This is a genomic window from Winogradskyella sp., from assembly GCF_028282165.1.
Taxonomy (GTDB): domain Bacteria; phylum Bacteroidota; class Bacteroidia; order Flavobacteriales; family Flavobacteriaceae; genus Winogradskyella.
The window spans coordinates 1-56,776 of record NZ_JANQIM010000031.1 but is presented as its reverse complement, the minus strand read 5'-3'; the positions used below and the strand labels follow the sequence as shown (position 1 = coordinate 56,776).

General features: G+C 33.8%; 67 protein-coding genes (1 of these 67 cut by a window edge). 11 read left to right on the top strand and 56 right to left on the bottom strand.

Features of this window, described 5'->3' with window-relative positions; genetic code table 11:
• Both Q0972_RS11975 and Q0972_RS11970 read left to right on the top strand, forming a co-directional pair.
• Window positions 1-454, top strand: partial view of a M1 family metallopeptidase gene (locus tag Q0972_RS11975; protein ID WP_299365955.1) — the 3' end only. Its footprint begins 1,508 nt before the window's first position; only the last 454 of its 1,962 coding nucleotides appear in the window; its start codon lies beyond the left edge, outside the window; the stop codon is at window positions 452-454.
• A complete protein-coding gene (locus tag Q0972_RS11970; RefSeq protein ID WP_299365954.1) occupies window positions 454-1,338 on the top strand; it encodes a patatin-like phospholipase family protein in 885 nt (294 codons plus the stop codon). The genes Q0972_RS11975 and Q0972_RS11970 overlap by 1 nt, the downstream gene beginning before the upstream one ends.
• A gap of 56 nt (window positions 1,339-1,394) precedes the next feature.
• On the opposite strand, the gene Q0972_RS11965 is transcribed toward Q0972_RS11970, so the two are convergent.
• Together Q0972_RS11965 and Q0972_RS11960 are read right to left on the bottom strand one after the other, a co-directional pair.
• Window positions 1,395-1,913 carry a hypothetical protein gene (locus Q0972_RS11965; RefSeq protein WP_299365953.1) on the bottom strand — a complete coding sequence of 173 codons (519 nt, stop codon included), beginning with the start codon at window positions 1,911-1,913 and terminating at the stop codon, window positions 1,395-1,397.
• Between the two features lie 4 nt (window positions 1,914-1,917).
• The gene (locus Q0972_RS11960; protein ID WP_299365952.1) at window positions 1,918-3,480 is read right to left on the bottom strand and encodes an FMN-binding glutamate synthase family protein; all 1,563 of its coding nucleotides are present in this window, start codon (window positions 3,478-3,480) and stop codon (window positions 1,918-1,920) included.
• A 69-nt stretch (window positions 3,481-3,549) separates the two neighbouring features.
• Here Q0972_RS11960 and Q0972_RS11955 point away from each other — a divergent pair, with 69 nt between their 5' ends.
• A complete protein-coding gene (locus Q0972_RS11955; protein ID WP_299365951.1) occupies window positions 3,550-5,115 on the top strand; it encodes a hypothetical protein in 1,566 nt (521 codons plus the stop codon).
• Here the strand turns inward: Q0972_RS11955 and Q0972_RS11950 are convergent.
• A complete protein-coding gene (locus tag Q0972_RS11950) occupies window positions 5,112-6,389 on the bottom strand; it encodes an amidohydrolase (protein WP_299365950.1) in 1,278 nt (425 codons plus the stop codon). The two genes, Q0972_RS11955 and Q0972_RS11950, sit on opposite strands and share 4 nt — an antisense overlap.
• Before the next feature lie 135 nt (window positions 6,390-6,524).
• Between Q0972_RS11950 and Q0972_RS11945 the strand changes: the two genes are divergently transcribed.
• Window positions 6,525-8,852, top strand: coding sequence for an ATP-dependent helicase (locus tag Q0972_RS11945; protein ID WP_299365949.1), 2,328 nt, complete (start codon window positions 6,525-6,527; stop codon window positions 8,850-8,852).
• On the opposite strand, the gene Q0972_RS11940 is transcribed toward Q0972_RS11945, so the two are convergent.
• Both Q0972_RS11940 and Q0972_RS11935 read right to left on the bottom strand, forming a co-directional pair.
• Window positions 8,853-9,794, bottom strand: coding sequence for a hypothetical protein (locus Q0972_RS11940; RefSeq protein ID WP_299365948.1), 942 nt, complete (start codon window positions 9,792-9,794; stop codon window positions 8,853-8,855).
• The gene (locus tag Q0972_RS11935; RefSeq protein ID WP_299365947.1) at window positions 9,791-10,765 is read right to left on the bottom strand and encodes a pepsin/retropepsin-like aspartic protease family protein; all 975 of its coding nucleotides are present in this window, start codon (window positions 10,763-10,765) and stop codon (window positions 9,791-9,793) included. Before Q0972_RS11935 ends, Q0972_RS11940 begins: the two co-directional genes overlap by 4 nt.
• An 84-nt stretch (window positions 10,766-10,849) precedes the next feature.
• On the opposite strand from Q0972_RS11935, the gene Q0972_RS11930 reads away from it, so the two are divergent.
• A complete protein-coding gene (locus Q0972_RS11930) occupies window positions 10,850-11,470 on the top strand; it encodes an L-threonylcarbamoyladenylate synthase (RefSeq protein ID WP_299365946.1) in 621 nt (206 codons plus the stop codon).
• On the opposite strand, the gene Q0972_RS11925 is transcribed toward Q0972_RS11930, so the two are convergent.
• Entirely contained in the window at window positions 11,467-12,678 is a 1,212-nt protein-coding gene (locus Q0972_RS11925; protein ID WP_299365945.1) for a multidrug effflux MFS transporter, read from the bottom strand. The genes Q0972_RS11930 and Q0972_RS11925 overlap by 4 nt on opposite strands.
• A 76-nt stretch (window positions 12,679-12,754) precedes the next feature.
• On the opposite strand from Q0972_RS11925, the gene Q0972_RS11920 reads away from it, so the two are divergent.
• Window positions 12,755-13,210 carry a DinB family protein gene (locus Q0972_RS11920; RefSeq protein ID WP_299365944.1) on the top strand — a complete coding sequence of 152 codons (456 nt, stop codon included), beginning with the start codon at window positions 12,755-12,757 and terminating at the stop codon, window positions 13,208-13,210.
• A gap of 77 nt (window positions 13,211-13,287) precedes the next feature.
• Here the strand turns inward: Q0972_RS11920 and folE are convergent, their stop codons facing one another.
• Genes folE through Q0972_RS11895 form a run of 5 tightly spaced genes read right to left on the bottom strand, consistent with a single transcriptional unit; the run spans window position 13,288 to window position 17,813 of the window.
• Complete coding sequence (gene folE, locus Q0972_RS11915; protein ID WP_299365943.1) at window positions 13,288-13,962, bottom strand: GTP cyclohydrolase I FolE; 675 nt, start codon at window positions 13,960-13,962, stop codon at window positions 13,288-13,290.
• Between the two features lie 39 nt (window positions 13,963-14,001).
• Complete coding sequence (locus Q0972_RS11910; RefSeq protein ID WP_299365942.1) at window positions 14,002-14,391, bottom strand: MerC domain-containing protein; 390 nt, start codon at window positions 14,389-14,391, stop codon at window positions 14,002-14,004.
• Entirely contained in the window at window positions 14,375-15,700 is a 1,326-nt protein-coding gene (locus Q0972_RS11905; RefSeq protein WP_299365941.1) for a hypothetical protein, read from the bottom strand. Before Q0972_RS11905 ends, Q0972_RS11910 begins: the two co-directional genes overlap by 17 nt.
• Window positions 15,697-17,106: a DUF3526 domain-containing protein gene (locus Q0972_RS11900; RefSeq protein ID WP_299365940.1), complete on the bottom strand. Its 1,410-nt coding sequence runs from the start codon at window positions 17,104-17,106 to the stop codon at window positions 15,697-15,699. Before Q0972_RS11900 ends, Q0972_RS11905 begins: the two co-directional genes overlap by 4 nt.
• A 5-nt stretch (window positions 17,107-17,111) precedes the next feature.
• The gene (locus tag Q0972_RS11895) at window positions 17,112-17,813 is read right to left on the bottom strand and encodes an ABC transporter ATP-binding protein (RefSeq protein WP_299365939.1); all 702 of its coding nucleotides are present in this window, start codon (window positions 17,811-17,813) and stop codon (window positions 17,112-17,114) included.
• 78 nt (window positions 17,814-17,891) lie between these two features.
• Between Q0972_RS11895 and Q0972_RS11890 the strand changes: the two genes are divergently transcribed.
• Both Q0972_RS11890 and Q0972_RS11885 read left to right on the top strand, forming a co-directional pair.
• Window positions 17,892-18,287 carry a Fur family transcriptional regulator gene (locus Q0972_RS11890; RefSeq protein ID WP_299365938.1) on the top strand — a complete coding sequence of 132 codons (396 nt, stop codon included), beginning with the start codon at window positions 17,892-17,894 and terminating at the stop codon, window positions 18,285-18,287.
• 132 nt (window positions 18,288-18,419) lie between these two features.
• The gene (locus tag Q0972_RS11885) at window positions 18,420-19,421 is read left to right on the top strand and encodes a S41 family peptidase (RefSeq protein ID WP_299365937.1); all 1,002 of its coding nucleotides are present in this window, start codon (window positions 18,420-18,422) and stop codon (window positions 19,419-19,421) included.
• A 15-nt stretch (window positions 19,422-19,436) separates the two neighbouring features.
• Here Q0972_RS11885 and Q0972_RS11880 read toward each other — a convergent pair whose 3' ends face one another.
• From Q0972_RS11880 to Q0972_RS11855, 6 genes are all read right to left on the bottom strand, one after another.
• Complete coding sequence (locus tag Q0972_RS11880; RefSeq protein WP_299365936.1) at window positions 19,437-20,978, bottom strand: acyl-CoA carboxylase subunit beta; 1,542 nt, start codon at window positions 20,976-20,978, stop codon at window positions 19,437-19,439.
• 6 nt (window positions 20,979-20,984) lie between these two features.
• On the bottom strand, window positions 20,985-22,424 hold the full coding sequence (gene accC, locus Q0972_RS11875) for an acetyl-CoA carboxylase biotin carboxylase subunit (RefSeq protein ID WP_299365935.1): 1,440 nt from the start codon (window positions 22,422-22,424) through the stop codon (window positions 20,985-20,987).
• 118 nt (window positions 22,425-22,542) lie between these two features.
• On the bottom strand, window positions 22,543-23,019 hold the full coding sequence (locus tag Q0972_RS11870) for an acetyl-CoA carboxylase biotin carboxyl carrier protein subunit (RefSeq protein WP_299365934.1): 477 nt from the start codon (window positions 23,017-23,019) through the stop codon (window positions 22,543-22,545).
• Window positions 23,020-23,101: 82 nt separating this feature from the next.
• A complete protein-coding gene (locus Q0972_RS11865; protein WP_299365933.1) occupies window positions 23,102-23,779 on the bottom strand; it encodes a PrsW family glutamic-type intramembrane protease in 678 nt (225 codons plus the stop codon).
• Window positions 23,776-24,348 carry an NUDIX domain-containing protein gene (locus Q0972_RS11860; protein ID WP_299365932.1) on the bottom strand — a complete coding sequence of 191 codons (573 nt, stop codon included), beginning with the start codon at window positions 24,346-24,348 and terminating at the stop codon, window positions 23,776-23,778. The genes Q0972_RS11865 and Q0972_RS11860 overlap by 4 nt, the downstream gene beginning before the upstream one ends.
• A 143-nt stretch (window positions 24,349-24,491) precedes the next feature.
• Entirely contained in the window at window positions 24,492-25,580 is a 1,089-nt protein-coding gene (locus Q0972_RS11855) for a M42 family metallopeptidase (RefSeq protein ID WP_299365931.1), read from the bottom strand.
• A 123-nt stretch (window positions 25,581-25,703) separates the two neighbouring features.
• On the opposite strand from Q0972_RS11855, the gene Q0972_RS11850 reads away from it, so the two are divergent.
• Together Q0972_RS11850 and Q0972_RS11845 are read left to right on the top strand one after the other, a co-directional pair.
• Entirely contained in the window at window positions 25,704-26,396 is a 693-nt protein-coding gene (locus Q0972_RS11850; RefSeq protein ID WP_299365930.1) for a DUF4294 domain-containing protein, read from the top strand.
• Window positions 26,397-27,026, top strand: coding sequence for a hemolysin III family protein (locus Q0972_RS11845; protein WP_299365929.1), 630 nt, complete (start codon window positions 26,397-26,399; stop codon window positions 27,024-27,026).
• On the opposite strand, the gene Q0972_RS11840 is transcribed toward Q0972_RS11845, so the two are convergent.
• The 28 genes from Q0972_RS11840 to Q0972_RS17920 form a co-directional block, all read right to left on the bottom strand.
• Window positions 27,023-27,493 (bottom strand): DUF1572 domain-containing protein, encoded by a 471-nt coding sequence (locus tag Q0972_RS11840; RefSeq protein WP_299365928.1) that lies wholly within the window; start codon window positions 27,491-27,493, stop codon window positions 27,023-27,025. The genes Q0972_RS11845 and Q0972_RS11840 overlap by 4 nt on opposite strands.
• Before the next feature lie 13 nt (window positions 27,494-27,506).
• Window positions 27,507-28,010 carry a cupin domain-containing protein gene (locus Q0972_RS11835; RefSeq protein ID WP_299365927.1) on the bottom strand — a complete coding sequence of 168 codons (504 nt, stop codon included), beginning with the start codon at window positions 28,008-28,010 and terminating at the stop codon, window positions 27,507-27,509.
• Window positions 28,011-28,063: 53 nt separating this feature from the next.
• Window positions 28,064-28,708 carry a DUF1801 domain-containing protein gene (locus tag Q0972_RS11830; protein ID WP_299365926.1) on the bottom strand — a complete coding sequence of 215 codons (645 nt, stop codon included), beginning with the start codon at window positions 28,706-28,708 and terminating at the stop codon, window positions 28,064-28,066.
• Between the two features lie 417 nt (window positions 28,709-29,125).
• Window positions 29,126-29,515: an SMI1/KNR4 family protein gene (locus Q0972_RS11825; RefSeq protein ID WP_299365925.1), complete on the bottom strand. Its 390-nt coding sequence runs from the start codon at window positions 29,513-29,515 to the stop codon at window positions 29,126-29,128.
• A gap of 226 nt (window positions 29,516-29,741) precedes the next feature.
• Window positions 29,742-30,767, bottom strand: coding sequence for a hypothetical protein (locus Q0972_RS11820; protein ID WP_299365924.1), 1,026 nt, complete (start codon window positions 30,765-30,767; stop codon window positions 29,742-29,744).
• A 65-nt stretch (window positions 30,768-30,832) separates the two neighbouring features.
• Window positions 30,833-31,699 carry a hypothetical protein gene (locus Q0972_RS11815; RefSeq protein WP_299365923.1) on the bottom strand — a complete coding sequence of 289 codons (867 nt, stop codon included), beginning with the start codon at window positions 31,697-31,699 and terminating at the stop codon, window positions 30,833-30,835.
• Window positions 31,700-31,862: 163 nt separating this feature from the next.
• A complete protein-coding gene (locus Q0972_RS11810; RefSeq protein WP_299365922.1) occupies window positions 31,863-32,225 on the bottom strand; it encodes a hypothetical protein in 363 nt (120 codons plus the stop codon).
• Window positions 32,226-32,238: 13 nt separating this feature from the next.
• Window positions 32,239-32,700 carry a hypothetical protein gene (locus Q0972_RS11805; RefSeq protein WP_299365921.1) on the bottom strand — a complete coding sequence of 154 codons (462 nt, stop codon included), beginning with the start codon at window positions 32,698-32,700 and terminating at the stop codon, window positions 32,239-32,241.
• A complete protein-coding gene (locus Q0972_RS11800) occupies window positions 32,697-33,161 on the bottom strand; it encodes an SRPBCC family protein (RefSeq protein WP_299365920.1) in 465 nt (154 codons plus the stop codon). The genes Q0972_RS11805 and Q0972_RS11800 overlap by 4 nt, the downstream gene beginning before the upstream one ends.
• 77 nt (window positions 33,162-33,238) lie before the next feature.
• Window positions 33,239-33,817, bottom strand: a complete 579-nt coding sequence (locus tag Q0972_RS11795; protein ID WP_299365919.1) for a Crp/Fnr family transcriptional regulator — start codon at window positions 33,815-33,817, stop codon at window positions 33,239-33,241.
• 122 nt (window positions 33,818-33,939) lie between these two features.
• Window positions 33,940-34,107 (bottom strand): hypothetical protein, encoded by a 168-nt coding sequence (locus Q0972_RS11790; RefSeq protein WP_299365918.1) that lies wholly within the window; start codon window positions 34,105-34,107, stop codon window positions 33,940-33,942.
• Between the two features lie 105 nt (window positions 34,108-34,212).
• Complete coding sequence (locus Q0972_RS11785) at window positions 34,213-34,782, bottom strand: Crp/Fnr family transcriptional regulator (RefSeq protein WP_299365917.1); 570 nt, start codon at window positions 34,780-34,782, stop codon at window positions 34,213-34,215.
• 11 nt (window positions 34,783-34,793) lie between these two features.
• Entirely contained in the window at window positions 34,794-35,378 is a 585-nt protein-coding gene (locus tag Q0972_RS11780) for an SRPBCC family protein (RefSeq protein ID WP_299365916.1), read from the bottom strand.
• Between the two features lie 561 nt (window positions 35,379-35,939).
• A complete protein-coding gene (locus Q0972_RS11775) occupies window positions 35,940-36,212 on the bottom strand; it encodes a Bor family protein (RefSeq protein WP_299365915.1) in 273 nt (90 codons plus the stop codon).
• A gap of 253 nt (window positions 36,213-36,465) precedes the next feature.
• Entirely contained in the window at window positions 36,466-36,930 is a 465-nt protein-coding gene (locus Q0972_RS11770; RefSeq protein WP_299365914.1) for a hypothetical protein, read from the bottom strand.
• Between the two features lie 204 nt (window positions 36,931-37,134).
• Window positions 37,135-37,683, bottom strand: coding sequence for a hypothetical protein (locus Q0972_RS11765; RefSeq protein ID WP_299365913.1), 549 nt, complete (start codon window positions 37,681-37,683; stop codon window positions 37,135-37,137).
• A 157-nt stretch (window positions 37,684-37,840) separates the two neighbouring features.
• A complete protein-coding gene (locus Q0972_RS11760; protein ID WP_299365912.1) occupies window positions 37,841-38,269 on the bottom strand; it encodes a hypothetical protein in 429 nt (142 codons plus the stop codon).
• Window positions 38,270-38,321: 52 nt separating this feature from the next.
• A complete protein-coding gene (locus Q0972_RS11755) occupies window positions 38,322-38,933 on the bottom strand; it encodes an outer membrane beta-barrel protein (RefSeq protein WP_299365911.1) in 612 nt (203 codons plus the stop codon).
• Between the two features lie 70 nt (window positions 38,934-39,003).
• Window positions 39,004-39,693 carry a hypothetical protein gene (locus Q0972_RS11750; protein WP_299365910.1) on the bottom strand — a complete coding sequence of 230 codons (690 nt, stop codon included), beginning with the start codon at window positions 39,691-39,693 and terminating at the stop codon, window positions 39,004-39,006.
• A 390-nt stretch (window positions 39,694-40,083) separates the two neighbouring features.
• Complete coding sequence (locus Q0972_RS11745) at window positions 40,084-41,286, bottom strand: serine hydrolase (RefSeq protein WP_299365909.1); 1,203 nt, start codon at window positions 41,284-41,286, stop codon at window positions 40,084-40,086.
• 194 nt (window positions 41,287-41,480) lie between these two features.
• Window positions 41,481-42,110, bottom strand: a complete 630-nt coding sequence (locus tag Q0972_RS11740; protein ID WP_299365908.1) for a hypothetical protein — start codon at window positions 42,108-42,110, stop codon at window positions 41,481-41,483.
• 186 nt (window positions 42,111-42,296) lie between these two features.
• Window positions 42,297-42,959 (bottom strand): hypothetical protein, encoded by a 663-nt coding sequence (locus Q0972_RS11735; RefSeq protein WP_299365907.1) that lies wholly within the window; start codon window positions 42,957-42,959, stop codon window positions 42,297-42,299.
• 192 nt (window positions 42,960-43,151) lie between these two features.
• A complete protein-coding gene (locus Q0972_RS11730; protein WP_299365906.1) occupies window positions 43,152-43,658 on the bottom strand; it encodes a hypothetical protein in 507 nt (168 codons plus the stop codon).
• 179 nt (window positions 43,659-43,837) lie between these two features.
• Window positions 43,838-44,518 carry a sulfotransferase gene (locus Q0972_RS11725; protein WP_299365905.1) on the bottom strand — a complete coding sequence of 227 codons (681 nt, stop codon included), beginning with the start codon at window positions 44,516-44,518 and terminating at the stop codon, window positions 43,838-43,840.
• A 95-nt stretch (window positions 44,519-44,613) separates the two neighbouring features.
• The gene (locus Q0972_RS11720; protein ID WP_299365904.1) at window positions 44,614-45,204 is read right to left on the bottom strand and encodes an outer membrane beta-barrel protein; all 591 of its coding nucleotides are present in this window, start codon (window positions 45,202-45,204) and stop codon (window positions 44,614-44,616) included.
• A 109-nt stretch (window positions 45,205-45,313) separates the two neighbouring features.
• Window positions 45,314-45,811: a hypothetical protein gene (locus Q0972_RS11715; protein ID WP_299365903.1), complete on the bottom strand. Its 498-nt coding sequence runs from the start codon at window positions 45,809-45,811 to the stop codon at window positions 45,314-45,316.
• Window positions 45,812-45,916: 105 nt separating this feature from the next.
• On the bottom strand, window positions 45,917-46,660 hold the full coding sequence (locus Q0972_RS11710) for a T9SS type A sorting domain-containing protein (protein WP_299365902.1): 744 nt from the start codon (window positions 46,658-46,660) through the stop codon (window positions 45,917-45,919).
• A gap of 193 nt (window positions 46,661-46,853) precedes the next feature.
• Window positions 46,854-46,970 (bottom strand): hypothetical protein, encoded by a 117-nt coding sequence (locus tag Q0972_RS17920; protein WP_367182403.1) that lies wholly within the window; start codon window positions 46,968-46,970, stop codon window positions 46,854-46,856.
• Between Q0972_RS17920 and Q0972_RS11705 the strand changes: the two genes are divergently transcribed.
• On the top strand, window positions 46,965-47,222 hold the full coding sequence (locus tag Q0972_RS11705; protein ID WP_367182402.1) for a helix-turn-helix domain-containing protein: 258 nt from the start codon (window positions 46,965-46,967) through the stop codon (window positions 47,220-47,222). The two genes, Q0972_RS17920 and Q0972_RS11705, sit on opposite strands and share 6 nt — an antisense overlap.
• Window positions 47,223-47,276: 54 nt before the next feature.
• Here Q0972_RS11705 and Q0972_RS11700 read toward each other — a convergent pair whose 3' ends face one another.
• The 11 genes from Q0972_RS11700 to Q0972_RS11650 form a co-directional block, all read right to left on the bottom strand.
• Window positions 47,277-48,341 carry a hypothetical protein gene (locus tag Q0972_RS11700; protein WP_299365900.1) on the bottom strand — a complete coding sequence of 355 codons (1,065 nt, stop codon included), beginning with the start codon at window positions 48,339-48,341 and terminating at the stop codon, window positions 47,277-47,279.
• A 41-nt stretch (window positions 48,342-48,382) separates the two neighbouring features.
• Entirely contained in the window at window positions 48,383-48,892 is a 510-nt protein-coding gene (locus Q0972_RS11695; RefSeq protein WP_299365899.1) for a DUF3575 domain-containing protein, read from the bottom strand.
• Window positions 48,893-49,073: 181 nt separating this feature from the next.
• Window positions 49,074-49,304, bottom strand: a complete 231-nt coding sequence (locus Q0972_RS11690; protein WP_299365898.1) for a hypothetical protein — start codon at window positions 49,302-49,304, stop codon at window positions 49,074-49,076.
• 342 nt (window positions 49,305-49,646) lie between these two features.
• Window positions 49,647-50,060, bottom strand: coding sequence for a hypothetical protein (locus Q0972_RS11685; RefSeq protein ID WP_299365897.1), 414 nt, complete (start codon window positions 50,058-50,060; stop codon window positions 49,647-49,649).
• Window positions 50,061-50,210: 150 nt separating this feature from the next.
• On the bottom strand, window positions 50,211-50,651 hold the full coding sequence (locus Q0972_RS11680) for a cbb3-type cytochrome c oxidase subunit I (protein WP_299365896.1): 441 nt from the start codon (window positions 50,649-50,651) through the stop codon (window positions 50,211-50,213).
• A 248-nt stretch (window positions 50,652-50,899) separates the two neighbouring features.
• Window positions 50,900-51,253, bottom strand: a complete 354-nt coding sequence (locus tag Q0972_RS11675; protein WP_299365895.1) for a DUF6713 family protein — start codon at window positions 51,251-51,253, stop codon at window positions 50,900-50,902.
• A gap of 138 nt (window positions 51,254-51,391) precedes the next feature.
• Window positions 51,392-52,243 carry a hypothetical protein gene (locus tag Q0972_RS11670; RefSeq protein ID WP_299365894.1) on the bottom strand — a complete coding sequence of 284 codons (852 nt, stop codon included), beginning with the start codon at window positions 52,241-52,243 and terminating at the stop codon, window positions 51,392-51,394.
• Window positions 52,244-52,420: 177 nt separating this feature from the next.
• Complete coding sequence (locus tag Q0972_RS11665) at window positions 52,421-54,130, bottom strand: serine hydrolase (protein WP_299365893.1); 1,710 nt, start codon at window positions 54,128-54,130, stop codon at window positions 52,421-52,423.
• Between the two features lie 311 nt (window positions 54,131-54,441).
• The gene (locus Q0972_RS11660; protein ID WP_299365892.1) at window positions 54,442-54,996 is read right to left on the bottom strand and encodes a hypothetical protein; all 555 of its coding nucleotides are present in this window, start codon (window positions 54,994-54,996) and stop codon (window positions 54,442-54,444) included.
• A gap of 192 nt (window positions 54,997-55,188) precedes the next feature.
• Window positions 55,189-55,944: an SMI1/KNR4 family protein gene (locus Q0972_RS11655; RefSeq protein WP_299365891.1), complete on the bottom strand. Its 756-nt coding sequence runs from the start codon at window positions 55,942-55,944 to the stop codon at window positions 55,189-55,191.
• 162 nt (window positions 55,945-56,106) lie between these two features.
• Window positions 56,107-56,619 (bottom strand): hypothetical protein, encoded by a 513-nt coding sequence (locus Q0972_RS11650; RefSeq protein ID WP_299365890.1) that lies wholly within the window; start codon window positions 56,617-56,619, stop codon window positions 56,107-56,109.
• Window positions 56,620-56,776: the final 157 nt, after the last annotated feature.

Genomic DNA, 56,776 nt, shown 5'->3' with positions numbered 1-56,776 from the left:
AAGGCAGGCTATTTCGCAGTATGTGACTAAAATTCCATTAGAAATGAAAGAAGATTATGAGTCCTTGCTAGACGATAAGTCCTACATCACCATAGAAAATGCACTATACAATCTTTGGTCCAGCTTTCCTGAGGAACGCGCCAAATACTTATCTAAAACAAGAAATATAGTTGGTTTTAGCGATAAAAATGTACGCCTGTTATGGATTGTTCTGAATTTAAGCACACCATTTTATCAAGCCGACAACAAACAGGGGCTTTATGAAGAATTATTGGGCTACACCGATAAAAAACACAACGCCGATCTAAGAATGAAAGCCTTTCAGTATTTAGATTTGATGAAGTCTTGTGATGGTATCTGTAAGTCCAATCTTGAAAGCGCCAAGGCACACCATAATTGGCGATTGGTTAAATTTGCAAAGCAGTTATCCGAAAAATTACAAAACAAACAGTAATGCGAGCATTAGTGATATCTGGTGGTGGAAGCAAAGGCTCTTTCGCAGGCGGCGTAGCGCAATACTTGATGGAGCGCGAAAAGCGTAAGTACGATATGTTTTTAGGAACCTCGACAGGAAGTCTTTTAGTGCCTCACTTGGCAGCTAACGATATTCCGAAGCTCTACGATATTTTCACCAATGTTCAGCAGAAAGATATTTTTAGTATAAGTCCGTTTGTACAGCGTAAAAAAGGCGATCGAGAATTTGTATCGATCGATTTTGTGAATTCCTTGTGGCAATTCATTAAAATGAAACGGACGTTCGGTGAGAGCAAGGCTCTTAAGCGTAATATCCGTAAGAATTTTACTTTTGAAGAATATCAAAAAATTAAGGCTACCAAACACGATGTGGTGGTTACTGTTTCTAATCTATCTATGAATAGGGTGGAGTACAAGTCCATCAACGACTGTTCTTACGAAGAGTTTTGCAACTGGATATGGATTTCGTGTAATTATATTCCGTTTATGTCATTAGCTAAAGTTGATGGTTATGAATATGCTGATGGTGGTTTGGGCTGTGTAATACCTATTCGAGAAGCTATTTTAAGAGGTGCCACTGAAGTTGATGCTATTGTGTTGGAAGCCGAAAATATGGGTAAACAACGCGTCTTGGGTAAAAATCCATTTTCGCTTATGATGAATTTATTCGGGCATTTGTTAGATCAGGTTGAGCGCAATGATATAGTGATTGGTAAGCTTGCTGCCAAAAACAATAATGTGAAACTCAATTTGTATTATACACCTGTTAGCTTAACTGAGAACTCTCTCATCTTCAGTAAGCGCTTAATGGAAAAGTGGTGGAAACAAGGTTATGATTATGCTGAAGAGAAGCACTCTCTTTAGTCTGCAGTTTTCAGTATAAGTTGTTGTTCTATTTGTGGAAAGGTATAGATTGGTTCTTACCACAGCTCACCCACCTCTTGCTTAATATAAGATAACGCCGCTTTGCTTGGTGATGGTTTGTCCATTAATTCGGTTAAAACCACTTCGCGAAGCTTGTTGGCCGTATCTGTTTTTTCATTCATGTTGGCTTTTCTTATGAGTTGAATGGTCGCATTTTTGGCGGCAATGATAATGTTCCAACATTGGTCGCTGACATAGATTTGCTGTGATAAATTATGTTCAAATTCTTGTTCAATGGTTGCTACAAGTAAGTTCTCATAATCTTCTTTATTTGAGGATGTTGGATTTACTCTTGTCAACAATTTTGATGGCGCAATACGCTCTAAGAAAAGCGACATACGTTCGTAAGCTTGAAGACGAATCGGAAATGCTTCTTTTTGTAGGTCTTTTGTGATTAAAAAATTGCGTCTGTTGTTTTCGTTATCTACATGCTCCCTAAAAAATAAAAAGGCAATAGCTCCAGTGACCAAAGCTGGAATGGTGTACATTAAAAGATTGATGAGTTGTTGTTCCATAAAATTAGTTCTTCTTTTGTCCGCCAAGATAAACACAATCTTTTAAATGTTGCATACCTTTAAACTGAACAGGCGATTTTTCGTATTTAAATGTTTGATCAAAATCTTTGGTGAGGTTATGGTCGTCAACATTCATTTCAATATCATCCATATTAAATTGGCATGGGTGCTCGTAACCGGCAGCATGCGTAATCTCTATCAACTCTTTTCTAAAGGTCTTAAAGTATTGGGCTAAACGTTCAGATTTTAAAGGTACATTAATGCCGTTTTGTAACCATTTATTTTGGGTGGCTACGCCTGCAGGACAACGATTGGTATGGCATATTTGTGCTTGGATACAACCAATGCTCATCATGGCTTCTCGTGCTACATTGATGCAGTCGACTCCCATAGCGAAAGCCATGGCCGCTTTTGCAGGAAAGCCTAGTTTACCACTACCAATAAATACAATACGATCGGTGAGATTTCGTTTTTGAAATAATTTGTAGATATCACTAAAACCATAAACCCAAGGAAGAGATACATGGTCTGCAAAACTTGGAGGCGCGGCACCTGTACCGCCTTCACCACCATCGATGGTAATAAAATCGGGACCGCGATTTTCCTTTTGCATAAGGTCGGCAAGTTCTTTCCATTGATCAAGTTTTCCGATGGCTGCTTTAATGCCAACTGGTAAACCAGTGGCTTCGGCAATGCGCTCAATAAAATCAACCAATTCAGGGACGTTTGAAAACGCTTTATGATTAGGTGGCGAGAGTACGGTTTTTCCAACTTCAACACCTCTAATTTCTGCAATTTCCTTAGTGATTTTTTTCCCGGGAAGTACACCACCTTTGCCCGGTTTGGCACCTTGCGATAGTTTAATTTCAATAGCCTTGATGAATGGATTTTTTTCTACGAGCGTAATCATTTTTTCCATAGAAAAACCACCATCTTCTGACCTAACACCGAAGTATCCTGTCCCGAAGTGAAACACAACATCGCCTCCATTACTATGATATGGCGACAATCCGCCTTCACCTGTATTATGATAGGCATCTGCAATTTTTACACCTTTATTCAAAGAATCTATGGCTTTCGCAGAGAGTGAGCCAAAACTCATAGCTGAGACATTGATGATAGATGCAGGTCTATAAGGACGTTTGCGTTTATTGTATGCTCCCATAACCTTAGCGCAGGGAACAAAGCTTTTGTCTAATGCGGTTGGATGACTGTCCTCAACTTTATAGGGCATCATAGCATTGTTAATGAAGATATGTTGATGTGCGTAAATATCCCTATCGGTTCCGAAACCTTCATAGTTATTTTCCTTTTTTGCCGAAGCATAGATCCAGCCACGTTCTATACGATTAAAGGGTAATTCTTCTCTGTTGTTGGCTACAAAATACTGACGCATTTCAGGTCCGATACTTTCTAATAAATAGCGTAGATGACCAACAACAGGGAAATTATGGCTAATGGTGTGTCTCCGCTGAAAGAAAATATCTCTTATGGCAACTAATCCCAAAACAATAATTATCCAGAGCCACCATGGGATGGTGCTAAAAAATGAAGCTATTTCTTCCATACGATTTCTTTACTAGTAAAGATATTTAAAATTAATTGTTAACAGAAAAGGAATTTTTATATTTAATGTATGACTTTTACTAGAAATAAGTGGTTATTGAGATTCGGTATTATACTACTTGTAATTGTCGTATTAGGGATTTTATTGAATATTATTTTAAAGCAGAAAATAAAGTCTTATTTATCAAATTTACCACCAAATGTTCAGTTGGAATTAGATGATATCCATGTTAATTCTTTTTTTGGTCATCTTGATCTCGAATCACCAGATATTAAAGTATTTAATACCCACAACCCTGATCTAGAATTTTGGATGCATGGCGGTAAAATTGAAATCTATGGCTTAGACTATTACAATCTTTTTTTTAACGACAAAATTACGCTTGATGAATTACAATTCTCTGAATTAGAGATTAATATCACCAAGAGAGAGGTATCATCATCAGGTGAAAAACCCGATGCAAATACTGGACTTTTAAATAAAGATATAATGATAAATAAAATCATAATTCGTAATTCTAAAGCCCAAATCAATGAACATCATGGAGACTCAATTGTTAATCTAAATAATTTTAACCTAGACCTAGTTGGTTTTGAGATGACTTCGGATTCTAAAACAGGAGCAACTTATTATTCATATAAGGCTATGACATTTGATTCAAAAGCGTTTGTATTTAAAACAAGTGCCTATGAAGATATATTTATTGATCAAATAGAGCTTAAGAACAATAAATTAAAACTTTTAGAATTCGAACTAAAAACCAGATATACACGTGAAGAGTTATCAAGAATTTTAAAGACTGAGCGCGATCATTTTGATGTTGAGGTCGATTCGATTGTTTTAAATGGTTTTAGTTGTGATTTTTGGAATCTTGAAAACTCATATGTAGCGGTTGATTCTGCAAAAATATTTTCTCCAACAATTAATGTGTTCAGAGATAAGCTCGTCAATGACAATTATGCGATTAGACCTTTGTATGGAAAGATGCTGCGTGATTTGGGTATTAATTTAAGTATTGATCAACTTAATACTATTGATGGTGAATTATCGTATTCGGAGAAGGTAAAGGCACAGAATAGAGGCGGTCGTTTAGATTTTCACAACATAAATACCGCTGTTTATAATTTAGGAAATACCTATGAAAAGGATACGACACGCATTAATATTAGAGCAAATTTCATGGGGCGTTCACACTTGGATGTTCATTGGAATTTTGTTGTTCAAAACCCTGCAGATGACTTTTCCTTTAGTGGTGAACTCGATGATTTTAATGTTGGTAGAATAAGTCAGTTTTCTAAGCCTAACTTAAATGTTGAGTTCAGAGGTGAATTAAAAAAGACCTATTTTAATATTAATGGAAATCCGAATGTTTCTAATATCGATTTGCAGATCAATTTTGAAGATTTTGAAGTTGTTGTTTTAAAACGGAACGGTAAGGAAAAGAACAAGTTTTTGTCAAGTCTAGTAAACATGTTTGTGTCAAATAACAGTGATAAAGATCCCAACCAATTTTATCACGGAAATATTGATAAGGTGGAGCGAGATAAAACCAAATCTATCTTCAATTTTGTTTGGAAAAACCTTCAATCCGGTTTGTTGTCTGCTATGACGGGCAGCGGAAAAAAGAAAAACTAATTGTTATTTAAATAATCTAAAGTCAATTGTGTAAAAGCTTTAACTCCCAATAACATACCATTTTCATCAATCATAAAATCTGGTGTATGGTGTGGAAAAGCACCTTTTGATTCTTCTTCAGGATTCATACCTCCCAAAAAGAAGTATAGACCGGGAATAATCTCTTGAAAATACGAAAAATCTTCACCACCTGTAGTGGCTTTCACCAGTTTTACATTCTCCATTCCTGCTACTTCTTGAAGCGATGGCAGCATTCTATCTGTTAGGTCAGGATCATTGTATGTAATAGATGTTTGGTTTCTAAATGAAATGGTAGCCTCTCCGCCATAGGCCTTTGCAATGGTTGCCGTCATCTCTTTCGTACGTCTTTCAATCATGGATCGCATATCTGGATCTAAAGTTCTTACCGTCCCTATTAATTCGGCAGTTTCTGGTATAATATTAAATCGAGTACCAGCAGTAATCTTTCCAACAGTAATTACAGCAGCTTCTTCAGTGAGTTTTGCTTCTCTACTGATAATAGTTTGTAATCCATCAATAATCTTTGCCGAAATTAAGATGGGGTCGACACCAGACCAAGGTTGGGAACCATGAGATTGCTTACCTTTCACATTGATAACAAAGCGCTCCACGGAAGCCATAAGACCACCTTTTTTATACTTAATAGTACCAACAGGAATTCCTGCATTAATGTGAAGGCCAAAAATAACATCAACTTTAGGGTTTTCTAAAACGCCTTCCTTAATCATTAATTTTGCACCGCCTTCTTCACCAGGTGGTGGGCCTTCTTCGGCAGGTTGAAAAATAAACTTTACAGTGCCTTTTATTTTGTCTTTATGCTTTGATAAAACTTGTGCAGTAGCCATTAATATTGCAGTGTGAGCATCATGCCCACAGGCATGCATAACTCCCGTTTCTTTGCCCAAGAAAGTAGTTTTTACTTCCGATTTAAAGGGTAAATCATTAATTTCAGTTACAGGTAAAGCGTCAATATCTGCCCTCAAAGCTACAACTTTACCTGGCAAGTCACCTTTAAGCAGACCTACAACTCCAGTAATGGCAACCCCAGTTTTGACTTCTAAACCTAAAGACCTTAAATGTTCGGCAATCTTTTCTGCTGTTTTAAACTCTTGATTTGATAACTCAGGATTTTGGTGGAAATAACGTCGCCATTCTATGAGTTGATCTTCAATATTAATAATATCTTGTTCTAATGTGTTTTGAGAAAAAGCCATTGATGTCGTTAGAATTAGTGCTGCAATAATTACCTTCATAGGGTTATGAAATTTGTACTAAGATATTGAAAAATGATAAAAGAAGGCTCTTAATAGATTGTTTATAATTATTGGTTTTTGTGCATTGAAAAACCTCATACTATGTGTATTTTCACAGTTCGAAAAAATTAAGCTTTGGAACAATACCTCAATCAACTTAACGATGCGCAATTAGCGCCAACATTGCAAAAAGATGGTCCTATGATTGTCATAGCTGGTGCAGGTTCTGGAAAAACACGTGTTTTAACGTATCGTATTGCTTATTTAATGAGCCAAGGAGTTGATGCTTTTAATATTCTGGCACTTACCTTCACCAACAAAGCTGCTCGGGAGATGAAGAGTAGAATTGCAGATATTGTTGGTGACAGTGAGGCCAAGAATCTTTGGATGGGAACCTTTCACTCTGTATTTGCCAAAATCTTGAGATTTGAAGGACACCATTTAGGATTTCCAAGTAATTTTACGATTTATGATACCCAAGATGCACAAAAACTTTTGGGTGCAATCATCAAAGAAATGAACCTCGATAAGGATATCTATAAAGCCAAACAGGTTTATAGTCGCATATCCTCCTACAAGAATAGTCTTATTACGGTGAAAGCCTATTTTAATAATCCTGAATTAATGGAGGCCGATGCCATGGCACGACGTCCAAAAATGGGAGATATTTACAAGGAATATGTAGACCGTTGTTTTAAGGCTGGCGCCATGGATTTTGATGATTTATTGCTTAGAACCAATGAGTTATTAACACGATTTCCTAGTGTTTTAGCACAATACCAAAGTCGATTCCGTTATATCTTGGTCGATGAGTATCAGGATACCAACCATTCACAGTATCTTATTGTAAGGGCTTTAGCAGATCGTTTTCAGAATATTTGTGTGGTAGGTGATGATGCCCAGAGTATTTATGCCTTCAGAGGAGCCAATATCAATAACATTCTCAACTTTCAAAAAGATTATGATGATGTAAAGGTCTATCGCTTAGAACAGAATTACCGTTCAACCAAGATGATTGTGGGTGCTGCTAATTCTGTGATTGAACATAACAAAACCAAGCTCGATAAAATTGTTTGGACGGCTAACGAAGTAGGCGAAAAAGTCATTGTTCATCGCTCTATAACCGATGGTGATGAGGGTCGATATGTGGCAAGTACTATTTGGGAGACCAAAATGAACAAACAACTCGCCAATAGCGATTTTGCAGTTTTGTATCGTACTAACGCTCAATCTCGTGCTATTGAAGATGCCTTAAGAAAACGAGATATTCCGTATCGTATTTATGGTGGGTTGTCTTTTTATCAGCGTAAGGAAATTAAAGATGTTACGGCATATTTGCGTCTCATTTTGAATTCTTCTGATGAAGAGGCCTTAAAGCGTGTGATAAACTATCCTGGTAGAGGTATAGGTCAAACTACAGTAGATCGCTTGGTTGTTGCTGCCAATGCCACTGGTAAGACGATATATGATATCATGAAAGATATCGATAATGTTTCTATCAACATTAATAATGGCACCAAGAACAAACTCAAGGATTTTGTAACGCTTATTGAGAGTTACAAGGTGATGAATAAAAACGCTAATGCTTTTGAATTGGCAGAGCACGTTACTAAAACAAGTGGTTTGATTCGTGAGTTGAATAAGGATGGGACACCTGAAGGAGTGACGAGAATGGATAATGTGCAGGAGTTATTGAATGGTATTAGGGATTTTGTAGAGGGACAGATAGAGGTTGCTGATGCTGGTGATTCGCTTGCAGAATTTTTGGAAGATGTGGCTTTGGCTACTGACTTGGATGGCGATAAAGGTGATCCTAACCATGTCGCATTGATGACGATTCACTTGGCAAAAGGATTAGAATTTCCACATGTATTTATTGTGGGTATGGAAGAGGATTTGTTTCCTAGTGCGATGAGCATGAATACGAGAAGTGAATTGGAAGAGGAACGTCGTTTATTTTATGTCGCTTTAACTCGCGCTGAAAAACAGGCGTACTTAACGTATACTTTATCACGCTACCGTTGGGGAAAATTGATTGATGCCGAACCAAGCCGTTTTATAGAAGAGATTGAAGATGAATATATTAATATCACGACGCCGCTAAAGGAACAGCGCTTTAATCCGATGTTAGACGCTTCTATTTTTGGTGATATTGAACCCAATAAAGTACGGTTTGCAAAACCTAAATCACCAAAATTTAAAAAGAAAGACCCTAAGAAAGCCGAACCTTATAAGATAAGTACACCGAAAAAGCTAAAGCCTGTAAGCCAATCAAAAGGTGCTTCAAATTTATTCGATACCAAATTAATCGTAGGCAATATTGTAAATCATCAAAGATTTGGTAGAGGAGAGGTACTTAAAATTGAAGGTACGGGTGGTGATTTAAAAGCCGAGATACGATTTGAAAATGGCGATACCAAAAAGTTATTATTACGATTCGCTAAGTTAGAAGTTATTAGTTGATTACTTCTTTACCATACAAACGGAGTTAATATTTCCTTTGTCATCATACTCCTTTACAGTATTTTCTGGATCTGTAATCCAATTACCATCTACTATAAACTTGTATTGATATTTTCCTCCAGATAATTTTTTGTTGTAAACCCAACAGCCATCAATTTTTGTCATCTTATGGTCCTCTTCAGACCAGTCATTAAAATCACCACTTAGTATTACCGTTTCAGCATCTAAATAGTCACAGAGACGAAACTCTACAATTTTTTGGACATCGATTATAGAATTGTAACCACCAAATTCGTTAACCACCTTAGAGGGGTTTTGTGGATCTTCAATCCAAAGGTGCTTATCTACAATAAATTTGTACTGATAGATGTCTGGTCTGAGCTGTAAGGTAACTTCCCATCCATCATCCGTAGGTTCCATTACAAACCCAGATTCATCCCATCGGTTAAACGTACCACTTAGAATAACGCTCTTAGCATCTTTGTAACCTTTGAGTTTAAAAGTAACATTTCCATATTCGGTAGCAAAAGCACTATACAGTTTTAAGTTGTAGGTCATATATCTATGGCCTTTGTAATCTGTTGCATCAACGATATTTTCGAAATCTTCGGAGGGTTCTGCCCAGTGTTTACCATTGACTATGAATTTAAATTCCCAATCAAAATCTGAAGTAAAAAAGGAAAGCTCTTTTTTTAATTCGTAAATAGAATCGTTAACCTTGGTCATTTTCCACTGGTTTTTGGCCCAGTTGTTAAACTCTCCTGAAACACAAACGTAATCTATGGTGTCCCCGTTATTCTTTATATTGGGATAATCATTAACATCGAATACAAAGATCAGATCTTCTCCTTCTATTTTATACCCACTAATATTTTGTGAAGTGGTACCAATGGTTAAAAATAAAAAGCTTAGAAATACTAATATATTTGTTTTAATACTCAATATTTAATAATAGGACTCTTAATAAAATAGAGTTTCTTTTTTCTGTAATTGATTATGGTTCTTTTTTGAGCGAAGAATTCAAAACCTAATATACCGTCGAGTTTAGTACCAAATACGGCATTCATTTTTCTTAAATTGGTAAGTACTGTTTTCATCGGGCCAAAGTAAATTGAATCATTCAATTTAACCCTGTACAATTTCCCTGCCAAAACGTTTTTCTTTTTGCCACTAGCGCCCGTAAGCTTTAATTCTTTGCTAGGGTAAAAATAGTCTAAAATTTTTGAACCTAATTTTTTGTTGAGTTGATTGTATTCGGCAGCTGTATCTAATCCGAATTTTACTTTCTTGTCACCGATATAGGCATCTAAAATTATAGTGTGTTTTTTAAGTTGAAAATCAACGCTATCGTGAATGGTTTCAGCATAAACCTTATCCGATAATTTGTCACCATTTTTATCAACTTTGGTTAATGTTAATTGATTAAGATGCATATCTATAAAAATCTCAAAGTCTTTTAGAACGCTATATCCTATAATACCTAGAAGTTTAATTTTCTTTGTTTTTTCAATGTGCGATAAGTCAATGACATCTGCACTTAGTTTTTTTAAATTAATGTCATTGATACTAAGAAGGTTGAGGTGCTTTTCTTTTACGCCCTCTATGTCGGTATGAATACCACTTTTCTGTTTGCCATCATCTCCATATTTTCTTGAAGGCTTAAAATGAACACTATTTAGAATTAAGGATTCTGACCCTGTGTCGATAATAAAATTACCTTCTTTGTCTAGAATACCTACTTCAACAACAATGAGTTGATCTATAATTTTAAAAGGTATACGTGTGGTAGAAGCATTGACAAATTCTGCCTTAGTAAAATACATTGGAGGGATATCTTTGGCAGGTATAATTTCATTCGCAAAAAGGCGCGAAGAAATTAATAAAACGATTAATATTTTGATTGATTGATGCATACTATATAGACTGTAAATTATAACACAATGTTACAGTAAAAAAAACATTATGCTTTTTTTAGCATTTATGTGTATCTTTAAGTTATGGCAGAGTTTATTAAAATATATCCAGAAAACCCTAATCAAAGAGTTATTCAAAAGGTAGTTGATATCCTTAAAAATGGTGGCTTGGTTATCTATCCTACGGATACCGTTTATGGTTTGGGATGTGATATAACTAATATTAAAGCCTTGGAGCGAATAGCTAAAATCAAAGGTGTAAAACTCGAGAAATCCAGTTTTTCTTTTGTTTGCGAAGATTTGAGTAATCTCAGTGATTATGTAAAGCAAATAGATACGTCGACTTTTAAGATTCTTAAACGCGCTCTGCCTGGAGCTTACACGTTTATCCTTCCAGGCTCCAAAAGTTTGCCTAACCCTTTTAAAAAGCGAAAAACCGTAGGGATTAGAGTGCCAGATCATTCTATTGCATTAGCATTGGTTAAAGGTTTAGGTAACCCAATTGTATCTACATCTATAAGAGATGAAGACGATATTATTGAATACACAACCGACCCAGAGCTCATCCTCGAAAAATGGGATAATCTTGTTGATGTAGTTATAGATGGGGGATATGGAGGTAATGAAGCCTCCACCGTTATTGATCTGTCTGTTAAACCACCAGAAATTATTAGGGAAGGGAAGGGAAGTCTGGAGATCTTTTAGATTTTTCTCAATATTTTGGATGCTCTATCGCTATTGACATAGAAAAGTAATAGCGATATTAATCCGCAAACTAAAAACCCAATAAACAATGGTGTTACTGAGTTTACTACATGCTTACCTATAAAGTCTGCTATTGGGACTGCCATAACGGTCGAAATAAAACCATTTAGTGCAGAGCCAATGCCAGCAATGTGTCCCATAGGCTCCATAGCCAAGGCACGTAAGTTTCCAAATAAAAACCCAATTGTAAAGAATTGAAGCGCAAAGAATGTAATCAATATTTCTATACTAGGATTGTGTCCGGAGTTATACACTATAATAAAGAAAAGTGATATGAGTATAAAACTTATCATGGCAATATGTACAATTCGTTTCATACCAAATCTTACCACCAGTTGACTATTTAAGAATGTTGCTAAACCTACTGAAATGGCTAAGCTCGCAAATATCAATGGAAACTCATCGGCCAGATCATATTGCTTCTCAAAAATTTGCTGCGAGGTGCTTAAATAGACCATAAAAGACCCTGTGATAAAACCAGAAAGCAAGGTGTAGATAACAGCTGCTCTAATTTTGAAGAATTGTACTGTGCCTGTTTGAAATATCCTTAAGCGATAAGGGATTCTGTATTTCTCTTTTAATGTTTCTGGTTGTCTTGCCCAAAACCAAAGCATAACAATAAGCCCAAAAACTAGATTGAACGTAAAAATAAATTGCCAATTATAGTGATTCATAAGATATTGTCCAAGGGTAGGCGCAATCACTGGCACCAAGATGAATACCATTACTACAATAGAAATAATTTTTGCCATATAATCCCCTTCATAAGTATCTCTTATCATAGCGATGCACATCGTTCTAGGGCACGCTAAGCCAATACCTTGTAGTACACGGCCAAAAATCATCATTTCAAAATTTTTTGTAGTCGTACATATTATTGAAGCTATTATAAAAAGAATAAAACCAGTATAAACAACTGGTTTTCTGCCAAAGCTGTCCGATAAAGGTCCAAAAATTAATTGCCCTATGCCTAAACCTAAAAATATAGAGGTTATAAGTTTGGGATTATCCAATGGATTACTGACATTTAAGTAATCTCCAATCTTAGGAAGTGCTGGTAAAACGGCATCAATGGATAAGGCCACAATTGACATTAATGCGGCCATTAAAACCACAAATTCAAACTGTGACCGCTTTTGTTTTTGCATAGCGCAAAAGTAAACTAATTATTATCTATTTTTGGATTAATGTCGTATCAAAATCTAATGCTAATATTTAGTTCTTATGCTTACCGAAACGTTAATTAGAGTTTTCAAGAGAGATCTTAATAAATTAAAGGAAGAAGTCAATGCTTATAAAGATGAAGTTAATCTATGGTTGGTGCCAGAAGGGATTTTAAACTCAGCTGGCAATTTATGCCTTCATCTTGTGGGTAATTTAAACCATTTTATTGGCGCCACTTTGGGGAACTCAGGCTATGTGAGACAACGCGATCTAGAATTCTCGATTAAAAATGTCCCAAAATCTGAAATGCTACAACAAATCGATGATACTATTACTGTTATTGAAGATACACTCGGAAAGTTAAATGCCTCTGATTTACAAGAAGAATACCGAAGAAATCCATTTGAGGATTTTATGACCACGGAATACTTTTTAGTCCACCTCACCACACATTTGTCTTATCATTTAGGACAAATCAATTACCATCGGCGTTTATTGGATAAATCTTCAATTTAGTATCTATGGCTCTAACCATGACCCAACGGTAGCTAAGGCAATACTGGTATGGAGACTTAATATTGGTGAAAATTAATTCAAGATTGATTTGCATTGCCTTTTATGCCAATCTGATTGAAAAAAGCATTGCGTTGTTCTGGTTTAAGAAAGCAACCTCCGTATTCCATAGTTGTGGTTGAACTGTTTTTGTCTTTTATACCCCTAGACGATACACATAGATGTTTGGCATTAATAACAACTATGATGTCTTCAGTCCCGAGTGTCTCTTGTAAATCTTTGAGGATTTGAAGACAGAGACGTTCTTGAACTTGTGGCCTATGCGCATAATAACTTACTAAGCGATTAATTTTTGATAAACCTATGACTTTGTCTTTTGGTATGTAGCCAACATGGGCTTTACCGACTATAGGCAAAAAGTGATGCTCACAAGAAGAATCTATAGTAATATCTTGCTCTATGATGAGCTTTCTGTAACCATATTTATTACTAAAGGTTGATATTTTAGGGCGATTACTGGGATTAAGGCCATAAAATAGTTCCTTAACATACATCTTGGCAAAGCGATAGGGTGTGCCAGATAAACTATCGTCATTAAGATCTAACCCAAGCTCATACATAATAGCTTTAAAATGTCGCTGAATGGCTTCAATTTTTTCATCATCAGATTTATTAAATGCATCGACTCTCATCGGTGTGTCAATGCTGGTTGCTATATGGGCATCTCCTAAAAGTTCTATATCCTTCTTTTCCATAATCCTAGTTTAACGTAATTAAATACAACAATTTTCATCTTAGCATTGACAATACTTTTTGTTGTAAAGATGTATTGCAATTAAGGCTATCGCCGGAATATAAATAGTACCTTCAGGTAGAGGTAACCATTCTAGTTTTTCGTTTAATATCACTAAGCAAAGCCCAATCCAACTCATCCAGAGTGCAAACTTTACCCACGATTTTATAGTGTTTTTAGCAGACCAATACACTGCGAAAAAGGAAATACCAATGAAAATAAAATCGATACTTTTCCACCATATTGGTGCATGGTGATGATCGGAAGCAACACTAGCTTGGGCAATAAAAACAAAAGGAGTAGCCATGCAATGGATTAAGCATAGGCTACTTGCCAGAGCACCTATAATATCCGAGTTTTTGTTTTTTAACGTTCTATTTATTGTTATCATTTAATCTATTTATATAATCTAAATACATTTTTTTATTCACTTCAACACCATCCCATATATCTAACACCATGGTTTCAATTTGCTTATCAATTAAGAGCTGTATATCGTTTCTATAGTTTTGATAATCATTGAAATGGGTCTTTGTTATGTGGTTAAACTCATTTTGAAATAATGTCACTGGATTTATCCAACATGACTTTACTATTGCTGTGTTTTTTTGTTGATGACTTTTCTCAATGGGTTTTAAGCTGTTTTTGGTTAAATCGTTAGTTAGAGCAGAAGCAGATTGATTCATAGCCCTATTCCGCTTAAGGCTATCTTTCATTACTACGCTGTTTACTATTTCGGGAAACTTTTTATTCAATTTATTTTGGAAAACACTGTCAGGTAATGCATATAACTCATCTCTATCATTCCTTTGGGCATCAATAAAATCGGTCATTAGATTTGCTGGGTATTTTGTACTTACCCACTGATGAATGGTACCAGGTATAATAAAGGTAAAGAGCAACCAAACACCTACCATTTTTAAGGTATTGTTTATACTAAATGTCCCAAACTGAATTAATAAACCAAAGACAATAACCCAAATGAGAAGGTATAATACCATCCAATCAAGAAACATGAAGAAGCCATTTACGTCTTTTGCGAAAACATTTGTTAGCATACCACCATATAGTAGCAATACTAACAGAACAGACACAATTAATGCACAATAGAAGCCTATTCTGGTCCAAAGCCAAGCTTTTATACTTGCTGTTTGTACAGTAATCAGTGGTAATATTCCAGAATCTACCTCTTTGCCTTTAACGTTGTAAAGACAAATCATAACTAACAAGGGTAATAAATATATGATCGAAAAGGTAAAGTCTAAATAGCCCGTTTGTAATCGTTCGGGATTTGCAATTTCTTCTGCCATATCAGCATCGTAAGGGCTACTCATAAATGTTACGCGTTTATAGTAGCCATATTGTTCTGCCTGTCCGATGCCATAAACCATAAGTGGTGATGGTGTTTTAAATAAGTGGGTGTTTGAGTACCACATTGCCCAAAATGGTGTGGTGACATCTACCCAAGGTCGATCAGCAGGCCCTTTTTCGTTCTTGTCGTAGTATGCCAAAACCTCAGATTGAGATGCTTTAGACTGAACTTTTATTCGCTCTATCTCAGACAATTGTGTATGATATAAATTTGAGCCATTGTGCAATCCATAAATAGAAGCCAAGATGAAAAGTATAATAGCGACAATCTTAAAAGGACTTCTTACAAAATGTGTCCACTCATATTTTAGAATTGCTAGTATTTTCATACAATATCCATTCGTTTAGTTCCAAATAGGATTAATCCAACGGTTGCAATTGACCATAAAACTAGAAATATGTTATCCATGATGTAATAATTCCAAACACTATTGAGATTAGTGTTTTTGTAGTTAAAGTCCTTAATAGATCTGAAGAATTCATTTTTGGCTTTCCAGCCCCAATCACCTGTTTTAGAACCACCATAAGCATGTTCATCGTTTAGTTCTTTTATAAAAACACGTCTGTAATCTTCAACTTGTCTTAGGAATAACTGGTGGTGCAGATTGTCATTACCTGCATAACCCATGCTAGAGTTTTGAAGCGAAATTAATGGACTGAAAACACCAAAAAGTTGCACTTTTTTCTTTTGTTTTTGAAGGACTTCAGAGAGATTTCCAAAATGCTTATCCCATACAATATTGCCGTATTCTTCATCTTCTTGCATACGAATGCCATCAAAATTAATAGGCAATTGTGATAAACTATCTACTTTATATTCGGCTAAAATCTTTTCTTCCAAAGCCTTGCCACGTTCATCTTTAGGATTGTGTCCGTCTATGCCTTTAGAGCGGTCCTCTTGCATAGCGGTTTTAAACTCATTTCTGCTTGGTAAGGGATGCCATTTTTCGACACTACTCATTATTATATTTGGGACAAAAACGGTCCATAAGATCCATATTCCAATCATACTTGTTAGTGCAAGAGTCGCGTTCTTAAAGCGTGCAGTGAGAAATACAGTAAGGCCAACAACAATAAAGTAATACAGGCTATAGCTTATCATAAAAAGTACCAATCTGTATACTATATCACTGCTAAAGCTTTTCAAATTTAAAAGGGTGTAAATTAGAACTGTAAAGCTCAATAATAATATACCGAATAGCCAAATAGCTAAAGCCTTTGACATCATAAGCTTAGGTAAATTTGGACTCTGTAGCAAAAGTATTTTTAACCGTCCCTGTTCTCGTTCTGAATTCACGGAAGAAAATGATAGAAAAATCAGTAATAATGGGACAATGTATTGGAGAAGGAGCGATGCTTTAAGCTTCCCGAATTTTGAAATACTTGTCATTTGGGAGGCTTCAGAATGTACCATTTCATTTTGAACGTGACCTTCCACACGCAATACGTTTCCTGTAACCCTATTAACGCCTTCATCTAAGTTGGTCAATACGTTTGTAGGCTTAAACACATAAGTGCCATAGTGAGCAGCACTGTGCGGATTCATGGAGTCAATACTTTCCCATTGTTCTCTAAGTTCATCCTTTGCAATTTTGTAAGAGGCAATCTGCTTTTGGTATTGTTTGCTAGAAAGAAAAATGGCGAGTACAAAAACTAATAAAAAACCAATACATAACCTCAACAGTATTTTATTTCTTAGCAGTAATCGCCATTCGTTTGTTATGATTTGCCTCATCCTAGCTAGTTTTGCATATACTTGAGATAAAGGGCTTCTAATTCGTTGGCACTAACGTCCTTACTGTTCAATTCTTTTACCAAGATGCCATTTTTTAATATGCCAATACGATGACATACTTCCCGCACCCTAAATATGTCGTGAGACGCCATTAAAATTGTTGTACCCGAAGACGCTAGGGATTTAAGCAGCATAGATAACTCATTACTTGCCAAAGGATCTAAACCACTGGCAGGCTCATCTAATAATAGTACTTTTGCTTTTTTAGCAAAGGCTATTGCTATACCAACTTTTTGACGCATTCCCTTAGAGTAGCTTGAGACTTTTTGTTTATGAGCTTTAGTTTCTAGGCCGCAGGTATTCAAAAACTCTTTAAGCTCAGATTTGGTGTATTTTAGATTTGCGATTCTGCAGAAATAATCTAGATTTTCTATGCCAGAGAGGTGAGGGTAGAGATTCACATTCTCAGGAATATATCCCACCAATTTTCTGGCCGTTTCTGAATTACTAATAACATCAATATCTGAAATACGAATCTGCCCAGAATCAGGTGTAATGAATCCCAATAACATATTTATAGTCGTGGATTTACCAGCACCATTAGCACCAAGGAGACCCAAAATTTCACCTTCAACTATGTTTAAACTAAGATTATCTATTGCCTTATTGCCTTTAAATGATTTTGAAACTTCATTTAGTGTTATCATATATCTACATTATTGCAACTTAGTTGCAAAAATAATATAAAATTTGATAATGCAACATAGTTGCAGTAGATTTGCGTTATGAGTATTAAAAGAAAAACAAAGTCTGTAAATATTATTTTATCCATATTCGAAAATGCACATGAAGCCTTATCTGTTGTTGATTTAGTAGAAAAGCTTAAGGGACAAATGAACAAGACTACGGTATATCGAATACTCAATCGTCTAGAGAATGAGGGTACTATTCATTCATTTGCAGGAACAAATGGGCTGAAGTGGTATGCTAAATGCCACCAATGTACTACGCACAACCATAATGATATACACCCACACTTTGAGTGTAATGATTGTGGAAAAGTAGAGTGTTTGGAGATAAATATTCCTATTCCGAAAGTAGACAATCGGAACATTGAAACGGCAAACATTATGCTTAAAGGTCAGTGTGCCGATTGTGTTAATTCTGATTCTGTAATATAATTATTCTTAAAAGTTCCATGAGGGTCGAACTTGGCAAATCTTTATACTGTTGTTGTACTTATTATGACCTCGAATCGTCGGTTTTTTAATATCTTTAGATAAACATTTTCCTTTTAAATAGAATAAACCCCGATGAGCTTAAGAGTTACATTTGCTATCGCAATTATTTTATCAGCTTGTAGCAATAACTATGATGCCCAACAGCCTTCAGAAACAATGACTAACGAAGAAGTGATCGTCGAAGAAGAAATTTCTAGTATAGCTTCTGAATATTTAGATGAGCTTATAAATATTATGTCTAATAACGCTTTACATAGAAATACAATTGATTGGGATAATTTTAGAGAAGAAGTGTTTTCTGAGGCCGGAGCAGCACAAACGATTAGCGAAACGCATAACGCTATACGTAAGGCCTTGATTCTATTGGGAGACAACCATAGCTTTTTTATCACAGTGGAAGAGTCTTATATTTTTTCTAATGGCATACCTTGTAATGGTGACTACGAATCTGTATCAGGGTTACCTGATACTATTGGTTATGTAAAAGTTAATGGTAATTTTTTATCCGATCAAACTAATATTCAATTGGCCAATGAGATTCAAGATCAAATTATAGAACAGGATAACCCCAATATAGAAGGTTGGATTGTTGATTTAAGAGACAGTGGTGGCGGAAATATGTGGCCAATGTTGGCAGGTATCGGGCCAATATTGGGAGAAGGTACAGCGGGTTACTTTAGTTATCCAGATGGTACATTTTTAGAATGGAGTTTTGAAGATGGTGCAGCTAAGTTTAATAATAGTATAGCTTTACAACTCTACAATTCGTATCATCTCATAACTCCAAACCCTAAAGTGGCCTTGTTGATAGATAACGGTGTGGCTAGCTCAGGAGAAGCCATTGTCGTTAGCTTTTTAGGAAGACCAAATACAAAGACCTTCGGTGCTTCTTCTACTTGTGGTTTATCTACTGGAAACACATCATTCTCTATGAGTGATGGGGCTTTTTTGTATTTAACAACAAGTAATATGGCTGATAGAAATCAACAGATTTATGGTCAGGCCATTGCACCAGAACAATTATCTTCAAATGCCACTATTATTCAAGATGCCATAGAATGGTTAGACAACTAATAATTGATTAACCTTCTATAGAGGAATATTCCCATGCTTACGTTTAGGCTCACTTACCTCTTTATTTTCTAACATGCTAAAAGCCTTAATTAGTTTTCGTCTTGTATTTTTAGGTAAGATGACTTCATCGATGTAACCTCTTTCGGCCGCACTATATGGGTTGGCAAAAAGTTCCGCATATTCTGCTTCTTTTTCTTTCCATTTGGCTTCAGGATCTTCGGCACTTGTAATTTCTCTTTTAAAGATGATCTCTGCAGCACCTTTAGCACCCATAACAGCAATTTCGGCATTTGGCCAGGCAAAGTTCATATCTGCACCAATATGTTTTGAGTTCATCACATCATAGGCACCACCATAAGCTTTTCTTGTAATTACTGTTACCCTTGGTACTGTGGCTTCACTAAAAGCATACAATAATTTGGCACCATGTACAATAATTCCGTTCCATTCTTGGTCCGTACCTGGTAAAAATCCTGGAACATCTTCTAATACCAGTAGAGGAATATTGAAGGCGTCACAAAAACGTACAAAGCGCGCTGCTTTTTTAGAACTCTTTACACCAAGTACACCAGCTAAAAACATAGGCTGATTGGCTACAATACCAATGGATTTTCCGCCAAGACGCGCAAAGCCTACAATAATATTCTCGGCATAGTCTTTATGGATTTCATAAAAAGAATCTTCGTCTATAATCCCGTCGATAACACTATGCATATCATAAGGTTTATTAGGATTATCAGGAACAATATTCGATAAACTCTCCCTAACTTCTTCCTTTAACTCAAAATCAATGTCCTTAGGTTTTTCTCTATTGCTTTGTGGTAAATAGCTCAATAAACGTTTAATATCTTCTAAGCACTCCACATCATTAGCCGAAGTTTTGTGTGCTACACCCGATTTTGTAGAATGTACGCTAGCACCGCCAAGTTCTTCACTAGTGACTTCTTCGTTTGTTACAGTTTTTACAACATTTGGTCCAGTAACAAACATATAACTTGTGTCTTGTACCATAATTGTAAAATCGGTCATTGCAGGCGAGTACACGGCACCTCCAGCACATGGCCCCATAATGGCAGAAATCTGAGGAATGACACCCGAAGCCTGTACATTTCTATAAAATATGTCAGCATAGCCCCCTAAAGAACGTACACCTTCTTGGATACGTGCGCCACCAGAATCGTTTAAACCAATAACAGGTGCTCCGACATTGACGGCCATATCCATGATTTTGCAAATCTTTTCGGCATGGGTTTCGGACAATGAACCACCAAAAACTGTAAAGTCCTGGGCAAAAACATATACTAGTCGTCCGTCTACAGTTCCATAACCTGTCACCACACCATCACCATAGAATTTTTGATTTTCCATACCAAAATCCTTTGTTCTGTGAGTAACAAGAGCACCAATTTCTTCAAAAGATCCTTCGTCCAGTAGATAAAGGATACGTTCTCTTGCGGTTAGTTTTTTCTTTTGGTGTTGTTTATCAATTCTAGCTTGACCTCCTCCTAATTTAGATAAGGCAATTTTTTCGTTTAGTGTTTTTATTTTAGTCTCCATGATATCTTAATTAGGTAGTCTTAATTGTTTTTGATCTTCAAAATATTGTTTAAGTGCAAGTTTTGCGGCTAATTCGGCCTCCATTTCGCTCGCTTCTTCTAATATGCTTGGCGAATAATAGTCTTTTACAAAATGGGTATCGAAATTACCACTTCTAAAGGCTTCATGTTTGCAAACAAACCTTCCAAAAGGCAATGTGGTTCTTACACCTTTTACTTTATAATTGTCTATGGCATAAATCATCCACTCAATGGCTTCACTTCTGGTTTTCCCATAGGTGATAAGCTTAGATAGCATTGGGTCGTAATAAATCGGGATATCCATCCCTTCTTCAAAACCATTATCTACACGGACATGATCGCCTTTGGGTAATTTATATTCTTCTAAGTTACCAACACTTGGTAGAAAATCATTCATTGGATCTTCTGCATACACACGTAGTTCAACGGCATGTCCATTTATTTTGAGATCTTCTTGTTTAATAGTCAGTTCCTCTCCACGTGCTACCTTAATTTGTAATTCTACTAAATCAACACCAGATATCCATTCTGTTACTGGATGCTCTACTTGAAGGCGTGTATTCATTTCCAGGAAGTAGAAATTATGGTCAGCATCCATTAGAAATTCTACCGTACCTGCACCAACATAATCACAGGATCTCGCTACATTGATAGCAGCTTGCCCCATTTTATCTCTTAACTGTGGTGTGAGAATAGCTGAAGGTGCTTCTTCAACTACTTTTTGGTGACGTCTTTGAATAGAGCATTCCCGCTCAAAGAAATGAAGATAATTACCATGCATATCTGCCATAATCTGAATCTCGATATGTCTTGGTGATGTTACATACTTTTCAACAAAAACAGAACCATCTCCAAAAGCTGATGTTGCTTCACTAATGGCACGTTTCATTTGACTCACAACATCTTTTTCTTTCTCAACAATTCGCATACCTTTTCCGCCACCACCTGCTGCAGCTTTGATAAGGATTGGAAAACCAATCTTTTTAGCAATCTCTACGGCTTCTTTTGGGTCTGTAATGGCATGGTCGACACCAGGAACCATTGGGATGTTATAGTCCTTAACAGCTTCTTTAGCTGCTAATTTGTCGCCCATCATTTTTATGGCTTTAGATCTCGGGCCTATAAAAATGATTCCATTGGCTTCGCACAATTCGGCAAAGTCTGCATTTTCACTTAAGAATCCATATCCAGGATGAATACCATCCACATTTAATGCTTTGGCGACTTCAATAATCTTATCACCCCGTAGATAAGATTCGCTAGAGGGGGCTGGACCGATGCATACGGCCTCGCCAGCATATTTAACATGTGGTGCATGTCTGTCTACTTCAGAATAAACAGCTACAGTTTTTATTCCCATTTGCTTTGCAGTCCGCATGACACGGATGGCAATTTCGCCACGATTGGCAACTAATATTTTTTTCATGTAAGTTTTTTTTTGTCACTCCGAGTGATTTTTGATAAAGATTTTATCTAGAAGTTCTCGATACATCCTGATCCCGATAGCTATCGGACAGTCAGGACACTAGAACTGACTCATCATGTTATTCGAATTCGATTAAAAGCGAGTTTTTTTCTACGGTATCCCCTTGTTTTACTTTTAGTGATTTGATGACACCCTCACGTGGTGAGTTGATCACATTTTCCATTTTCATGGCTTCTAAGATCACCAAGGCATCATCTTCTTTGACCTCTTGGCCTTCTTTTACATTGATCTCTAGAATTAATCCTGGCATAGGCGCTTTAATTTCACTTACTTTTTTAGATGAGCCCATCTCAAATCCCAAAGCCGTAATTTGTTGGTCTAGGGTATCATTAATAACAACATCATAGATATTGTTATTGACTTTTATACGATACTGTTTTTTGTTGAACTCAGCATCTAGAATTTTGGCTTTTATAGATGCATTTTTGTGAAGTATGTGATACTGGTTGGTCGAGGATTCAACGGCATCAAGTTCTTCTACTGCTTCTTTGTTTATATCAAACTCATAAGAAGCGTTAACTTTTGCTTTATACATAGATAAATGTTTATTAAACTTTGGCTAAATTAGATTATAAAGAGGTCCTAAAATATGAAATAAATCATGTTTAGAAAAGTGTTTACAAAGATTTAAAGTTTGAATTATCCTGATGACGTTTTATAGCTTTCCTGGACAGCATGATAGCAATTAATAGTGAAATAAATGCACCTATAGAGATGCCAGGAATAAACCGGATAAACAAAAAGAAATCATAAGCACCGTGAAAAAGTACTGCCAAAAACAAGCCGGCCATATTTAACCTAAACCGGGTTTTTGAAAATTTGGCCTTGCCCATGTAGTAACCCATTAAAACCCCAAAAGTGGCATGGGCTGGGACAGCCGTAAAAGCACGTAAAACAGCAGTTTCAAAACCACCTTGAAATACATACATAATATTCTCGGTACATGCAAAACCCATAGATACCATTACAGCATAGATAATTCCATCAAAAGGTTCGTTAAACGCTTTTTTGGGTTGGGCAAAATATTTTACTATAACATATTTGCTAAATTCTTCAGATAAAGCAACGACTACAAACGCTTGAATAAACTGTTGCCACACACTATACTCGTCCGTAATTGGAATAAACTGCCCTGTAAATAAATAAAGCGCAGTTACTATTAAAACGCTAACTATACCACCTAATAAAAAACTGGCAATCAATAAACCGACAGGTTCTTTTTCATATTTATCCTGAAAATAAATGTAAATAAGAATCACCATTATTGGAGCGACAGCCATTAGTATTAAACTCATAGACCAAGTTTCTCTTTAATAGCCTTTAAAACAAATCTATAATATGGCTTATTTGTTGGTATAAAGTGATGATTGGTTGCACTGTTTTCCAATAAGACTTCAAATTCCTTGAACGAGACTAATTTTAAGGCTTCAACTTCGTTCTCTTGAGGAGTCAAATCCCTTAAATCTACTTTGAGTTCAGCAATGTATACCTGATGAAACTCATTATCTCGAATAGTGCCATTATTATAAGAAGACTCATGCAGTTTTACACCAATCTTAGTTAAATCTTCGGGTTGTAATTGTAAATCTATTTCCTCTTTAGTTTCTCTTAAAGCCGCTTCTATAAAGGTTTCACCAGCGTCGATATGGCCTGCAGCAGAAACATCCCAAAGTAATGGATGTATTGCCTTCTTGTGTGAACGCTGTTGCAATAAAACTTCTCTATCCTTAGTGTAAAGCCATAGATGTATGGTGTTATGATACCACCCATGTTTATGTGCTTCAGATTTTAAAGCGGTTTTACCGGTTGGTTTTCCTTCAGAAGTTATTATATCAATGTATTCGTCCAAATTGCGATCTGTCATATAGAGCACTCCGACTTCGCTCTGTGTAGGCGTAGTCGTGATGTCTTAATAATTATAGTATTTAAAGTGTTCTCGACTGCCTATCCGCAATACAAAACTATGGAAGACACGGCGCTAGAACTGAGATTTAAATAGAAAAAATATTATTCAAAATAACTAAAAGTTTCTCCGTCCTCAATTTTTAAGAGCGTTTCATAAATCAGTCGTATCACATTCTCAACATCACTTTTATGCACCATTTCTACCGTGGTGTGCATATAGCGAAGTGGCAAGGAAATTAAGGCAGAAGCTACACCACCATTACTGTAGGCAAAAGCATCTGTATCTGTTCCTGTGGCTCTTGATAAAGCTGCACGTTGAAATGGGATTTTCTTTTCTTCAGCGGTGTCCGTGATAAGGTCTCTTAATTTTTGTTGAACTGCAGGTGCGTAAGCCACTACTGGACCTTTACCGATTTCTGCATAGCCTTGTTTCTTCTGGTCGATCATTGGAGTTGTAGTGTCATGCGTTACATCAGTAACTATGGCCACATTGGGCTGAATAGTCTCAGTAATCATTTCTGCACCGCGTAAGCCTATTTCTTCTTGTACGGAATTTGTAATGTAAAGTCCAAATGGCAATGTTTTTTTGTTCTCATGAAGCAAACGTGCCACTTCGGCAATCATAAAGCCTCCCATTCTATTGTCTAGGGCTCTACAAACAAATTTGTCCTTATTAAGAATATGAAATTCATCAGGATAAGTAATAACACAACCCACATGAACTCCCATTTTTTCTACTTCGGCTTTATCTTTTGCGCCAATATCTATACAGATGTTATCTGGTTTTGGTGGCTCTTCCTTAGCTCTATTTCTAGTATGAATCGCTGGCCAGCCAAATACACCTTTTACGATACCTTTTTTAGTATGAATATTGACCACCTTACTAGGTGCTATTTGGTGGTCACTACCACCATTTCTTATGACATATAATAAGCCCTTATCTGAAATATAATTAACATACCAGGAAATTTCATCGGCATGGCCTTCAATTACAACTTTGTAGTTGGCCTTAGGGTTTATAACTGCAACGGCGGTGCCATAAGTATCTGTGATGAACTCGTCAACATAAGGTTTTAAGTAATCCATCCATAGTTTTTGACCTTCCCATTCGTAACCTGTTGGTGATGCATTGTTCAAATATTTCTCTAAAAAATCCATAGACTTTTTAGTAAGTAATTGCTTTTTTGCCATTTATAAAATTTTTGCTTAAAAATAATAATATTAATAGGAATTTAGGGTTATAGCCTGTAATAATTGTTAATTTTGAAATCGCTATAAATTTTTTTTGGAACGATTTTAGAAGTAAAACGAAATATGAAGTATATCATATACATTACATTGCTGATTTCTACCGTTGCTTTTGCGCAGGAAGATCCGATTAAGAAGGATAGCACCCAAGTACATTACATGATTATTGAAGGTGATTCTATTGCTGTTACGGAAGTAGAATTAGATGAAGTTTTAGTGCTACCAAATCTTAATTTCAAAAATAGGGATGAGCGCATACGCTATATTGTTCTTCGTCGAAAAACTATTAAGGTCTATCCCTATGCGAAATTGGCTGCCGAACGATTGGAAACCTTACAGAAACGGTTGGCTACTCTAGAGCGTAAGCGCGAAAAGAAACGCTATGCAAAAGTCATTCAAAGATACATCGAAGATGAATTCTCGGAAGAACTTAAAAAGTTAACAAAGACCGAAGGACAGATACTAGTGAAGTTAATTCATAGACAAACGGGTAAAACGACTTTTCAGCTCATAAAAGAATTGCGAAGTGGCTGGCGGGCTTTTTGGTTTAACAATACAGCAAGTCTATTTGATATCTCTTTAAAAAAGGAGTTTAGCCCAATAGAAGAGGAGGAGGACTATTTAATTGAAGATATTTTACAGCGTGCTTTTCAAAATCAACAATTAGAACGCCAAAGACCAGCTTTTGAAATCGATTTTTATGCTTGTGTTGATAAATGGAAGAAACCCAAAAAACAACTCAATAAAGCCACAAATTAAATGCGCAGGCAAACTAAACTAGAAGAACAGTTAAATGCTTGGTCTCATGGTATAGGTGCTGTATTAGGTATAGCAGCTTTGGTCTTACTAATTGTGTTCTCTAATAATACAGCTAAGCCCTGGAGCCTCTTTAGTGTTATAGTCTATGGTATTTCTATCATTGTTTTGTTTTTGGCATCTACATTTTATCATTCGGTAAAAGGTGAGCGACGGAAGCACAATTTTAGAATCGTTGATCATATTAGCATTTATTTGTTAATCGCAGGAACATATACTCCTGTGTTATTGATAGCACTTAGAGATAGTAAAGGTTGGCCATTGTTTTGGACAGTTTGGGGTATTGCAGCTTTTGGTGTGGTTCTAAAACTTTTTTTTACTGGAAAATTTGAAGTCTTTTCGACGCTACTTTACTTAGTGATGGGCTGGCTCATTATTTTTGATTTTTCAAACCTGTCCAATGCCATTGGACCTAATGGTGTATTATGGCTATTTGCTGGAGGACTTTCTTATACTGTTGGCATTATTTTCTATGCTATAGAACGTATTCCTTACAACCATGTAATATGGCATATATTCGTTTTGGGAGGTGCCATTTGTCATTTCTTCATGATTTTTAATCACGTTATTTAAGAAGAAAGTGTCATTTTCTTGATGATTGCAATTTGCCCTAAATGGTAATATGCATGCTCAATTAAACCATCAATGTTACGTTGGTAGTTTCCATATTTCTCATCAACAAAATGCTTTAGAAGTTGATCATTACTCAGTTGTTCTATATATTTTGCCAATGCTTCGGTATCATCCCAAAATTTTTTTTGAAATGCCATCCATTCCTCTTGTGATGTTATTTCGGGAAAATTAAAACTGTACTTATCTCTTATGTTTAATTCACCATTAATAAATACGTTTTTTATACCTTCAACATAATAATGTACATGTTGGGCTAGAGCTGCAATTGTATTTAAAGATTGAATCTTGGTGTTGGCAATATTAAAGTCTAGATGTTCTATTTGATCTTTATAGTTGGTGTTGGCGATCCATGTACCGTTCAAAATGACTTCCCTGAGTCTATTTGCAAGCTGTGTTGAAAGTTTCATTAATACTTAGTGTTTAATGATGGGTCAGTTTGGCGATTGTATATTCTAAGTTTGGAAAAAGTTCGGTAAGCTCCTTTCGGGATTTTAATTCAAAGTCCTCAAAACTAAAACCTGGCGATACGGTGCATCCTACTAGGGCATAAGCGTCTTGTTCTATAACTTCCGCAGCAAACCAATAACCACCTGGTACCACGAACTGAGGCACTTCTCCTTTGCCAAAGTTATTCCCAATGATATGCTCTGAATATTCGCCATTATTAGATATCATATGGAGTCGAATAGGTGAGCCTTCGTAAAAATGCCAAATTTCATCTTGTTTAATGCGATGCAGCGCAGAGAAACTTTCGGATGTCAATAAGAAGTAAATACAAGTAGAATAATTGCGCTTGCTTCCATAGGCAGTGTCCAAGCTATCCTGTTCTATAAAGCCAGTGCTCCTGTAGGTTTCCTTAAAGTAACCACCTTCAGGATGCGCTTTTAAATCGAGTTGTTCTATAATGGTTTTAATTGAGTTCATTTTTTGGAATAGATTGATTTGAGTGTTTTATTTAAAATCTTATCAATATGGCTTTACATTTTTAATAATTGTTTATGAGAGCCATCACAATTTGGTTTTCGTTTAGAGAGTCCACAAGTACAATCAGTTAGACCAAAGCCATCAAAGATACGTTGTCTATTTTTTTTGATACGGGCAAGTCTGGTTTTGGATTGTTTAGGTTTTGTAAAATGAAGAAGGTAGCCTTTTTGACGACCTGGTGTTAAAGCATTAAAGGCTTTTTTGAATTCAATATCTTCTTCAAAAATTTCTAATAATTCTTCAGGGATTTCGTATTCAGAAATCGTTTTATAAGCAACTTTCAATCCCAGATTCTCTATTGCAATGGCTTCAAAAATATAGTTTTTAAGAGATGTTTTAATCTTATTTATTTCTTCTAAACTGGTAAATCGAATCTGTCTGCCTGCTTGGGAATTTTCTGTGGGTTTAACTAAAATGCTTTTGTGGTCTTTAAGCAATGCTCCTTTAAAAAATGATATAGCGCAGTAGTCCTTAAATTCATGGATAAGTACAATGTTTTTCCCATCAATCGTATAACAAGGACGCATCCATTTGTACTCTTCTTTTAAATTGCAACTCAATATCGTTTTGCGTAATTGGGAGAGCTCATCTTGCCATTGGTCTAAACTTTCAATGTATGTCGTAACATTTGGATTCATAATTGCTTGCTTATGTGTTAACATTTCCTTCATTATCGAGCTCTAGATAAGAATTAAAGGCAATTGTACACAGCAATTTTGGCTATGGTTTCATTTAGGAATCGTTTGCTGAGTATGATTCTCCCATGACTGTAAAATTAGGAAAAAAGCTTGAGATTCTGACTGTAAATACTGAAGCTTTGGGGAAATTGTTGAATAAACCTTGGAGTCATAAAATCATATATATGTCTAAGTATATGAATTTTGCGAAGGCTTTTTTTGTTTACTTATTGCATTACATTTTTAGTCTAAGTCTATGTTTAATAATCTGAAAACCTAAAAAGGTAGATATACAAAAGTTGTAGGTATGGAAATAGAGTAGACCTTTTTATTCTTTTATTTTTCACTTCAGTCGTTATTAGTTATACACATTATATATTATTCAAATTCATTGATCGAGTCGGCAATCTTTTTAATACTTCCAGTTTCGTGATCCCAAAAATGAATTTCATCAGTCAAATTCCCATCTCCGTTATGTATTAAAATGACTTGGTTTCCATATCCGTCTGAGGCAATTGCGATACCATTTTCAGGAAAACCAATCCACTCACGGGCATTTTTTGTTTCTAATCCAATATGATTGCAAGTCCTTCTAATCCTTTTTTTATCAGATTTATCAAAAAATGGATAAAGCTTAAATTCAAGATAGCCATTTACTAATTCACCGCCATTTAACTTTATCATTCTGGTTTTGAATTCAGTAGGGAATCTCACTTTTAATTCTGATTCAGTCTCGATTATGTATTTCTCATCAACTGGGAATGGCATATTGCATTATTTTCAATTGGGCACAACAGTTTGGTATGACTACCCATTATGATTTTAGACACCAATTTTTGGGTATGGTCACTTACTTTGACAATAATGCCGTCAACAGCTATTGAGAGGGTTTGCTCAAGTCTATACTGATCTTTTCGACTTTGCTAAAGACAAGCTCTGTAAAAGGGTAGGCGATAATGTCGCTATTATTTATGGCCATTGTTGGCAACAGTATTTATTTCTCAGTCCATTCAATAAACTCTTTAAAAATAGCTGGCCAATTGTCCTTTCCTGTTTTTACATTTACAAATCCGTGATCGCATCCAATGCAAACATTAAATGATAAGTTGTTTTTTCCGAGTCTTGCAAACTCTAATGGGATTAAGTAATTAGTTTCAATAGGAGAACTTTCGTCTTCTGTCCCTAACTGAATGTAAATGGGAATATCGATTTTAATTAAATGGTTAATCGTTGGTTCGGCATAGCTCCACCAGCGCTTATTGGTATATTCGGTAATTTCATTTTCGTTTGATGGGGATGTGTTCAGGGAATCTTTGGCAACAGTTTTGAACAAATTAATCGTTTTATCTATATTTAATTGTGTGATAGAATCAGATTGTTCGCCTCTTAAATTTGACTTTCTTTCAAAAAGAATAAAATCAAAAAAATCGGGCAATGCACTTCCTCCCCAAACTCCTAAATGTGTTATTTTATTATTTGTTGTTGCCAACTTTGGAGCAACAAAAGCACCTTCCGAATGCCCATATACAATTAGTTTTTTTGGTTTTAAAATATGCTTTGTTATATGGTTGATGACAATATCTGCGGCAAAAACTCTATAGTCTAACGCGTTAAGACTATTGTACTTCTCTAGGTTTAACGTTCCATATCCTTTGACCGCTGGCGTTCCTGGAAGACTTATAATTACATATAGATAGGACTCATTTAATAGGTTATAATCTGAAGAAAAGTATTGAAAATACTTATTGCCTTTTTCTGTTTTTTCTATTTCAAAAAAAGGTAACGGAATTGGTGTTGTTCCCTGTAAATATATAACTACTTTATCTGGTTTTGAATTCTTTTTTTGATGGACGTAATAATAGATTGTGTCATTCTCAACCGGAATAGAATGCTCCTTAAAACCAAACCTTTCAAGGGTTTTTTCTTTTAAGTTTTGCTTTTGTGCATTTGTTTGAGAAAATGTAAATAACAGTGTAAAGTAGATTAAAACTTTGTAATTTCTTTTTAAAGTAGGTGTCATGGGTTAATTCTAATTCAATTTTTAGTTTTAATAATTATCAACGGTCTCGACTATGAATAGTTGTTTTATTCCAATATAATTTTAAGAGAATCTCGCTCGCCTTTTTTAGCCGAAAGAATAATTTCGTGTTGCTGCTCATCAACAAAAATCTTAATTGCACTTGTGTTTGGCGACACTGTTCCTTCGTTTAGCGCTTCAACCTCTATAATGTTTTCGCCCGATTGTAAATCAATATCAAATCTCTTGCCTTTTTTTGAAACTTTTAAATCTGAGAACAAGATATTACCATTCAAATAAAGATTAATGAGGTCACCATCTTCATCATAGCTATCCCAGACTTCTATTTTTACAGTTTTTGTGAAAAGTATGATTTCTTTATCATCAACCACAAGAATTTCTTTTTTATCTGTTATTAGAAGTGTAGCAGGATTTTCTGCTTTGATACTTTGGTTATCGGTCTTGATAATATTTTTAGATAGTTTAAATGTGCCTTTGGGACAACTGCCTTCGAAATATCTTTCGTTGATTAAATCATATTTAATGTCGACACCATAGTTTTCTCCTTCAATTATCATTTTATTATTAACTTCATCAATTTTTAGTTCAGCTTTCAGATTGCTGAAACACAAAAATGGAAAATTTGGTTGTGGAAAGTCGATTTTTACAATTTCAGATGGATTTATTTTTATTTTTCCTTCTCGTACTGAACCGATAAACTTATATACGGAATAATTTTTTGTCTCTGTTTGTACGACTACTGCTTTTCCTGATAGATTATTTTTTTTGTGTACAATATTTGTTTCTAGATTAAAGCTAAACAGAGTATCACCAATTTTTTGATAAATCATTCCGCTCCATCTACCATTTAAATCTTGGCTTAAAGACATAAGCGGTACTAAAACACTCAAAATTAATAGTGAAATTTTACGCAATATTAGATGTGTTTTTAAAATGTTTTACAGCGATTTCTGTATGAATAGTAGTCGATTAATATTACCACTTTTCATAAAGCAATATACTCTATTTAAACGAAAAACGGTTTAAGTTAGAACTCAAACCGCAATTGCCCATACACTTTTTATGTGCCGTTATTTTTTAATTTACAAGTGCTTTCCAAGGTATTACAAAGGGCAACAGAATAACCCAAACAACAAAAAAGATGGCCATTGATTTGGGATATTGTTGGTTATTTAAAATAGCTGGTAAGGCTGCAAATAAAAGCCAACTAGATTTGTAGATAAGCTGGAATACAAATACCAAACTCATCTGTTTTGGATAAAACAGACCAACAATGGACAGCAAGAAAATTGCCAGCCACAATGCTCCGACTAGTCTTATCGCTTCTGAGTATTCAAAAGCTTCTGTAAATACGGTTCTCTGAGCTATTTTAGGATAAAATAAACTCGTTATGCTTATTGCTCCTGCAACACCGATGTTTGCAAAATACATTAGTTTCATTAAAGTCATAGTCTTAAAATATTCGTCCTATCCCTGTTTTAATTACAGGATAAAAACTGTTTGAATCTGCATTTGTTGTTGAACCTAAGCCTATTCTACTATCAAAAGTCCATTGTTTTCTGTTTCCAAATCGATAGGCATATCCATATCCTGCATAAGGTAAAAATGTTGTTTGAAGATCCTCACGAAGCAATTCATTTTCAATAAAAGCAATTCCTGTAAATAGATAAGATTCGCTCAATCTTTCCCTAAAATAATATTTGAGATTAATACCATGTGTATTTGCAAAATTGCTTTCAACTTGTATAGTGACATTGCTAAAAGTTCTGACTTCTATAGTTAAAAGAGGTGTCGTTGGAAATAATAAAATACTTAGCCTCACATTGACGAAAGGGTTATTTATAATATTCTCTTGTGAAAAACTACTTTGAAAAAATAACAGACAATATATCAAAAAAGGGATGAAAGTTTTCATATGGACTCTGCAATAGTCTTTATATTATTAAGTACATCGGGCAACATTTCTCTAAATTTTCCACCAAAAGATTTTGCAAAAAATCCAGATGTAAGCCCTTTAAACCAGACTTCGTGTGTGAATGTGGTTCTTCCGTTTTTTGTCGTTAAATACCGTTTAACATAAAGACTTCCCAAGGGTAGTTTGGTTTTATAAGTATAAGACTGACCCTCGATATATTCTACTACTTTGAATTTAGATTTGCGGTTTTCTAAAGAAATTATAGTTCCTTTTACGCCCAAATTAAAACTGTCTTTTATTGAAGCGTCTTTTAAACCTGTATCCCAATCCTTCCAATTAGGAACATCTGTCCAAATTTTCCAGATAGCTTCGGGAGAAGCACTAGTTTCTAAAGAATACCAAAAATGTTTATTGGTTGGCACTTTGTCTTGAGCGTTAAGATTTGTTAGTAAGGTTGTCATCAGAATTAAAATTGTTAATCGCATAGTTTTTTTATTACAAAATTCACGATAAACGATTTTAAACCACTGAACCTATGTTAACTTTTCTTTGAGTTCCAGTATTTTTTTCGAATTCTGCTTAGGGACTGTGGGGCGATTCCCAGGTAGCTGGCAATATCCTTTAATGGGGCGTGTTGAAGAATCGGATTATTTTCTTCAAGCAATTTTATGTAGCGTTCCTCTGCTGTATCATTTTGTGCTTCTTCCAGTATTTCTTCGGTATAGAATTGTACCTCTTGGATTAGTTTTCTAATAAATTCACTCCAATTAGGAAATCTTAATAAATCGAAAGCATCCTTTTTTGATATTTCCCAAATAACAGCGTCTTTTAGTACCTCAATATTATCATTGGTTGGGATATCTTTGGTGAAGCTTCTTTGTGATGTAAAGCAATAAGGTGACTGCGTGAAGAATTTAGAAACAGTTTCTCCATCCTTCAATAGATAGAATCTAAGAAAACCATCTTCTAAAAAGTAGAGTTTTCGGCAAATCTTTCCACTTTTCAGAATTAATTCACCTTTTTTATACTCCTTCCTCTTAAGGCAATCTTTTATATGCTTCCATTCCTCATCATTCAATGGATTATAATCTAATATGTATTTTTTAAAAGGATGCATTTTGTTTTTTCAAAGGAATACAACGGTCTCGGCTATGATTTTGTTGCATAGAAAACAAGTCAGTTAAAATTAAACTAATTTCGGGTATTACCATAGCTTAGCAATGAATTATGGCAACTGTTTTACTTAGTGATTTTTAATTTAAACACGATTTTATTATTACCAAGCAAAAAGTTGTTCGTCTTTCCGTCTTGTATAAACTCGGTTAGGGTTAATTCTTCATTTTCAAATTTCCAATTGAATTGCCTGTGCTCCTTACTTTGAGAATTTATAAGTGTTATAACGTCCATATTTTTGTGGGGATGACTTGTTCCGAAATAATTCCTCACTTTGTACTTGTCAAAGCCCTCAAAGTTTTTCAAACTTCCATTTCTCTCAAAGTTGGTGGCAGTGTTTTATGTAATTTCTCTTCTAATTCTGCTCAAGGAATTTTTTGTGATTCCAATATATGAAGCTAAATAGTTTAGTGGAATTCGATTAACCAAATTTGGAAATCGTTTGTGGAATTCTATGTATCTTGTTTTTGCATTTTCGGCTAGCATTGGACTAATTCTATTTACCTTTTCCATTAACGCCTTATTGGTGATTTGTACTATAATCTTATCCCAATCTATAATTGTGTTCGAAAGGTTTTCAAGTTCAGAACGGTTAAAAACAATCAGATTAGAAGGAATAATAGCTTGAATATATTCGGATGATGGAACTTTTAAACTATAACTGTTTAAGTCAACTGCAAAATTATTTTCATCTATAAAATAACGTGTAATTTCCTCGCCTTCTTTATTATAGTAGCAAACTCTTAAAACTCCTTTTTCAACAAAGGCTACTTGATTTGCAGTTTTTCCTGCTTCTGAAAAATAATTGCCAGTCTTTAATTCAATTTCTTGAATAGAGTTTCTGATTAGTTCAATTTGCTGAGCGTTAAGTTGTCCAAATTGAAGCAGGTAATTTATTAAGTTATCCATGTATTACAAATTTACCAATTTCCAATTCTTCTTTTATATTGATACAATTCTCCACTTTCTAATTCGGTTTTCATAATATTTAGAGCATTGGTCATTGGTGTTTTCACTCGCTTTTTTACGATGAGATTTATCAAGAACCGAGCAAAAAAGTTTTTTGGAACAAACTCGTATGTCCATTTGATTCTAATCATTTTATTATCTAGTTCCTTGAATATCCAACTCCCATTAATTTGTTTAATTAAGCCTTTTAACGAGTTTGTAAATCCGTTGACTTTATAAGTGAAACCAACATGTGGTGTAACAGTCAATAGCGTTTCTTCTGATGAAGTTCCATCGTCAAAATATACCGTTCTTGTCATACCTGGTTGATACCAAGGCTCTTTATTGCTTGTGCTATCAACCGCTGGGATGTTTTTATAGCGTTCAAAAATGTGCTCTAAATCCATAGGAACTATATACTCAAAAGTTTGCTGTGGCGAGAGCTTACTTTTAACATCTACTGATACTGTGAGTTTTGGGTACTTTTTTTGCTTTTTATCTTGTGCTTGAATCTGTGCTGATGTCATAACAATCAGAATTAGAAGGAGTCTTTTCATAAATTTTACTTGTCATTTAGACAGCAAAATTATTTTTCTTGCTTCTGATTGTTGTTACCAAATGATAACAAATTGGATTCGTGTGGACTGATATTGCCACTAATGTTCTTGAGTATGAGCAGTTGCGTGGGTAGGCAATTAACTTTGCGAGTATGCACCAAACTGACTATGGCGTAGCGAACTGACATAGGTAAAATCCGCAAGGATTTTTAGAAGCCTGCCTTGATTATTTCGATTTCTCTCAAGACAAGCTTGGTAGAAGGGAAGGGAATAACCACCCCATTACTTATAGCCACTGTTGTAAACAGAACTTTTTATTTTTCTGTTGTAATTTTATGTTTTCTTGTCAAAAGAGCAATGCCTGCAAAAATCAAAAACAATATTACTTTTCCTACTAAATACCCATAACCATAATCAGTTAGTCTATTTAAATCAGCAAATAAAATATTTATAATATTGATTAATAATACGATTGCAATTCCGGCCGAAATGTAAAATGTTATTTTCTTCATAAGAAAAAAAAAGAGAGTTCATCGAAAATGACAAACTCTCTTTCCAATTTTATTTTGTAACGGTGGTTGTAGTTGGTGTGTAAATACCAAAGGTTAGTGCTGAAACTAATCCATTAACAAAAGATTGTCTTGTATGAACCGTGTAATTTTCAGCTCCACCGGCCATCTGTTTTGAATCAGAAACTCCTACAGGTGCTAATCCATAAATTACGTAGTGATTCCATTTTGTTGTTTGGTCGTTTCCTTGTGCACCTTTTCCAACTACACTTGTGTAAGAATAACAAGAGGTTAATAGCAATGATGCAGCAAATACAACTGTCATCGTTTTCATTGTTTTTTTAATCATTCTTTGTGATTTTTAATTAAACATTTATTTAAATACTCATTTTGAGTTTTTTTGGTCGTATTATTTACAATAGTATAGCATAAATACAGTTACGCCTAAGGTAGCGATTATTTTTGGTTTTTGGGTAAACCTAAGTAATTACAAGTATCCTGACAATAATTTCTGGGCTGATACGAGCACAGCAAACTGGATGTAGCAAATTACGGTTATACATTGTTGTAGTACATTTTTATTCATTTAGTTCTGCCTTCAAATATTTTTCAAATCGTTTAACTCCTTGACGCATTTTAAATAGTGCAAATAAGTAAAACATTAGGAATATTGGTGCAAATACAACCAAAATTCCAAACTGATTTGTTTTTATGACATCGCTTAAAGCAAGTCCAAAAATGATAGTCATAAAACAGATCCATAATATAATGAACCAATTCCAACCTTTTATTTTCAATTCAATTGTCGTTTTATTTGATTCCGTTTTCATTATTCCAGTTGCGCTTGCCCAAGGACAATTCGGGATGAGCCTGTCAGATTTTCTTAACCAAAAATCGTTTTCATTTACTATCCCATAAAATTCCTTTTGTTCACTATCGAATATGTCAAAAAAGAAAAGTCTGTTAGGCTTAACTTTAGTCTCTAACATTTTAATGAAATCAGACTTGTTCTTTTTTAAAGTCCAATTTAAATGCTTTTTCAATCCAAAAGTTTCTAGTATTCTGTTCATTTTATTTTTTGGACAAATGTGCTACATTGGTCTTGGCTATTAGTAGTTGCTTGTCCCGATAGCCACTGGGATAGGGATTGTACTGACCATTGTTTTATGTTTATTCTTTTGTTTTATCATTTAAACCACTATTACTCATACACCGTGTTAGCTGTAGTCCTCATATTCATAAATCATTTAATCGTTTTGGACTTTTACTAATCTATTACTGATTCGCATTTCATTAGTCGGCAAAAAATAGTCAGGTTCATTCGATACATTGTATTTTATTTTTCCATTGATATTCTTATGTCTAATTATAATATTAGGCTTTTCATTAGAAAACTTCAACTTGGAATTGAAACCTTCATCAGATGTACTAAAACTATCTTTTTGAATTATTAAATAATACAAGTTTTCAACTTCAATCTTCCCTTCTTCTCTCAAACCATTATGATTAGAATCGTTAAGTATTCTTTCTTTATAAGAAAACACAACGACCGGAAAACTAGCTCCGACAACAAAGCCATGGTGTCCAGAAATTTCTATTGTGTTTTTCAAACTATCTGGATAAAAGTTGATTCTTTCTATGTTTTGTCCTGCAGATTGATAATAAGCTACTTCTATTTGTTTAACAGGAATGTCTTTTTCAAATTCTATACTAATAAAAAAATCGCCCCAAGAAGAAGCCTGTCCGTATACGCAATTTGAGAATATAATGAAAATTAAAATTGTGAAGTATTTCATTTTGCAATTTTGCTTGATTCGTATTACAGTAAACGGTCTCATATAACCGTCAGTTATGGAATTAAAGTTAATGATTTTCGGTTTAACACTGGCATAGCAAATTACAGTTATACATTGTTAGCCAATGTTTTCATTTTCTATTTCTATTGATTCCATTTTATTCGCCAAAGTAATAAAAGCAAAGAAATTGAATATTGTCATCAATGTTTTCGTTTTGACTTAAATATACTCGGAATTCAAAATCGCAAGTTGATTCAGCATCAATATTTACACACGATGTTGAAGATGCAGTATTCGATGTGGAATAGGTTTTTATTTCACCATTTTCTCTAAACACAAAGCTTGGACTTCCGGAAACTGATTCAAGATTATCATTTGTGATTGTAGCGGTAATAAAATATCCTTTTTCATCAGGTTCATTAAACGTTTGAACCATAAAATTTGATTGTGTTACTCCACTAACTCCTGGAAAAGGGTCCAATTCACAAGCGTTTGTAGAATTATTATTATTATTATTATTATCGTCATTTTCACAACCAATGAAAGTTAGAATCAGTAAAAAAACTAGTACATTTTTTAATCTCATATTCGTTTTTTGTTAAATGTTGTCTGCTTGTGTTATTTATTACTATCTATTCCTAAATTTTGAATATAGCTCCAATATTAAAACTTAAATAAAAATTCTTCCCTACTTTTTGTTCGGTAGTGTCTGTAACTCCAACAAAATTAGAATTTTCAATAACCACTAAAAATTTAGGCAATATGTTGAATTTATGACCAATTCCTAAGTTAATTCCAAATTGAGTTGGGTTAGCCAAGTCATTTAAATCAACGTACCCATTCCCATCATTATAATTAGCTTCTGCACTAGTTAAAAATCCAATACCTACTCCATAATTTATATACCAGTTACGTCTTGTCCCGAAATGATAATTTATAGTCAATGGAATAGTGAGGTAGTTTGTTCTTTCGGAATATTCGTTGGCAAAGATGAAAAAATCAACAGTATTTGTTCCCATTTTTTGATAAAGCAAACCTGTACGCAGACTCCATCTGTTATTAAGAAAATAATTTCCATAAATTCCGAACTGAATTCCAGAAACGGATGATGCCCCAAAAAGGAAAGAATCTAGTTGATATGAATCACTATAGCCAATTATTGGTGTCAATTCAATGCTTCCTTTTTCTCTTATTTGACCATTGCATATTAAGCTACTCATTATTATTCCAAAACAGAGTAAGTATTTCATATTATTAAGTTTAAATAACACACAACGTCTTTGTGTATGAAGCGTGGCCTACCGATAGGCGGCTATGATTTCAAATTCTTTGCTGTATATAGTTTTTAATGGTCTTTTTTATAAATTCAAGTGTATTATCATCAAGACTATATTCTTCATTAAAGTCTAGCTTTATTTCGCTAATAACATCGTTCTTTAATTCGCTTAGATATTCAGGTCCCTCTAATTCATAGCCTAACTCTATATTTTCAATAATATTTTCTTCGGTGAACTCTAAAGAATTCATATACATCATTGCGATAAAATGGTCTAATGTATCACCAGTTTCATGGGGAACTTCGTCTTCGTCTTCGATTTGCTTTAGATCAATTTTATAAATAGGTTCTTTATTAGAAATGAGATTTGAGATTTCAGTCATTACTTTTCTGGAATCCTCTAACGATTTTATAATGTATGCATTTTGCTCTTCAGAAAATTCAAAAGAGTTTTCTTTTATCATTTCTTCACAAACCTTTTTTGCAATAAAAGCCTGAGTTTGTGTTGAGTCTGATTTATATGATGTAGTAAAAACAAGGGTTCTTTCAATAATTCCTTCTGCTTCAGGGCAGAAGACTACATTTAACTCAATCACGTTGTCGTCATTCTGATGGATTTCTATTTCAATAGATGTTTCATTTTCAGAATCCCACCAATCAAGTTTTATTGGGTTATATTCATATATAAAAGAATCAAGTTTGTCAATTCCAAGATTTGATAATAACGCTTCCATTTTTTGTTTCGATTACACACAACGCAGTGCTATGTACAGTTATCCATTTTTTTGTGAATATAGTGAAAAATCGTGTTGATAATTGGCAATATTTTACTCAATTAAAGATTTATTGTTGCCAGTTATCGACTATTGTTAGCACCGCTTTGTGATGTGCTAATATTGATTTTTTTATTGGGAACAAAAAAAGAGCAACCAATTATATGTAGGTGCCTAATATGTAGAGTAGATCAGCCGTAGCGGGATAATAACTGGTTAAGGTTTTTAATGCAATTGGCATAGCACAGCGATGATATCGAAATGCTTTTGGATATAGTGTTTTCGACTTCGCTCAATGAGGCACTGGCGAAGTTGAGAGTAGCATAGACAAAAGTACGTCGCAGGGCACAGTTATTTTTCTCCAATTTCAGAGCAAATTTTCATAATGCTTTCATATTCAGGGATTAGTCCGTTGTCTGTATTCGAGCACATAACGATTGTAGTATTCGAATTCGGAAAATGTGCTAAAACCGCATTATATCCTGGCATTCCACCACTATGCCAAATAACAGGGACATTATATACATTCATTAAGCTAAATCCCAGCCCATATCCGTTTTTTTCTATGTAATCTGGTAACTTCGGTAGTTCAAAATCTGATGGCAAGTACAGCTCATCATATACATAATTTCCATTTGAAGTTTTGGCGTATGAAGTCATTTCATTAAGTATGCTGTCATTTACAATTTTACCTTTAAACAATTTGTTAGTAATTTGTAGTAAATCCATGGGATTTGATTTCAATCCGCCAAATGACTTTAAGTTGAATGCCTCAAAATCGTGTTGAAAAAATGCCTTTTGATTATTAGTTGAGTCTGTTATTTTAATTCCATATCCTTTTGTCCAAAAATTGTTTTTTTCCATTCCCTTTTCATCAATGAAAGAATGGTTAGCGGCATATTTTTCGAGTACTTTTTCTTTTATGAAGTCTTGATAAGATTGCCCGCTTACTTGTTCGATTATCTCTCCTAATAGCAGGTATCCACTATTTGAATAAGCGTATTTTGTTCCGGGTTCAAATATTGATGGGTTCTTCATTTTCTGAAGTACAAGGTGTGGATTTGGTTCAATAGTCCAATCACTTGAAATATTTTCAGGTAGTCCACCAATCCAAGTTTCGGGAATGCCTGATGTGTGCGAGAGTAACTGATAAATGGTAATTCTATGTCCATTCGGAAAATCAGGAAAATACTGATCAATTGTATTGTCAAACGATAGTTTATTTTCTTGAGCAAGTATTCCAATACCCAATGCGGTTATCGGTTTTGTAATTGAGGCTAAACTGAAAATCGTATTTTTGTTTACCTCTGTATTGCTTTGTAAATCGGCGATTCCATACGATGCAACAAAAGGTTCAGAATCATTGACTTGAATTCCGAAACTTACTCCTAATGTATGTTTTTGAGATACAAGATGTTGAATCAAACTATCTATTTGACGAATTTGTTCTGTCGTTTTTAGTGCGATTGATGGAGTTTCATTTTGCTCTTTCGACGACTCTTTACAATTAATTAAAAAAACTGTCAATAAACAGATTAATAATGTTTTTTTCATTTGTTGAATTTTCAATAAAGACTGAAGTAAAATTCAATTGTTGCAAGTACAAACAAAACTGACACGAGCATAGTGAACTGGTGCTAGTAAAATCCTTGTGGATTTGCAGAAGCGATGACCTAAGCTTGTCGAAGACTAGGCAAGAAGGCACCTTTACTTATGGCCATTGTTGGCAGTAGTTATTTTATAGGTAATTATTTTAGTTTAGTTTCGGTAATTTTCTCATTTCCATAATACAATGTTCCACTTTTTATAAAGTCAGATGAAAGATAAAAATATATCAGGATTCTGCTGTCATTTATAGCTTTTGGTTTAAAGTGAAATACGTGTTTATCTGGAAATTCTGCACTGCCTAAATTTATTGGAATCTTTATTCCGCTTACACCATCAATTTTGTAGTCCAAATAAGTATCCTTAATATTTGGGTCATACGTTTCCTGCATTTTACTTGTTGCCTTTGGCTTCTTTTTAGTCACCAAATCAAATCGGGAATACTCATTCTTATCATCTGCAATAAAAATATCTAATGGGCGATATTGAAATTTGGGTTTTTCGCTAATGAGATAAAATTTATTGGGATCAAATTTTCCTTTTTTAAGGTCAATATTTTTTATATCCACCTCTAAAACGGTAATTCTAAAACCATTGGATAATTTATCGATGTAAGTTTTCGGATACTTATTTTTTAATTTATCGTTCTTGATAAATTCAATCTGTACAGAATCTTGTTCAATAGTAGCCTTTTGAGCATAAGATTCGATTGATAAAAGAATTGTCAAAATTCCAGTTATGATTAAAGACTTATTTCGTTTTATCATGCTCATATTTTAATTTGAATTTTCTTTGGAAATGCATTTTAGTAATTACTGCCAACGGTTTTATATAATCTTCCGTTGCGTGTTGAAAATCCAGCGGATTTTCCACCGTAGAAATCAAGTTTTGTAAAGTTATATAAAATTTTGAGCTAGTCAAAAGCAGCAATGAATCATAACTATTGTCCGCAAACGTTTTTATTCGACGTTCTTTAGTGGTTTACGAATCATTGATATTCCAATCCATATAAACCAAATAATCTGACTAATTCCAAAAATCTCTTTGAATAAGTCAATAGGTAAAATGGTTAGTATGCCAGCAAACCCAACAAGAAAACCTAAAATGTTCAGTGATTTTGATAAAAACGAATCTTTAAAGGTTACTATACTTAAAAGTAATACCCAAATTCCTCCAACAATTTCGTTGCCTCCACCAAGTCCTTCTGAAACAATACCAACACTTGACCAGATTGACATTGCCTTTTGTGGTTCATCAATTCCAATTTCAATTACAGAATTGAGTCCAATATTTGCAATCATTCCACTGGCTATGACCAAGCCAACCCAGATTATTCCGAAGATAGAGGTTAGTATCGAAAGGTTGGGCAAATAATCTTTTATTCTCTGGTGTATCGAAACAACTAATACGGCAAGTAAAATTCCAAATAGGACATAGCTTATTAAGTTTATTGTTGATAGAACTATATAGTTGTCAGACAAAAAATTTAATCTTTCGGTGTCTGTTGCGTTGGCATTTGGGTATTCCAATATTCCACCATAAACTATAAACGCTAGGATATAGATTAATCCAAGTGAAATTGAGCTGAAACCACCAACTTTTTGAAATGTTTTTGTGTTCATAAATAAAATGAGTTTCTTTCTAGACGATTTAACTATGGAATCGTTACGCTACTCAAATATTTGCCAACGGCTTTGGCTATGATTTCGTTGCGTGTTCCATAGCTATTGGGAGTACTCGCTTGAGCCTGCACTGAGCGCAGCTAACTGGCATTAGTAATTATAGCCATTGTTGTAAACCGTTTTTTATTAACTTTATTTTGTTTTTCCGACGAAATGTTGGTCTTTCAAATCTGCTGGATATTTGATAGCTTTTAAATAGTCCCAATCAACTTTCTTTCGGATATCTATAAAGTCAGATTCACTTATTTTTTTGTAATTCAGTACAAAAAAAGTTTCTATAAAATCTAACATCATTTCACAAAACCCAATAAACTCTCCTTTCGGATTGTCTTTTATTTTAGAGACAAAAAATTGTACTGAATATGCTTTTACCGATTCTTTTGAAAAGGAATTTGGCGGAAGAATTACTAAACTTTTTTCAACTCCGTCAAAAGTTACATATTTTGGGACATTTTTATAATCAATCGCGTTAAAGAATATTCCGAAATTATGAGTCCATTTACTATTCAGAATAACTTTAAATTTCGAGAGTATATTTTCCATTACAAAATTCTCAAAGTATTCCAATGTTTTGTAGTGTATCGGGAGTGCTTTGCCTTTTGGTTCGTCAAATAATTCTATTATAAACCTACTATTCATTGGTCTTTTCAAATTACTTTTAATAGTTAGTATATGGCATTTAGGGCAGTTGAAAGCTATAAACTTTCGGGTTTACACTGAACCAAATCAACGATTTGGCGGTGTTGTTAAACAATACTGAACTTTTTTAAAACCACCGAACGCTCTATTTACTATATACAGTGTTGCAGCCAATATTTTTAAGTTTTGTTTTCCCAAGGAATTGTATCCAACTTTTTCTGTAAAAAGTTGGATATTTTTTCAGCCGCATTTTTCTCTTTAAGATTTACTACTAATAATTTTTCTGGTTGATCTTTAAAGTAATCAATCACGTCGTTATTGTAGTCTATATGTTGTTTAATTAGTATTTTCTTATTATAGATATCTTCCTCAGGGGTTTTGTAGTTTAAACGATTCATTTCCCACATCCAGCCTGGGTAAACATATTTAGCTTTAATTAAGTCCGATTTTTTAGGGATCTCACCATTTCCAAAAAGTTTGGCATGGAATTTAATTAGGGAATTATACCAAATTTCTGGAGAATCTCTAATCGTTAGAATAAATTTACTATCTGGAAATTTCTTATCTAATATTTTGTAGATGTTTGGTTTGGAGAAAGGGACATCCTGAAATGCTAATCCTTTATTCTTTACATATTTAAAAAACGCGTCATAGTTTCCATTTAAAACGTCTATGGCTAATAATTCAGCTTTTCTTTGATTTCCAACAGGCATGTCCAACAGTTGGAAGATTTTTGCCATACTGGTTGTTCCTGTTTTATTTTGACCAATACAGAATACTTTTGGTTTATTTCGAATTTTGAAATATCTAATTAGTGATTTTACTTTCCTATATATTTTTCGAATTAATGCTTTAATCATAAGTTTTTTTCAAATTTGCTACAACGGTCTCGGCTATGATTTCGTCCTAACAGTCATCGTCAAGAAGAATTATAGCCATTGTTATAGGTAGTGTTCTATATTCTTAATCCAATTCCAAATTTCAATATATTTAAATTTGTATTGTAACTTGAATCAGGAACTCCGCCCTCTACACCGATTTTAATAAAATCATATTGTGCTAGTACAAATAATGTGTTGGTTATATCGTACGATAGACCGACATTAAAATTAAATCCATTCTCATTATCATCAATGTCAGCAGGCAATTCCGCTTCTCGATTGTCCGCCCATTCTGCGTTATAAATAAGTATTGAATATCCTATTCCAATTTGAGGATGAAGTTTTTCTAAATTCGGAATATTAAACTCTGCAAAAATGCGAGGTTGTATAGGTAAAATTTTAACATCAAAAAGTTGATTTAAATCAGTGGCACCAGATTTCGTGTTTTGAAAGAATCCAACATTTAATGAGACTCCGATATTTATAATTTCATTTTCAGAAAACAAGTATTTAGCTCCCAAGTCAATCAGTCCGTTATAATTTTGACCTAAGAAATTATCCCCAATCGCAATTGGATAATTGGCTTCAACACTAAATTTTGAATTCTGGGAAAATGATTTGATTGTAAAAATCAATATAAATGTCAATAATAATTTTTGTTTCATGATATTGTTTAAATTACATACTACGGTTTTGGTAATGATTTCGTTGTTACAGGAGTGCAACGAACTGGCGTTAGCAAATTGTGGTTATACATTGTTGTAATGCATTTTTTTATTCTTTTTTAAATATCATCACATTTCCTTCATCTGGATCTCCAAATACAAATATCAATTCATAAGGATATTCTTTGTTCATTAGACCCATATATTTAGATGCCTCAGGAAGTTGGTCGAAATACATTCCCCAAATATTTTTTAGTTCTCCAGTTTCATCTCTAACTGCACCGATGGTTGTTTTATTCCATTTCCCCGTATTAGTGATTAATCCAGTAAAAGTAGGATTCATCAAATTCTCAAAAACCGGAAAGTTCACGACTTTATAAGTTCCGTTTGAATTGATTCCTATTTTCGGGATAACTATTCGATTATTCATTGAGTCTTTAAATTCGGCAATGTCATAATCGATAGTTTGTTTTTCAAATGCGTAAGTTCCAATTAGGTCAGATTCTTTTGGTTCTATAATTGTATATTTATGAGCATATGGGTCATATTGACAGCTCATTAAAAGTGTTAATATTAAAAATCCGAAAATTTGATTCCTTTTCTGCATTTTCTTAAATTGGGTGCAACGGTCCAGGCTATGATTTCGTTATGACAGTTATCTTCAGAATGATTTATAGCCATTGTTAGCAAAAGAATCCCACTGTAATAATATCTAATATTTAATTATTTTTTTTCTAATCAACTGACCATTATCATATTGCAATGTAACAAAGTATACATCGTTGCTAAGGTCATTAAGTTTTATACTTGTGTTTTTTACGTTATTCCCATTGAAATCTAATACTTTTTTACCCAGAGAGTTATACATCATGACTGAAATAGACTTCAACTGATTTTTGCAATCTAATTCAATAGATTCCGTTCTAGAATTATAGTATAAAGAAATGCCATGAGTTTCCTTGTCGTCCACAGATAAAACTTGAGAGCCATAAATAGCTTGGTCACCATTATATGAAGTTATGACTAAAGTTTTACTATCATCATTGTTTATGGTTATAGTGTAGTTGAAGGTATTTCCATTTTGATAATTCTCATGGAAGAAATTAAAGTACATTTCTTCGTAAATTGGATTCTCTCCAACACTACAAGTAGGACCTAATGTCTGATTAGGCCCATCATAAAATGAAAAAGTGTTATCTATATCATTAAAATCAATTAACCCTCCAATTGCGTTGATGCAGACATAACCTGATAAATCAATATATTCTGTACCATTATGCTCATAGGAATCAAATTCCAATATTACATTTGTTACCTCATCATTATTTGGTGGAAGATGGCTAACATTGTCAAGTATTAAATCTTCCAAAATCCAATAATTCTCGAACAAGACTGGGTTTTGGCTAAAGCAATTGAAAGATATGCTTATTAATATAACTAGAATCCTATTTTTCATTTGTTTATATTTTGCTAACGGTCTCGGCTATGAGTAGTGCGGGTTTTAGAATGCTTTGGCTATTCAATCGAGCACTTTCTTGAGCGCGCCATTTTTATGTTTGTTACTTTCTCGAATAAAGATACAAATTGCGAGCGAGATAGAACACCAAAACTTAGGTTAGGCACGAATGCTCTATTTGCTTTATACCTTGTTATGCTATTTTTTCTCCCCTTACTGTTATAATCAGCTTCTTCTTTTTTTGTTCAATCAGTATTTCATTTTCCTTTTCAAATCCAAGTTCTCTCAACCATTTTTCCTTCAATTGTATTTCGGTAATAGCAATTTATTTGCTGACATTTGTTATGTGAACAAAGAACAGCTTAAAAAGAAAGTCGGTCCGCGTATTGTTGAATTAAGAAGTCAGAAAGGATGGAGTCAATCTGATTTGACTCGTGCTTGTAATAAAGACCGACAGGCAATTGAAAAATTAGAGAATGGCAAGGTGAATCTGATCGTGTATTCTTTGATGGAGGTTTCCATGGCTTTGGGGATTACTTTGAGACATTTTTTTAAGTTTTAAACCTAGAAGTTTCAATGAAGTCGAGGGATAAATTGCAGTCAGTATTGGCTACGTTTATTTTAATCTATTTTTAACTTCATATAAATATGCTAATTCTCTTCCCTTCGTTTGAGATTCTGCTAATTCAAAATCTGCTTTAGCCTTTTTAAAGTCAATAACCCCTTGGCCTAACTTGCTCCATTTTAAGGTTAATAATTTTTCTAAAGTTCCTAATGTCATATTTAGAATGACCTCAGTTTTAGTATAATTAAATTTTAATTTGTTTATCTTAAGTATCCGCTCATATTCACTAAGCAAATAGTCTATTTCTTCTTCAATTTCTCTTCTTGATATATTATTTGAATTTAGTTTACTAAACCATCTATTAAGATCTCGCAATTTTCTAATGTTATTTTGATCAGCTTTAAACTCCAATATGTCTTGAAGAGAATTATCTTTTGAAGGAACAGCTATTTTTCCAAGAATAATGCTCGTTACATCGGTCTTTTTATTTGTAGATGTAATCGAATTTATTTCATGCTCTTCTAGTGATTCGAATAATCTCAGTCCCTTTTTATTTGCTTCAAAGAAATAGTTTTCTGAAGATAAAACGGGTGTCATTATTTTTGTTGGAGTACAGGTGTCTATAAAAAGGGAAGCAATTTCAATACAAGAAGAATCATATTTCTCTCTCAAAGACATATACGTAAGAAGTTTTTCAGCCACTCTTTTTGTGGGAACAGCTTTATTTATTTCGAACCTTAATTTAGGTCTCAATGATAAAAAGCTTTCTGTGAACTTTATTTTCTTAAACAGGTAACTTATTCTTTTTTGTAGCATCTCTTTTTCTAAGTCAGAATAATCACTTATTATATTTTCTAAATTAGATTCATTCGTTAAAAACGCAATATTTTCTTTGACAGATTTTTCCAAGTCTATTATTACGACTTGATTTTGATCTACCAAATAATCTAAGTCAGCGTACATTTCGTCAATTCTGTCATGAAATGCATTATTCTCATATGCACTTTTCTTCTGTTCGATTAGTGTTTTCGGAATATAAACTTTATCAAAAAGCAGAAGTTCCTTTCTAATATTAAAATCAGAAATCAACGGTATTTGATATATAGCTTCTCTCATCTAACTTTTAATTAAGCCCAACGGTTTGTTAGCAAATGTTTTTAAAAGTTATATCCTAATGTTAACCCTAAATGAGGTAAAAAACCTATATCTCCCAAAAATTCAATTTCAGGAATGTCGCTATCAATATTTAAAGTTCCTCCACCAAAGATTATTTCTAAAGTTAACTGATGGTCAAATATCCATTGGTAACCTGTAGCTAATCCAAATGAAGAAATATTTGTTTTTAAATCATTGTTATCTTTAGTGTTTATGCTATTATAGTAAGGTCCAATATGCCAACCTTCCATTAAATCCTTTTTAGAGGAAAAATAGTATCTGCCTTCAAGATAATATCCAATTCCATCCGATTTAGATTCAACATCATCAACTGTAGTAGTAATATTTGAGTATCCTACTTGTCCTATAATAGAGAAGTGTTTAGAAAGAGAACGTTCGTATTGAACCCCTAAATTTCCGAGAATTGCTCCTGCTTTTACAATATTTTCTTGGGCAAAAACATTGTTAATAGTTAAAAATACGGCAAATAGTAAAATTGTTTTTTTAATCATTTATTTTTAATTTATGGTAGTTTTTGGTTTAAATATTTGCTAACGGTATCGTATAACCGTCAGTTACGGGTTTAAATTATTGTTAAGGTCAGTACGCCGACACGAGCGTAGCGAACTGGCGGCAGTAAATTGTGGTTATACATTGTTGTGTTTAGTTTTTTATTAATTTTTGAGTTTCAGGCTACAGTTTTTCTTCAGCAATTATTCTTTTTATGATTAATTTATTAGAAGATGATGCCAAAATTCTATATTCGGTACTATTGAATTTTCCATTGGTTAATGACAGTATATTATTTCTTTTATCAACGTTCCAATTTCCACCAATACTGAGATTAGAGCTTCTATCGTTCCCACATTTTTTGGTGCCTATTGAAAGTCGCGTAATCATGGTTCCATCTGATAAAAACTCCATAGTTCGTGCATTATGATCTTTACTAAAAGATGATATTTTATAAAATACTAAATAGTTACTATTTGGTTTGGATGAATACTTCCAAATTCTGATTAGGTCATTGATTTTTAATTCAGTCGTAGATTGTTTTTGTCCGAAAGTAATATTGCAGATAGCGAAAATGATTAATAGAGAAATATTTCTTGTCATTATACACATACAGCAAAGATTGGGCCAAATTACACACAACGAAATCAACTGTTGATTTATACTTTTATTTTGATGTGGCACAAAACCATAATGACACGAGCACAAAATGCGAACTGGCGTTAGCAATTATAGCCAATCTTGTAGCACGTTGTTTTAATTTCTTCTTGTTATTGCGAACATTGAAATTCTCAATGGGCAGTTCACGAACTTTTTTGAGTTTAAAGAAATATTTCCTTCAGACAATTCCTTATTAATTTCAGCTTTTAAGTCTTCTTTGTCCATTATTTCAATTCCATTATTGTCTAGCTTACCAATGAAACCACGAATTACACTTTTAATCAGTGGTTCGATTAGCATTGAGTTCAATTCATCTTTCGTTTCCACTAAACAGTCCTGATTTTCCACTTGTTCAAATTCCACTGTATATCCAACGTTAAACCCAATTTCATTTCCATTAACATTGAGAGTAGTCATTTCCATCGCAGAAAGAAATTGTCCTTCAAATTCATTTTTAGATTTGCAGTTAATTAAAATGAGTAAAGTAAGTAGAAGTGTTATTCTTTTCATTCAGAATGTTTCAAATGTGCTACAACGGTCTCGGCTATGGTTTCATTGCGATGAAAATTTAAACGTAATTTTCGACCGTAGAAATCTAGCCGTCTAAAGTTAAACTATTTTTGGATTTTGCCATAGCCTAGCAATGAATTCTAGCCATTGTTAGCCATTGGTTTTATTTTTCTTTTTTATCAGACCGTAAATGATGTTAATCGGAAAAATGAGTTGTCCAATAATTATTAGTAAAATAATCAGAGTGATAATTAAAGTCAGATTATTATTGAATTCATATTCCATAATTTCAGTCCGATAAAATTTAGTCAAAATCCATAGAACTAAAGTTCCGCCAAAAGTTAGTCCAATGTGAATCCAATTCAGCCACTTTGATAATTTTCTGTCCGCCTTTTTCATGATCCAATATCCAATTCCGATTATTCCAAAAAGTATTGAAATCAATATTGCTAAGTGTAAATAGGCAATTACAAAATAAGTATCGTGAACATTGATGTCCAATACAGAGTCTCCACTCAAAATTCCAATCAGCATTATTATTGGAATCGCAAGTAAGAAAATCAGATGTGGTTTTTCAATTAGTTTATTCATTCAACTTGTGACTATAGGCAAAAAATAGGATTAAAAGAAGCCGTAAAGCGGCGATTTAACCGTGCCGCCAGTCATTTTTGCCTACGGCTTTGGCTATGATTTCGTAGCGTTGAAAATTTCAGTGGAATTTTCGACCGTTGAAATCTAGCCGCTTAAAGTTAAACTATTTTTGGCTTTTGCCATAGCCTAGCAATGAATTATAGCCATGTTAGCTGCTGCCTTTTATTTTTAATATTCAACTTTTCGCTTCATATCACTAAGTCTATTAGTCCACAAAGTCCTGCTCCAATAATTATTGACCAAGAAATCCAATCCTTAAATTCATTGTTTTTGTGTTTTAGAAAAAGTATATGAAGTCCTAAATGTACCATCATAAAAATGTCAAAGCCGTAGATAAATGAGTCAATATTTTCGTTATTTGTAAGCTTCCAAAATATAAAGTAAAACAGAGGAATGTGAGCAAACAGAAATACAATATGTCCAACTTTGTCACCAAGCATTGAAAGTCCTGGAAATATTCGCCACTCTTTGCAACGGATAGCATCCATTTGGTGCATTGCTATAAAGGAGAGACCTAAGTAAAAGAAAATATGTCCTGTCATTACCCTATTAATACTTTAGTCATTTTTAGTTGCAGCTAACAGTCTCGGCTATGAGCAGTTGCGTGTCCCGATCCCGATAGTCCAGATAGCTATCGGGATCAGCCGCAATTAATTATACAAGTTGTTGGCAGTTGACTTTTATTTACTTCTATTATATTCGATTTTTTTTAGCTTTAATTTTGGTTCAACAAAAATGAAATTTGTCATATTACTTAATTCATAAAAGACTACGTTTGGTTCAGTTGAATATGGAGAAATTCTTTTTAATCCATCAGCTAAAATTTCTTTCCCTTTGTTAATTATATTTTGCACTCCTTCAAGATCATTATACCAATTTGGATAAAGTAGAGGAGAGATTTTTTTATTCAACTCATTTTCGATTTTGGTAGTTTCTGTTGGCTTAACAGTCGAACTAGATAATCTAGTGTAGATCATTTCTGGATTAATTTCATTTAATTCATTACCAGTCAAATTTTGTCCAAGTGATATTAAGTGAGCGAAACTCGTTTTAATTTTTTCTGGTATCCAGCTAAAAACCATAACTTGTGTTAATGCAGGCATATCATTGTTGATAGATGATATTGTATCTTTAAGGATTGAAATTAATTCAGGTTTTTCCTTTAAGTGTTCGAACAATTCATCTGTTTTTATATGTCCAGTTTCATTGTAGAATTTTGGAAGTAAAGTAGTCAGTTCTTTCATTCCATCAACAATCTTGATTTTTGAAGAATTAAAAACATTGTTTAGGTCTTCAATAATTTTTTCATATGATTCATTATGTCCAAGCTCACTTAACTTTAGAACATATTTATAAATATCTGTGATTTTATATGGGTTACCTATGACGGCAATAAGGTTATTGTTATTTAATTTATAAACTTTTTTAGCACGATTCATCTTAAGTGATATATCACCTAATTGAGTTTCGTAGTTGGTGTCGACTGCTACCAATATAAATTTACGATTTATCATATAGGCAATACTATCCATTCTTTATTTAGTTGAATTTATAATCTTTTTTAGCTTACTGCCAACGTGTTCGTATATGGTTTGTGCGGAATATTCCGCGAGGAATATTCCGAGTATTCTGTTGTTTGTTTAAAGTTAGGAATTTATTTTAAAGCTCATGTGAAAGCATGAACTATACACATTGTTGGCAACTGTTTTTTATTCACTTACTTTATCGAACTTAACATTTTTAGCCCTACTGCTTGATATATTCACTCCGACAATGTTTCCTAATTCATTTCTTAAAAATACAACTTTCTTAATCGAACCTTTATTTCCGATGAAATAGTCATTTTTTATTGCTTTTAGGTTAAAATTTCCAAGTCTTGTGTGATTCGCAACTAATTGATTATTTTGAACTGAAAAAGTGTAATAACTGTTTAATTCTGGGCTACGATATTTTCCCACAAACTGTCTTAATGAATTTGAATCATACTTTGCTGGAATGTATTTATCCAAAGTAATTTGATAGCCATCATTTAGTGTCAAAACTATCTGATTAGATTTGAATACTATCGACAAGTACTCGTCAATCTCCATTTCAAATTCATTTTTATCAACAGGAATTAGTGCTGTTCTGTCATTGCTATTTCGTATGTATTGTAAGGTGTCATTTTGAACTTTTAACTGACGTGAATATCTGTCTTGCTCGTTCCAATAATAGCCTTCAAAAGTTTTAAGTGTTTTTGTGGACTTTGAAATTGGTGCTTTTTTGCTTTGTTTTATTTTTAATGTTGGATTATACTGTCTGTTTTTCAAATACTCTGATAAACAGATTTCTGTTAATTGACCTACAACTTTGCCTCCATTAATTTCAGAATTATTATTGAAGAAAATTATACTCACGTCCAAATCTGGAAATCTGCCAATATAGGCTTGATAACTCGCATCCTGCCCACTGTGCTGAATTCTATTGATACCTTTATATTGATTGATGAATTGACCATTCGCATAGCCATAAGTGTTACCATTGCTTAACTTTCTTTGGGAATTCATTTTATCAAACAGGATACTATTGCCAACTTCTTTTTTATCGAAATTTACGACCCATTTAGCTAAGTCTTCGATAGTAGTTGACAAATTTGTTGCCCCATAGCTGGAATTATTAAATACATCTTCCACATAGTTTTGCCCATTTTTAAGGTATGAATTTGCCTTTTTTTTGATTATTTGGCCTTCTTTATCTACAAATTGAGTATTATTCATTTTCAACGGCTTAAAGATGTTTTTTTCCATATACTCAGCAAATCTCATCCCAGAAACTCGTGTAACGATTTCTGCCAAAAGAGTGTAGCCAGAATTGCTGTACATAAAGTCTTCGTTAGGCTCGAAATTTAATGAAGTTTGATTGTAGAGAATATTAAGTACGTGGTCATTGTCTATAAAATCATTTAAACGCCATCCAGAAAGTCTCAATAAATTCCATTGGTCTTTAATTCCACTGGTATGGTTCAAGAGATTTTTAATCGTTATTTTATGTTCAAATTCATGCATTTCAGGAATATACCTTCTAATATCATCATCCTGTGAAAGTTTACCTTCATCTTCGAGTAGTAAGATTGCGAATGCCGTGAATTGTTTGGAAACTGATGCAATGTGAAATGAAGTTTCTTTCGTAATTGGAATTTGGTGCTCTAGATTAGCAAGACCTATCTGCCTTTGAATCACTAATTTACTATTGATAACAATTCCAATTGACATTCCAGCCTCTTTGTTATTATAGTTAATTAAAAGGCTGTCAATTCTCTCCGCTATTTTATTTACGTCAAAATTGTAATATAAGTTATTTTGGGCTTTTAATGCGAGGATAAAGAATAGTGCACAAATACGAATAGCTACCTGCTTTGATAAGTTCATTTTAATTTCCATGTTCTAAACGGTTTTCTTTTGAGTATGGTACAAATATAAAGTCATCGTAAATCGGTAACTTATTCCAAAAGAAGTATGATTTGTTCTAAAAGTTGAACCTTTTGTATTAATGAGGGGTTCTCAGAATTTGATCGATTGTTTATCGTAAAAATTCGATAATTGTTGCCAACGGTCTAGGCTATGAGTAGTTGCTTATTTAGTACTAAGTTAGCAAAAAGGCTCAGAGAGATGAATATTTGGTAGAATATTCCGATTAGCACTTACCAACCCCAAGCAATTATTTATAGCCATTGTTGGCGGTAGTTATTATTTTATTCTTTCAGTGTTTTTTCTCTTGCTTTTTGGGCGTGTTGTTCGTCTTTCTCAAACCATCCTATATATGTTCCGTCATCATCAAAGTCTATGATTTTTCCGTTTTTCACAATCACACTTATCAGATTGTCAGAAGCTGAATTTATTTTAATTTCTGCGTAACGACCATTCAATTCGTCATTTTCTTGAGCAATATGTATTTCCTTTACCTTACTTTTTGAATAAGCATCTTCTTTACTTAAAATTCCAAATCCATTTAAATGGGCTTGTAAATGAGTTTCTCCATCTTTTGGTTCAAATCCATAATCTGCTACGGTAAATGCAAAATTGCATTCTTCCCAAAGCATATCTTTGATTATGCTCAGTTCAGATTTATTCAACTCAAGTACTTCATTCACGCTTTCGGTCATTTTATCCGTGATGCTTGGATTCGGTTTATGGTTTTGAAAAAATACAAAAGGGATTTCTCGGTCAAATAAATTTACGAAAATTGGACAATTACCCATTTCATAATAATCCCAAGTCGTTTTGTTCAATATTTCTTCTTTAGTCATTTGTTGTTCTAATTACCGCCAACGATTTTGTATAACCGTCAGTTATATTATTAGATACATACTTTTTGGTTTGGTCACTTATTTTAGTAATTCCGTCCCGATGGCTATCGGGAGGATTCGGACAGCTTGTCCCGAACTTGTTTCGGGATAGTCGAATCCGCCGTAATTGTGGTTATACATTGTTGTGCACAGTTATTGAAATACATTTTTTATCCACTTCATAATTCTGTTATCAGGACTTTGGTTGTAAAAATTATTTAATTCTGTATTTATTGTTGCTTCATTTGGGCGATAATAATCTAAAAATTTAGTATTCAGTTTCTTGATAAGTAAATTATTTTTTGAGCCATTTAAATTTATTTCTTCCTCAATAGATTTTAAGTTTTTAAACCAATTTATATATCTTTTCTTTACAACATCTTTATCTTCTTTTTTCTCTTCTTCAGTTACGAAATTAAAAGTGAAGGGAAAATTAATAAGTGACTGTTGAAAAAAACCTAGTATTAAATCTGTAAATGAATCAGTTCTTATTTCTAGATTTTCTACTTTCTGTTCACTGTCCCAGTATTCACTCATTATCCAAGTTTTAGGATTGTCTCCTTCGTCAAGGTATATTAAAGTAATATAATCATTTCGTCTTTCTGAAATAACCATAAATGGCCTTTCCATTTTCAATTGGTTAGTTTCAAAAACTTCCTTTCCAAATTGTTCAATATAATCAAGGTCGTCAAATGCCATATTTTCGGCATCCATAAATTCAAATAAGAATTTTTTTCCAATACTTTTTAAATATTCCTTATAAGCGAGTGGTAAATTACCTTTTCTTTTTTCAATTGATTCGATTTCTTGAATAGAACAGCCTTCAATTCCTTTATGTTTTTTGTCAATTTCTAATGTTATTAAATATTCATTAAGTGTTATAAAAAAATCTTTATAAATATTGTTCATAGGTTGTTCTGTCTAATTGTACACAACGTGTTCGTGTATGGTTTCGTTGCATGATATAAGAATTAAATTTAGCAAATAGTTACCAAATAGAAAATCCTCGCGGATTTTCGCAAGTAGACGAGTAATAGCAATAAATTATACACATTGTTGTGGTGTCGTTTTTTATTCTATTGTTTTATATTTTCTTCCGATTAATTCACACTTTTTAGTAACATTCCAAAAAGCAAAACCTGGTTTTCCAGATGGAATTTTCCAATAAACAATTTTACCGTTTCTTTTTCTTAATCCGAAATCTGAAATCAATCCTTCAGTTTTTATATTAGCAACTTTTCCAGTCGGTGTATTGATAATAGAAATACTTTTGTACCCATTATGCCATTCAAATTCAGTATAATCAATAATTTCAATTGAGTCAGAGTCAATTTGGACAAATTTTTTAGTCGTGTTAATTACAAATTCCGATTCCGAAATTTTTAAGACTAATACAGGACTTTCATTTCCATCTAAATTCAATCGTGGTTTAAGTTCAACTTGTAATTCCTCATTTAAAAGTTCAAACAATGTAAAAATCTCATTTCCATTAAAATCCGTTTTGGTTTTATTGAAATACTTAAAGAACCAAAATTCAATTTGGTCTTTTATTTGTTCAGTAGATTTTTCTATTAAATTCTCCATTTATTAAATGTACCACAACGGTCTTGTATATGGCTCGTTGCAGGAAATCAGTTATTATTTTCCGCCGTAACCGAAAGATAGCAAATTACAATGACACGAACACAACGTGCGAACTGTGCGTAAGCAAATTTTCAGAAGCGACGGTCTGAGCCTGCCA

Bases quoted from the DNA above. Each gene is read 5' to 3' on its own strand.
- Q0972_RS11970 (WP_299365954.1), top strand. From the start codon at position 454: ATGCGAGCATTAGTGATATCTGGTGGTGGAAGCAAAGGCTCTTTCGCA.
- Q0972_RS11965 (WP_299365953.1), bottom strand. From the start codon at position 1,913: ATGGAACAACAACTCATCAATCTTTTAATGTACACCATTCCAGCTTTG.
- Q0972_RS11960 (WP_299365952.1), bottom strand. From the start codon at position 3,480: ATGGAAGAAATAGCTTCATTTTTTAGCACCATCCCATGGTGGCTCTGG.
- Q0972_RS11955 (WP_299365951.1), top strand. From the start codon at position 3,550: ATGACTTTTACTAGAAATAAGTGGTTATTGAGATTCGGTATTATACTA.
- Q0972_RS11950 (WP_299365950.1), bottom strand. From the start codon at position 6,389: ATGAAGGTAATTATTGCAGCACTAATTCTAACGACATCAATGGCTTTT.
- Q0972_RS11935 (WP_299365947.1), bottom strand. From the start codon at position 10,765: ATGCATCAATCAATCAAAATATTAATCGTTTTATTAATTTCTTCGCGC.
- Q0972_RS11930 (WP_299365946.1), top strand. From the start codon at position 10,850: ATGGCAGAGTTTATTAAAATATATCCAGAAAACCCTAATCAAAGAGTT.
- Q0972_RS11925 (WP_299365945.1), bottom strand. From the start codon at position 12,678: ATGCAAAAACAAAAGCGGTCACAGTTTGAATTTGTGGTTTTAATGGCC.
- Q0972_RS11920 (WP_299365944.1), top strand. From the start codon at position 12,755: ATGCTTACCGAAACGTTAATTAGAGTTTTCAAGAGAGATCTTAATAAA.
- folE (WP_299365943.1), bottom strand. From the start codon at position 13,962: ATGGAAAAGAAGGATATAGAACTTTTAGGAGATGCCCATATAGCAACC.
- Q0972_RS11910 (WP_299365942.1), bottom strand. From the start codon at position 14,391: ATGATAACAATAAATAGAACGTTAAAAAACAAAAACTCGGATATTATA.
- Q0972_RS11905 (WP_299365941.1), bottom strand. From the start codon at position 15,700: ATGAAAATACTAGCAATTCTAAAATATGAGTGGACACATTTTGTAAGA.
- Q0972_RS11900 (WP_299365940.1), bottom strand. From the start codon at position 17,106: ATGAGGCAAATCATAACAAACGAATGGCGATTACTGCTAAGAAATAAA.
- Q0972_RS11895 (WP_299365939.1), bottom strand. From the start codon at position 17,813: ATGATAACACTAAATGAAGTTTCAAAATCATTTAAAGGCAATAAGGCA.
- Q0972_RS11890 (WP_299365938.1), top strand. From the start codon at position 17,892: ATGAGTATTAAAAGAAAAACAAAGTCTGTAAATATTATTTTATCCATA.
- Q0972_RS11885 (WP_299365937.1), top strand. From the start codon at position 18,420: ATGAGCTTAAGAGTTACATTTGCTATCGCAATTATTTTATCAGCTTGT.
- Q0972_RS11880 (WP_299365936.1), bottom strand. From the start codon at position 20,978: ATGGAGACTAAAATAAAAACACTAAACGAAAAAATTGCCTTATCTAAA.
- accC (WP_299365935.1), bottom strand. From the start codon at position 22,424: ATGAAAAAAATATTAGTTGCCAATCGTGGCGAAATTGCCATCCGTGTC.
- Q0972_RS11870 (WP_299365934.1), bottom strand. From the start codon at position 23,019: ATGTATAAAGCAAAAGTTAACGCTTCTTATGAGTTTGATATAAACAAA.
- Q0972_RS11865 (WP_299365933.1), bottom strand. From the start codon at position 23,779: ATGAGTTTAATACTAATGGCTGTCGCTCCAATAATGGTGATTCTTATT.
- Q0972_RS11860 (WP_299365932.1), bottom strand. From the start codon at position 24,348: ATGACAGATCGCAATTTGGACGAATACATTGATATAATAACTTCTGAA.
- Q0972_RS11855 (WP_299365931.1), bottom strand. From the start codon at position 25,580: ATGGCAAAAAAGCAATTACTTACTAAAAAGTCTATGGATTTTTTAGAG.
- Q0972_RS11850 (WP_299365930.1), top strand. From the start codon at position 25,704: ATGAAGTATATCATATACATTACATTGCTGATTTCTACCGTTGCTTTT.
- Q0972_RS11845 (WP_299365929.1), top strand. From the start codon at position 26,397: ATGCGCAGGCAAACTAAACTAGAAGAACAGTTAAATGCTTGGTCTCAT.
- Q0972_RS11840 (WP_299365928.1), bottom strand. From the start codon at position 27,493: ATGAAACTTTCAACACAGCTTGCAAATAGACTCAGGGAAGTCATTTTG.
- Q0972_RS11835 (WP_299365927.1), bottom strand. From the start codon at position 28,010: ATGAACTCAATTAAAACCATTATAGAACAACTCGATTTAAAAGCGCAT.
- Q0972_RS11830 (WP_299365926.1), bottom strand. From the start codon at position 28,708: ATGAATCCAAATGTTACGACATACATTGAAAGTTTAGACCAATGGCAA.
- Q0972_RS11825 (WP_299365925.1), bottom strand. From the start codon at position 29,515: ATGCCATTCCCAGTTGATGAGAAATACATAATCGAGACTGAATCAGAA.
- Q0972_RS11820 (WP_299365924.1), bottom strand. From the start codon at position 30,767: ATGACACCTACTTTAAAAAGAAATTACAAAGTTTTAATCTACTTTACA.
- Q0972_RS11810 (WP_299365922.1), bottom strand. From the start codon at position 32,225: ATGAAACTAATGTATTTTGCAAACATCGGTGTTGCAGGAGCAATAAGC.
- Q0972_RS11805 (WP_299365921.1), bottom strand. From the start codon at position 32,700: ATGAAAACTTTCATCCCTTTTTTGATATATTGTCTGTTATTTTTTCAA.
- Q0972_RS11800 (WP_299365920.1), bottom strand. From the start codon at position 33,161: ATGACAACCTTACTAACAAATCTTAACGCTCAAGACAAAGTGCCAACC.
- Q0972_RS11795 (WP_299365919.1), bottom strand. From the start codon at position 33,817: ATGCATCCTTTTAAAAAATACATATTAGATTATAATCCATTGAATGAT.
- Q0972_RS11790 (WP_299365918.1), bottom strand. From the start codon at position 34,107: ATGGACGTTATAACACTTATAAATTCTCAAAGTAAGGAGCACAGGCAA.
- Q0972_RS11785 (WP_299365917.1), bottom strand. From the start codon at position 34,782: ATGGATAACTTAATAAATTACCTGCTTCAATTTGGACAACTTAACGCT.
- Q0972_RS11780 (WP_299365916.1), bottom strand. From the start codon at position 35,378: ATGAAAAGACTCCTTCTAATTCTGATTGTTATGACATCAGCACAGATT.
- Q0972_RS11775 (WP_299365915.1), bottom strand. From the start codon at position 36,212: ATGACAGTTGTATTTGCTGCATCATTGCTATTAACCTCTTGTTATTCT.
- Q0972_RS11765 (WP_299365913.1), bottom strand. From the start codon at position 37,683: ATGAAATACTTCACAATTTTAATTTTCATTATATTCTCAAATTGCGTA.
- Q0972_RS11760 (WP_299365912.1), bottom strand. From the start codon at position 38,269: ATGAGATTAAAAAATGTACTAGTTTTTTTACTGATTCTAACTTTCATT.
- Q0972_RS11755 (WP_299365911.1), bottom strand. From the start codon at position 38,933: ATGAAATACTTACTCTGTTTTGGAATAATAATGAGTAGCTTAATATGC.
- Q0972_RS11750 (WP_299365910.1), bottom strand. From the start codon at position 39,693: ATGGAAGCGTTATTATCAAATCTTGGAATTGACAAACTTGATTCTTTT.
- Q0972_RS11745 (WP_299365909.1), bottom strand. From the start codon at position 41,286: ATGAAAAAAACATTATTAATCTGTTTATTGACAGTTTTTTTAATTAAT.
- Q0972_RS11740 (WP_299365908.1), bottom strand. From the start codon at position 42,110: ATGAGCATGATAAAACGAAATAAGTCTTTAATCATAACTGGAATTTTG.
- Q0972_RS11735 (WP_299365907.1), bottom strand. From the start codon at position 42,959: ATGAACACAAAAACATTTCAAAAAGTTGGTGGTTTCAGCTCAATTTCA.
- Q0972_RS11730 (WP_299365906.1), bottom strand. From the start codon at position 43,658: ATGAATAGTAGGTTTATAATAGAATTATTTGACGAACCAAAAGGCAAA.
- Q0972_RS11725 (WP_299365905.1), bottom strand. From the start codon at position 44,518: ATGATTAAAGCATTAATTCGAAAAATATATAGGAAAGTAAAATCACTA.
- Q0972_RS11720 (WP_299365904.1), bottom strand. From the start codon at position 45,204: ATGAAACAAAAATTATTATTGACATTTATATTGATTTTTACAATCAAA.
- Q0972_RS11715 (WP_299365903.1), bottom strand. From the start codon at position 45,811: ATGCAGAAAAGGAATCAAATTTTCGGATTTTTAATATTAACACTTTTA.
- Q0972_RS11710 (WP_299365902.1), bottom strand. From the start codon at position 46,660: ATGAAAAATAGGATTCTAGTTATATTAATAAGCATATCTTTCAATTGC.
- Q0972_RS11700 (WP_299365900.1), bottom strand. From the start codon at position 48,341: ATGAGAGAAGCTATATATCAAATACCGTTGATTTCTGATTTTAATATT.
- Q0972_RS11695 (WP_299365899.1), bottom strand. From the start codon at position 48,892: ATGATTAAAAAAACAATTTTACTATTTGCCGTATTTTTAACTATTAAC.
- Q0972_RS11690 (WP_299365898.1), bottom strand. From the start codon at position 49,304: ATGGAGTTTTTATCAGATGGAACCATGATTACGCGACTTTCAATAGGC.
- Q0972_RS11685 (WP_299365897.1), bottom strand. From the start codon at position 50,060: ATGAAAAGAATAACACTTCTACTTACTTTACTCATTTTAATTAACTGC.
- Q0972_RS11680 (WP_299365896.1), bottom strand. From the start codon at position 50,651: ATGAATAAACTAATTGAAAAACCACATCTGATTTTCTTACTTGCGATT.
- Q0972_RS11675 (WP_299365895.1), bottom strand. From the start codon at position 51,253: ATGACAGGACATATTTTCTTTTACTTAGGTCTCTCCTTTATAGCAATG.
- Q0972_RS11670 (WP_299365894.1), bottom strand. From the start codon at position 52,243: ATGGATAGTATTGCCTATATGATAAATCGTAAATTTATATTGGTAGCA.
- Q0972_RS11665 (WP_299365893.1), bottom strand. From the start codon at position 54,130: ATGGAAATTAAAATGAACTTATCAAAGCAGGTAGCTATTCGTATTTGT.
- Q0972_RS11660 (WP_299365892.1), bottom strand. From the start codon at position 54,996: ATGACTAAAGAAGAAATATTGAACAAAACGACTTGGGATTATTATGAA.
- Q0972_RS11655 (WP_299365891.1), bottom strand. From the start codon at position 55,944: ATGAACAATATTTATAAAGATTTTTTTATAACACTTAATGAATATTTA.
- Q0972_RS11650 (WP_299365890.1), bottom strand. From the start codon at position 56,619: ATGGAGAATTTAATAGAAAAATCTACTGAACAAATAAAAGACCAAATT.